We start from the raw sequence: 56,091 nt of genomic DNA, 5'->3' as shown, positions 1-56,091 counted from the left end.
GGGTTCCGCCTCGTGAATGCGCACGGTGCCGACCAGCTGGTCGGCGACGACGCCCAGCATCGACAGCGCGACGATCGGGATGGCATGGTCGTCGATCGCATCGCGATCGTCGCCTTCGAAGATCTTCTGCTCCTCGCAGAACACGGCACGCCGAAGCGCATGAGCTTCCCGCCGTTCCCAGTTTGAGGTGGCGAACTTGATCTGATATTCGGAGGTCCTGAACGGGATGATCGGTTCGAACATCATGCGGTCAGTCTCCTTTCATAGGTCGACAGCGCCGAGCAGGCGCCGCATTTGCCGCAGCCGGCTTTGATGTCGACGGATTTCAGCCCGCTCTCGACCAGCAGGCGCGACAGCGGCTCGAGGATCGAGTGCATGAAGGCCGGCGATGGGGTGGGATGGCTTTCCAGCGGCGTGCCGGCGATCGGCACGAAGGGCACGACGAAGGGGTAGACGCCGATGGCGACTAGCTGTTCGCAGATGTCGAGGATCGCTTCGCGCGTATCGCCGAGACCGGCCAGGATATAGGTCGAGACCTGGCCGCGGCCGAAAACCTTTACCGCCGCCTCGAAGGAGCGCATGTATTTCTCCACCGGCACCTGCGCCTTGCCGGGCATGATGCGGGCGCGCACCTCGGGCGTGACCACCTCCAGATGCATGCCGAGCGTGTCGATGCCGGCCTCCTTCATGCGCTCGAACCAGAGATCGTCTTCCGGCGGCTCGCACTGGCCCTGGATCGGCAGGTCGACAGCGGCCTTGATGGCGCGGGCGCTGTCAGCCAGCACGGCGGCACCCCGGTCGTCGCCCTTGGGGGTGCCTGTCGTCATAACCATGTGCTTGACGCCATCCAGTTCCACGGCGGCCTTGGCGACCTCAGCCAGCTGCGCGGGCGTCTTGTGGGCGATGGTCCGACCCGCCGCCAATGACTGGCCGATGGCGCAGAACTGACAGGTCTTGGTGCGGCTCTGGTAGCGGATGCAGGTCTGCAGCACCGTGGTCGCCAGCACGTCGCGGCCATGCAGCACGGCGATCTGCGAATAGGGAATGCCATCCGCCGTGGAGCGCTCGTAAAAGCGTGGCCGCAGCGGAAAGGAGACTTCGCCCAGCACAGTGCCGTCGCGGCTGATGCGGCTTTTGCCAGTTTCATCCGGCTTTTCGACGACATAGGGGCTCTCGAAGGCGGGTGCCGTATGCACCGGCACCATCACGGTCATGCCGTCGATGGTCAGGGCCTTGTGGTCGGACGGGCCGGCGCCGCCGCGGCGGCTTTCATGGCCGGCCTTGGGATCGACCAGCCTAGCCCCGAAGGACTGCAACTCGTTGATCAGCGTTTCGGTCGAGGGAAGGGTTCTCGTGTCCATCGGTGTCGATCCTTGTCTGGGTCCGTTCGGGAAGAGGATGGGCGGCCGGGGTGACCATCGGGGCGGTCGGCCTGTCGTTGAGGACGAGATGCAGCAGTTCAGGGCGGGCATAGTGGCCGACCGAATCCATCATCCGCTTGCGCTTGACGATCAGGCTCATGTCGAGATCGGCAATCAGGATGCCCTCGCCCTCGGTGATCGGCGGGGCAAGATGTTTGCCCTCCGGCGAGATGATCGCCGTCATGCAGCCGCCGGTCAGCGCCTTCTGCAGGCCGGGATCCGGCGTGATCGACTGGATCTGTTCGGGCGTCAGCCAGCCGGTGGAATTGATGACGAAGCAACCGCTTTCCAGCGCGTGATGGCGGATGGTCACCTCCATCTGGTCGGCGAAGATGGGGCCGACCAGCGAGCCGGGAAACTGCGCGAGGTGGATCTCCTCGTGCTGGGCCATCAGCGCGTAGCGGGCCAGCGGATTGTAATGCTCCCAGCAGGCCAGCGCACCGATGCGGCCGACAGCACTGTCGACCACCTTGAGGCCGGAGCCATCCCCCTGCCCCCAGATCATCCGCTCGTGGAAGGTCGGCGTGATCTTGCGGCGTTTGAGGATCAGCGTGCCGTCGGCATCAAACAGCAGCTGGGTATTGTATAAGGTACCGTGGTCGCGCTCGTTGATGCCGAGAAGCACGACGATGCCGTGTTCGCGGGCGGCCGCAGCAACAGCATCGGTGGCGGGCGACGGAACCGTGACCGCCTCCTCGTAGAGCCTGATATGGTCGCGCCCCGACAGGACCGGCGGCAGCACGAAGGAGAAATAGGGATACCAAGGCACGAAGGTCTCGGGAAAGACGATCAGCTCCGCGCCCCTCGACGCCGCCTCGCGGATCGTCTCCAGCACGCGGGCGATGGTTTTTTCGCGCGACGTCAGATCCGGCGCGATCTGGGCGGCGGCGGCCCGCACGGTTTTCTTGTCCATGACACGGTCCTTTGGCTGAGGTGAAAAGGCGGCGGGGCGACACGCGCCCCGCCTGATCGGTCAGAGCGTCCAGGTGTCGAGGATGAAGGCCCCGTCGCGGCGGTGGATGAGGATGAGGTCGAGCACATCGAGCGGGCTGATCGGCTTGATGCCGGGGATCAGCGACGGCTCGCCATGGCCATAGAGCGCCTGCAGCGCGAACCGGCAGGCATAGACCTTGCCGCCCTCTTCCATGAAGCCGGCGATCTGGTTGTTGAAGTTGAGGTGGCCGGGGAAGGCTTCGTCGCCGAGTTTGGGGAAGCCGCGCTGTACGCCGAGCGTCACGCCCGGACCATAGAGCAGGATGGAGGTCTCAAAGCCCTTGCGCTTCAGCCGCTTGGCCTGCAGCAGGTTGACCAGGCCGATCGAGCCTTCGAAGGCCACTGTGTGGAAGGTGACGAGGGCTTTGTCGCCCTCCTTGGCCTGGACGTCTTCGAACACCTTCTCCTCATAGTCGACGAAGAAGTCACCCTTTTCATGGGCCGGTTTGGTCACTGCGGGCATGGATCGCTCCTCTGGTTGAACGTGAGCCTCTCGTGGGCGCAGTTCAAAGATTGCAAAGCCCGTGCCAAATTGATTTTTGGCAATATCCGATCAAATAATAAGCAGATACATTCAATTATGCATTCAATAGAAAAGAAACTTAGAAACCTCTGTCGAATCCAAGGGCAAATGCCTGCCGAAATCTGCAGCGCTATGGCGCGATTTTGATGCGTTCAATCTGCCATCAATTTATTTGCTTCCGGAGCTCAACGTATCGGGCCTCGACTTGGCAGGAGCTACTTTGGGCGGTTTTTGGTGAAGAAATGCATGGGTTGGCTCGCCGGGGGCAGTCGCACGTCTTTCCTGATGACAGCGCGCAGCTGCGACAATATACAGTCAATGGAACAGGACAGAATCGCGCAGGGCATGACATGAAAGAATGGCTACCAGACCTGACCCGCAGCACCAGCCCGCGCTATATGGCGATCGCCGACCTGATCGAGATGGACCTGCGCAGCGGCGTTCTGGTGGTCGGCGACCGCCTGCCGCCGCAGCGCGACCTGGCCAAGCGGCTGAACATGGACTTTACCACCGTGGCGCGCGGTTATGTCGAGGCGCACAAGCGCGGGCTTGTCAGTTCCCATGTCGGACGCGGCACCTTTGTGACCGGTGGCGTCGACAAGGAGCGGCGCGGCTTTGCCCTTGCCGCCGCCCCTGATCCGCGCCGCACGCTGGCCATCGATTTTTCCATGAACATGCCGCCGGAGCCGGATGATCCAGCACTTCTGGAACGGATGCAGGAGGGCCTGACGGCGGTCGCCTCCAATCTGGTGTCGCTTCTGCGCTACCAGGGGTTTGGCGGCTCGCCGATGGACAAGGACGCCGCCGCCGCCTGGCTCAGCCGTCGCGGCCTGGTGCCGTCGCAGGAGCGGATCTTCGTGACACCCGGCGCCCACCCGGCCCTGCTGGCCATCCTCTCCAACCTGGCAAAGCCTGGCCAGACGGTGCTGTGCGAAAATATCACCTATCCCGGCATCCGCTCGATTGCCGCGCAGCTGCGCCTCAGCCTCTGCGGCCTGGCCATGGACCAACATGGCGTCATCCCGGACGCGTTTGCCGAGGCCTGCAAGAATCGCTCGCCCAAGGCGATCTATCTCAACCCCACCCTGCAGAACCCGACGACGCTGACCGTGCCGGAGAAGCGGCGGGAGGAAATCTGCGCCGTGGCCCGCAAATATCACGTGCCTGTTGTCGAGGACGACGCCTATGGTTTCATCCCGGTCCATGCACCGCCGCCGCTCGCCACCATGGCGCCCGATCTGACCTGGCATATCGGCGGACTGGCCAAGTGCATCGGTGCCGGCCTGCGGCTTGCCTATGTCGTGGCCCCGGATACCAAATCCGCCTGGCCCTTTGTCAGCGCCATGCGTGCCAATAATGTCATGGCCTCGCCGCTCAATGTGGCGCTGGCGACGCGCTGGATCGAGGACGGCACGGCCGACACCATTCTGCGCTTCATCCGGACAGAGGCGGCGGCACGCCAGCAGATCGTCGCGGCACTGCTGCCGGCTGGCAGTTACCGGGCCGATCCGATCAGTTTCAACATCTGGCTGCCGCTGACCAATGGCTGGACCCGGTCGACCTTCGGCAGCCATATGCGCAATTCCGGCATTGGCGTCGTCGCCAGCGATGCGTTCACCGTCGAGGGTACGCCCGACGAGGCCGTCCGGGTCTGCCTGGGTGGCTCCATCACGCGGGAAAGGCTGAAAGGCGCCCTGGAATTCATGGGCCACGCCCTGGAAGGCTCGCCCGAGATGGCCGGATCGTTCTTCTAATCCTCATGCTTCATCGGCAGGCCACATTGTCGCATATTACATGCATTCAATATCTGATATTGATGCACTCAATATGAAACAAAGTGAGTGAGTGCCATGGAAAACCAATTCCCGCCCCTTGCGCCGATGCAAACAGGCATTCGCGGACGCTGCCCGCGTTGCGGCCAGGGCCATATGTTCAATGGCTTCCTGACCTTGAAGCCGCGTTGCGAGGTCTGCGATCTGGATTACGGCTTTGCCGATCCGGCCGATGGGCCGGCCTTCTTCGTCATGTGCTTTGCCTGCGTGCCGAGCATGCTGCTGGGCGTGTGGTTCGAGATCGTTTATGAACCGGCCTGGTGGGGCCATCTGCTGGTCACCATACCGTTCATGGCACTGACCTGCATATTACCGCTGCGCCCGCTGAAGGGTTGGCTGGTGGCAAGCCAGTTTTTCTACAAGGCCGAAGAAGGTCGGCTGGTCAAGACGAGCGAGTGAGCGCAGGCTGCGGCCCGTCCCCGGCGGCCGACGCCGGCATGCCCAACCACCCCGGTCAGGCGATCCTGGCTGCGCCGATCTCCTGCCAGGCCTGGTAGGCAGACAGAACCGTTTGCATCTGCGCTTCATGGCCGGCGATGAAGGCATCGCCATAGATCGTTTCATCCGGATATTCGGCGATCAGCGTCATCGGCACCGTGTGGCGGTCGTCCACCGAGCAGAGGCACGGGAAGCCGTTGATGATGCGGAACCCGGTCTGCCCTGCGTGGATCTCGCAAAGCGCGATCTGCCGGTCGTTATAGGCGAGCAATCCGGGAATTTTTCCCAGATGGCGCGTCACCCGATCGAGCAGGATTTCGGCCTGCTCCTCGAAATTCGGATGGTGGTGCATGATGAGGAAAAAGCCCTTCGGCAGCGTCCACATGCCAAAACCGCGCGGCACATAGCCGGACAGCGGCCGTGTCCATTCATGGCTCGGATAGCCATGCAGGTTGATATGCAGCTGCGCACCGCTCATGGCCTGCGCCTCAAAGCGGATCTGCTTTTCGTTGAGATGCACGCCGGCGTTTTCCACTGTGCGATATTCCAGATCGTCGCCCAGTGCCGTGTAACGGGCGGCGTGGTGCATGTGGCGCGGGTTGTCGCGGCGAAGGCGCTGGTGGATCGCGTAACCATCCGGGTTTTCCAGCGGCGAAATGGTGAAATGCGCGCTTGCTGCCACGTCTTTCAGCCGTGCTGCGGCGCGAAGCGCCCCGACAATGCCGGTCGTCTCGTTCGGGTGCTGGCCACCGCTGATCATCACAGGCAGATCGGAACCCCTGATGTAACGCGCCGCAACCGTGCGACCGCTGCGGGCGTGAGCGATAAAGGTATCACCGCCGATGTCCTCCAGACGGGCCGCGATCTGGCGGGCGGCCAGCGGTTCCTGCGCGGTGTCGATGTCCTGATCCTCGCCATCGAGAAATGCCGTCGACAATGGGCGGGTGGCGATACGGACAGAAACCTCAGCCTCGCCCCTGACGATTTCCGGAACGATCTGGCCGGGTTTCAGGCCGCGATCGCCGAGCGGACGGCCGGATTTATGCTGGAAATACTCCAGCAAGGAAAAATAAAGATCCTCATGCAGCGCCTCGCGCAGGCTCATCACCTCGCAGCCAAGCGGCAGCGGCTCGTCGTCAGCGGGATGGCTGACACGGATGTTCATCTCTTCGAAGTATGGCTCCTCGTCGCCCCAGGCATGGTCGGTCACGGCCCTGATCGACGCTTCGAACAAGGCCTCATAGTCGGTCTCGAGGCTTTCTCCCTGCGTCTCGCCGGCAATGCGAAGCCAGCCGGTGGGCGAAAGGTTGGTTTGCCCAACGGCATCCCCATGCACCCGGTTGGGGGCCAGAACCCGATGGGTTTCCACCTTGCCGGCCCGCCGCAGCGTCACGTCATAGAACAAACCTTCGTCTGCACGCGGCAGAAAATCGATACGGGCAGCGCCGACCAGCCCTGCCAGCGGATAGGCTTCCAACCGGAAACGGTTTTCAGGGGCCGCCGAATGCACGGGGTAGCGAATTTCGATGGCCTCGACAGCCGAAAGTTCGACCTCTTCGCGGAAGAAGCAGAGCAGCGGCTTGTAGGCACTCCTGAAGCGGGCGGTGATGCCTTTCGCCGCCAGCGCCTGCTCGGCGCGCCTGCGGCTGTTGCGGTCATCGAAGGTCCAGGCCTCGAAAGCCTTGCCCGCAATAGCCCCCGCAACGAGGCGCTCAAGCGTGCGCTCGAAGGATATATGGAAAATCTCGGCCATGGGATTACCTCGATGTTCTGCCGGTCGGATCGAGTCTGTCGCGCAGCGTCAGTACCGAGCCCCGCACGATGCGGGCATACTGGACCCATTGCAAGACGATGAACACGAGACCAACAGCCCAAGGACATGCTGACAACCGAGCCACAGATCACCTGACACGCAGGTCCACCCAAGGCAATTGCCTCGGGCGGACGGATATCTCAAGAATGATCCCGTTAGAATTCGGACCAGCCGTCCTTCGACCCGCCTGCTGAGGCGACCTTCCTGGCGGGCCCCGCCGAAAAGGATCTCTCGGACACCGGCGCCTGGGCCATGCGTGCCGCAGTCTGGCGCAGGGCGTGAGACGGATTGCCGGCATTGCCGAGATTGAACTGACCAATCATGTCGCGAAGCTTGTCGGCTTCCATGGCAAGAGTGCTGGCCGCCGCCGAGGATTCCTCCACCATGGCAGCGTTCTGCTGGGTGGTCTGGTCCATCTGGTTGACCGCCGTGTTCACTTCGGCCAATCCGGTAGACTGTTCCTTTGACGAGGTTGCAATGGCCCCCATGTGCTCGTTGATACTGACGATGAACTCGCCGATCAGTTTCAGCGCCACACCTGTGTCAGAGACCAGCTTGACGCCGCCCTCCACTTCGGACGAGGACGTCTGAATGAGGCTCTTGATCTCCTTGGCCGCCTGCGCCGAGCGCTGGGCCAATTCGCGGACTTCCTGTGCAACGACGGCAAAGCCCTTGCCGGCATCACCGGCCCGTGCCGCCTCGACGCCTGCGTTCAGAGCCAGCAGATTGGTCTGGAAGGCGATTTCGTCGATCACGCCGATGATATTGGAGATCTGGTTCGATGACTGCTCGATCCGGCTCATGGCCTCCACAGCCTGGCTGACAACCTGGCCGGATTTCGTTGCCGCCGCATTGGCTTCGCCTGCCACTTTGCGGGCTTCTTCCGACCTCTTCGACGAGGACGCCACATTGACCGTGATCTGATCAAGAGCGGCGGCCGTCTCTTCCAAAGCCGCCGCCTGCTGTTCCGTCCGCTTGGACAGGTCATTGGCGCCGCTGGAGATTTCCTGACTGCCGGTCGTAATACTCTGGACGCTGCCTGCAACCGCTGCCAATGTGCTGGAGAGCTGGACGATCGAGGTGTTGAAGTCCTGGCGCAGCCCTTCGAAATCCGCAGCAAACGCCTCGGTCAACTGGAAGGACAGATCGCCGGCGGCGAGACGCTTGAGCCCCGCCGCAAGGCCGGAGGTCGCCTCACGCATACGCTCGGCGGCTTCCGCCTCGGCGCGCTGCTGGTCGGCGATGCGGGTGATCTGCGCAGCCTTGCGGCTTTCTTCCGCCTCGACTTCCATGCGCCTGTTGTCGATTGCCGCCTGACGGAACACCTCGACCGCTGCCGACATGTCGCCGATCTCGTCGGTTCTGCCCCGATCCGGCACGCCAATGTCCAGATTGCCGTTTGCCAGATCGCGCATGCAATTGGTCATTCTCGTCATGGGTCGAACGACGCGCAGGAAGCTCAGGAAGATGGCACCGAAGCCAACCAACAGCGCCAAGATCAAGGCTGCGTACGTCGAGGTCGTCACCTCGGATACTGTGGCAAGGCTTGCCTGGCCGGCATCGGCGGTATCCACCGAAATGTCGTCAACCGCCGCCTGCAGGGTGTCCCCTGCCTCGTTATACGTCGAAAGGGCCGCTCCAAAGAAAAGGGCATTGGCCGTGTCTTGGCGACCCGCGTCAATCTCGGCCTTCACCAGCTCCCACTGATCAAGTGCGGCTTTCCATTCGGCCTTGAATTCGACGAACATGTCCTTGTCGACCTTGTCGACAAGCAGCGCCTCATAGGCAGCCATCCGGCTGGCAAGAGAGGATTGAACGCCGTCCAGAACGTCCTTGAAATGCGGCCTTTGCTCGGGCGCGCCGTTCACATAGGCATTTTGCGCGATACGTACATCGCTGGCGTCGGCATTCAACTGACCCAAGGTGACAAACAGCGGCACACGGCTATCGACGATTTCTGTCGTCTGGTGCCCGATCGTCCGCAAGGAACTTACAGAATAAAGCCCCTGTAACAGGGCAACAGACACAATGCTGCCGAACAGAATGATCTGCATTCTTGCTATGGAAATCCGCATATTTATTTGCCTTATATTTGAGGCGCCGCGTCTCTGTCAGCCTTGCCTATCTGATTGTTGTCTACCAATTTGGCCCTCGCCCCATGGGAAATGGGACGGTGGATTATGAAGGTTTGGAAAAGGCCGCGCCGCCGGACACGTGAAAGTCGGCAATTGTCATGCCGTCTTTCACTGCCGCCGCCTCCGGTGAGGCAGTCGGGCTACGGGTGACGTCATGTCAATTCAGACTTGCGAAGGTAATTTCGCTGTCATCTCCAAGCATGCGTTCAAGATAACGAAACACGCTCCGCCTACCGAAAGTTGCGCGATGCAACGTCTAAAGTCGGCAATAGATTTTCGTTCATATTGAGCACTTGCTCATCGGGTGCAAACAACGATCGCCCGGCGATGATTAACGCAACGTAAAGTGTTCAACTCAATGTCAAAATTAGCTAAATTATGATATTAAAATGCTGGTTTGTGACATCATGTTCTCGTGAATTGGTTTACCACTTGCCGATGCGAACCAACTTCGCCCGTCGGAGTTCAAAAACTAGTTCAGGGTTGCAATGAGCAAAAAGAACAACAAGGCGGAAAGTGACGGCGCTTTGAGGTTTTGTCATTCGGTATCCGGTCATGACTTTCAGAGCGGCAGTTTCTTTGGCGACGCCAAAATCGGAATCAATCTATTCACCCGGGATCGACGCGATGTGCGCTTCAAAGTCACCGGGTTTCATAGTAACAATATAGATATCTGGGTGGACGAGTCCCCGATCGGCCATCGCACGAAACTGCTCCATGCACCGGATTCGGTGGCATTCTATTTTCCGCTGAGGTCAGGCTTCACCGTGAAGTCCGGAAGGCGGACGTTGGAAGTCGGCATTGATGCCGCCATCTGCATGAGATTCAGTCAGTTCGACCAGAATATTGGCGATCCCGGCTTTTCCTCTCTCTGCGTGAATTTCAACCGAGACTACCTGGAGAATGCCGATCGGATGCTCCATCCGGAGGCCCTCCATCAGACACTGGACTTCATACCGGTCGTATCGATCTGCAATAACCAGCCCCTCATTCATCTGAGGAGAGCTGTACATTCCTTCCACAATTACGCGATGAATTGCGAAGAGAATGGCGACCTGTTCGTAGAGTTGGCCTTGCAATCACTGACTTACCATTGCCTGTCGGCGTGGCCGAAATCGAAAACGGACCGCCAGATGGCGGTTTCGACATCTCATCCTGCTCTGGTCAGGGCCCTTGAGTTCATCGATGCAAGCCTTCAGCAGCCAATTGGTGTCGCAGACATTGCCCGCGCCGCCGGCGCCAGCATAAGCCTGCTCCAACATATGTTTCAAAAAGAAGTCGGGACGAGTCCGGCTCGTTTCGTTTTGCGACAGAGACTTCTGCGCGTGCGGAGCGACTTGCAGAACTCGCACTCCAAGACAACGATTGCGCAGATCGCCAATCGATGGGGCTTCAGCCAACTGGGCTATTTTGCATCGATCTACCGCCGGGAGTTCAATGAGTTACCGACCGATACCCGACGGCGGGTGTTTTCCGAAGGGGACGCTCAGAGACCCGAATGAGCTGCGCCGTTGCCGTCGCCGAGAGTGCCGCCAACGCTGAACATCGCCGTCGTCGGGGTGACGCCGTCGCAACGGATGGAGATCTGGTCAGTGCCGTCGGCCGACGACTTGCGATCGTCTGTACAGACGGCCTTCATTTCGCCGGCTTCTTCATTCTCTTTTAAGGAATACATTCCTTTACGGAGAACAGCCTATGGCGCTCGGCGCTTCGCATCGCTTGCATGACGGTGTCGCGGCCGTCGAAACCATGACCCGTTTCGCCCTCGCCGTCCTTGCTCTTGCCTCGGGCGTTTATACCTATCTCGGCGTGCGCAGCATCCTCGACGGCTCGCCGACCGCGGTGTTCTTCGCGGCGATCATCTATTCCGCCTCGGTCTCGGTCGCCATCTATGCCTTCTGGTCCTACATGGCGCGGTTCTACCCGCATGTGACCGGGCGCACCGGACGCGCGGCCATGCTCGGCGTGATGGCGGCCGGCTGCGTGATGATCCTGGCGATGTCGAGCTGGCTGAATGCGGCGGCGCTGGCAGGCTCAGCAGCGCTCGAGCAGCACCTCGCCGAAACGGTGGAGGATTATACCGCCGACCTCGATCAGGCGCACCAGAACGCGCTGGCCGCCCAGAGCCTGCTGCCGGACATCCAGCGCGCGTCCGAACGCTTTTCACAGCTGGCCGCCTCCGAACGCCAGTCCGGCGCGCTGACCGGGACCACCGGCTCCGGCAGCGTCGTGTCCCTGCTCACGCAGATGTCATCGCAGCTTGCCGAGCTGCAGAACGGCATCAACGCTTCGCGCGAGCAGGTCACCACGCTGTTTCTCGACGGTCAAAAACGGCTCGAAACCATGCGGACGCTCGTCTCTTCGTCAGGTCCGATCGCGCCGCGTGCCGACAGATTCTCGTCCGAAGTGGTGGCGCTGACGGGCGTGATTGCCTCGCTTGGCCAGACCTCGATCGCCCCTTCGATCCGGCGGGCCGCCGACGATCTGTCGCTCGGGTTCATCGCGCCCATTCCCGATGGGGCAGAGGCCGATCTCGTCAACCGCCAGGACAGGGTCATGGAAACCATCCGCACCTCGGTGGCGGCGCAATCCAGGGTGCTGAGCGAGGCGGCCGACGAGATCCTATCACGGGCACCGGTGGCGGAGCGGCGTTTCGTGCCGCTGTCGTCGGCCGAGGCGGTGCTGCGCTATGCAAGCGATTTCATACCGGCCTGGGCGGGCGCGATCTCGATCGACCTCCTGCCGGGCGTGCTGGTGTTCATCCTCGCGGTCGTGCATGGCGCAATCCGCAAGCAGGAAGAGAGCATGCCGTTTGCCGAGCGTATCACCGTTGCCGAACTGATGGAGGCGCTTGCCGTGCAGCGCGCCATTAGCGCAGAGGCCGCCGACGCTGGAACCGTCGAGGCGATCATCGAGGCGAACGTCGCTCGTGCCGACGAGGACACCGATCTGCATGGACCGGACAACATTACCAGCCTCGACCGCAAGACGCCCCGCAAGGTGCCTCCCGCATGAGGATCGACCAGCCTCTCAAGGCACTGGGCCGGCTCGACGACGGCATGCTGATGCGGCTCGCCTTCTATATCCTGCTTGGCGCGGCAGCAGTCTTCCTGGTGGTTGATCTGCGCGAAATCAATGCCGTGAACGCCGCTTTGCCCGCTTACGATCCGCTCAAGACGGATCCGGTCATCTTGCCGCCGGCGCTGACCGAAGGTGTGCCGGAAGCACCACCGGTGACCCCGGCCAGCACGCCGGACGTGCTGCGCCAGCCCATACGCTTTAACCTGATGCCGAGCGGCGTGCTTCTGGCGACAGGCACGATCGATCCGGGCGCCGCCGTGCGGTTCGCGGACGAGATCGAGGCGCGGGGCGAATATGTGAAGACCGTATCGCTGGATTCGCCTGGCGGATCCGTGGACGACGCGATCGCGATTTCCAAGCTGATCCGCGACAAGAAACTAGATACCTTGGTCACGACAAAAGCGCTCTGCGCATCCTCCTGTCCAATCGTGCTGGCGGGCGGCACCCGGCGCTCGGTGGAAAAGGACGCGGTGGTCGGCGTGCACCAGGTCTTCAGCGGTGGCGCGGAGAACCCTTCGGCCGCCGAGGCGATGGCCGGCGCGCAAACCGTTACGGCACGGGTCGCGCGGCATCTCGATGGCATGGGGATCGGTGCCGGCCTGTGGATCCATGCGCTCGAAACGCCACCCGACCGGCTTTACTACCTCACGCCGAAGGAAATGGCCGATTTCAAGCTGACCACCATGCCGGCTGCAAGCGCCCAGGTTCAGGAATAGGCGAGCCGACAGGCCAGCCCAGGCACGCAATGTGCGACAAGCCGCGCATGGTCGCCCACCATTTCAGACATCAGAAGGTCGTGAAGATTCCCGGCTGTTCCTCTGGGGCCCGTTCGGCAAGGAATGCCAGGGCTGCCGCACCCACGAGGCCCGAATTCTGACCGAGTGCGGCCCGGACGACGGGCACGTCGTTGAAAGCCGGCATGGCCCATCGGGCGATATAGTCCTGGATGCCGGGCTGCAATCGGTCGAACTCATGGGAAATCCCGCCGCCCATCACGACAATATCCGGGCTGAAGATATGGATGAGGCTGGTGAAACCACGGCCGAGGATTTCAGCCTCCTCGTCAATCAGTGTATTGGCGAGCCCATCGCCATGCCTGGCGGCAGCAAAGACGTCGCGACTGTGGATCTCTCCGCCCTTCTTTCCAAGCGTAGTTTCCGTGCAGTCCAGTGCCCGCCGGCGCGCCCGCAGCGCAAAGGCGGTTCCCGATCCGTAGGCCTCGAAGCATCCCCGGTTGCCGCAGGGGCAGAGGTCGCCATTCGGCATGACGGACATGTGGCCGATATGGCCTGCCATGCCCTTGCGGCCGCGCACGACCCGACCGTCGCTGATGATGCCGCCACCGATGCCGGTGCTGACGGTCACATAGATCAGGTTGCCGTGCCCTTTGCCGGCTCCGAACTGCCATTCGCCGATGGCCGCGGCAATACCGTCATTTTCCAGGCTGACGGGATAGGCGAAGCGCTTCTGCAATTCCGCCTTCAGCGGAAAGCCAGCAAAGCCGGCCAGCGTCGGCACATCGCTGGCCACTCCGGCGATCGTATCGACAGGACCGGGCGTCGACACCCCGACGCCCACCACCGACAAGGGTTGCCCTGCCGCCAGGACCTGTTCGGTGAGATCGAGAATTTGCCGCAGAACGCGCTCTGGGCCAGCCGCCGCATCGGTCCGGTCCTCGGCCTGGGCAAAGATGATGCCCTGCTCGCCGACCAGGGCCGCACGAACCTGCGTCCCTCCCAGATCAATGCCGATGGCGACCTGCTGCATCCCGCGACCTGCCGGTTAGAGTGCGCGCAGCCACGCCATGCGCTCAGCAAGCGACGGCGCGTTGAAGGCCAGCGAACCCAGCACGACGGTTTGCGCGCCGGACTGGCGAAGCAGCGGCACGGTATGTTCGCGGATGCCGCCGTCGGCAGCCAGCACGATGCGATGGGCGGCGCCGCAATCGGCAATGATCTTTTTCGCCTGTTGCAGACGCTCGCCAGCCTTTTCGTTTAGCCCCTGCCCTTTGACACCGATTGCCGTCCCCAGCAGCGTCACGAAATCGAGCCGCGTTGCGTATTTGCGGATGGTTTCGACTGGCGTTTCCACCCGCAAAACCATGCCGGCGGCGATGCGGCGACGCTCGATCAGATCGAGAGCAGCCTCTGCGACCGCGTCGTTCTCGACATGGATGCTGATCAAGTCACTGCCGGCATCGGCGAATTGCTCGATCTGCGACAGGAGAATGCTGTCGGCCACCATCAGGTGGACATGGATGGGGCGCGCCGAGATCTTTCGGACACCGGCAACGAGATCGGGAAAGAACAGCATGGCCGGCGCAAAGTGGCCATCGGCGACATCGATATGCAAGACGTCGACATAGGGATCGACGCGGGCCAGATCGTCGGCCAGGCGCACCAGGTCGGCCGACCAGACGGAGAATTCCGCAATCAGGCGATCCTTGGGAAGGTCGGCGATCCAGGTCTTGGAGGGGGCGGTCATGATTTAAAGCTCCTTCAGAAATGTGCTCATGGCATGCCGGAAGTCGGCGACATAGTGCGTGCGGCTGTCCGTCTTTGGCGTGATCTGGACAAAACGGGCGGCGGGAATCCGCTCGGCCAGTTCGTGCGCATAGGCGATGGGATGAATGACGTCTTGGTCGTGGCCGATCACCAGGGTCGGCACGACAATGCGCGAAACCTCTTCATCGGTGACCCCAGGTCCATCACTGGAAATCGCGGTCAGCAAGGCTGCCGTCACTGCGATCGGCTGCCGCGCGAAGAAACCCGTCAGCGAGGCCAGATTGTCGGGCGCCTGGGCGGCAAGGCGCTGGCCGATTGGCCCGGCCAGAAAGGCGGCCTTCGCCTCGTCGGGCGGCAGGGTCTGCAGAAGCCGGCCGACCTCGGCATTGGGCGCCATATTGTCCGGCGCTGCCGTGGTCAGCCAGGCGGGTCTTGCCAGGATCAGTGCCTTGACGAGATCCGGTCGCTTGACGGCCAGGCGCAGCGCGATGGCCGCCCCCATGGAAATGCCGCCTATGACAACCGGTGCCGTCAGGGACGTTTCGATATAGGCGGCAATGTCATCGGCAAATGTCGCGATCGACAGGCGCTTGAAGGGGCCTGGCTGCGAACCGCCATGGCCACGCGCTTCCACCGTGATGCGGCAAAACCCCGCCTCGACGGGAAAGACCTCTCGCGTCTGGCCGGCATCGCCGCATAGGCCGTGCTGGAAAAAGACGGGTGCGCCCTCACCGTCGCTGTCGACGTTGAGCCGCGTTCCGTCGCTGGTCTCGAACAGCCGGCTCCCGTTCATCGCCTTGCTCCGGCAAGCCCAGCCTTCAGGAATTCCGCGACGCCTTGGGCTTCCTGAGCGGCAAGGCCATGGGTGATCAGGCTGCCGTCAAAACCGATTTCGCTCAGTTTGCGCAGGTAAAACGGATAGTCGAGAACGCCCTTGCCTGCCGTCGCGAAGCGTCCGTCCTGCGTTCTGTCCTTGGCATGGGCCATGACAATGCGGTCGCCCAGCATGTCGATCGCCGAAGCCACGATGGTCCGCTGTTCCTCCAGCGTCTCCACCTCGAAGAGATTGGCCGGGTCGAAAACGATCTTGATACGGGAGCTCTTCAATTCGTCGATCAGGCGTCGGGCCTTGGCCGCCGAATTGACGACATTGGCCAGTTCTGGTTCGATCCCGAGATCGACGTCGAAGCGTTCGGCAATCTCGACCGCGGTGCCCATGGCGTCCAGCAGATCGCGCCAGGCCTCCGGCGAATTGTTGTCGGGATGTTCCTTCCATTGATCCAGCGGATCGCGCGTTCCCGTGCAGAGCGTGATGAGGCCGGTCGACATAATGGCGCAACGCTCGGCCAGAGCCGCCAGCCTGACGTGCCCCGCCTCGCGCTGGGCCAGATCGGGATGGATCATGTTGTAGGTGCCGGACACGGCGACAATCTCGACGCCGCTGGCCGTCGCGGCCGCCGCCACCGACCGCGCCTGCTCTTCGCTGATGACGTCCGGCATGGAGGCAAGCCCGGAACAGGCCATATTATATTGCGCGCAGGCAAAGCCCGCATCGGCAACGGATCTCAGCACCGTATCCGGATGAGTGCCCTCGAAGGTCTTGGCGAAGATGCCGAGCTTCATCACACGCCACCCGTCGTATCGGCCAGCGCCACAGACTTGCCGCTTTCCACGGATCGGGCGATCGCCACCATCGCCTGGACGGAGGCAAGACCGTCATCGATATCGGCGCCTTCCATAGGCGTGCCGTCCAGGATGGTGCGGGCAAAGCCTTCCAACTGGCGGCGATAGAAATGCCCATCGGCCCCGAGCACCCGATGGGTAGCCCCATCGGCTTCGCGAAAGATATCGACCTCGCTCGACTTGTAGTACCAGGGGTTGAAGGTCTTGCCGAGAATGCTGCCGTTCTCGCCGTAGATCTGGAAGCCTTCGTGCCAGTCCATGCGCACCTGTACGGTGAGGTCGAGATGGCCGAGCGTGCCGGAGGCAAATTCGACATCGACGAACCAGCACCAGATGCCGGCGCGCTCCGACAGGCGGGCTTCCACCGACACGATATCGCCCGCGAAATAGCGCGCCGTATCGATCAGGTGGCAGCCATGCGCCAGCATGTAATAGCGCCGCAGATCGGCCTTGGGATTGGTCGAGGGCTTGCGGGCATTGGCGCTTGCAACGATCAGCGGCTGGACCGCATCGGTCATCGGATACCGATGGGTGCTGTCGCAATACCAGGCCTTCAGCGCAATCAGCGCGCCCATCTCGTCGTGGATGAAGGTTTTTGCCGCCTGGAAGCCGGCATCGAAGCGCTTCATATGTCCGACCTGGAACACTCTTCCCGACTTGTCGACGGCGGCTTTCAGGTCGCGGCATTCCTCGACCGTCAGACCGACCGGCTTTTCGCACAGCACATGTTTGCCGGCTTCGAGCGCCCGCAGCGAGGCAGGAACGTGGAAGGCATCGGCGGTCGCGATGATGACCGCATCGATATCGGGATCGGCCAGCATCCTGTCATAGTCGTTGTAGGTCTTGCTCGCGCCATGGGTGATCGCCATGCGCTCGCGCAGATCATCGGCGACGTCGCAGATCCCGTAGAGATCGGCATTGGCCGCCTTGGTGCAGCTTTCGAAATGGGCCGCCTGGGCGATCTGTCCCGCTCCCAATACGCCGACACGAAGGCGTTTTTCTTGCTTTGCTGGCATGGGTAACTCTCGAAGTCTCGTGGTTTCAGTGTAACGCTGCGGTTACGGATAGCGGTCCCGGAGCAGTCGCCTGCCGCCGGGCAAGGCCATCACAGCGCCATGTGCGTCTGGGGATTGAAGAAGTGCAGTTTTGCCGGATCGAGGGCGACATCGATCGTCTGTCCGATCGCCACCGTGCTGGTCGCCTCGAATTTCGCAACCGCGTTGGCAGCCCCCCGCAGGTCTTCGACGGCATCCGGGTCACCGGAATCGACACGAACCGCTTCGACATTCAAATGCACGATCAGTTCGGAACCGAGTTCCTCGATGGTCTTGACGACGGCCGGGATCGTTGGGAAGGCGGCGCCGGACGGCAGGCGGCTGTCATACAGCGCTTCCGGGCGGATGCCGAAAACCACCGGCTTTCCCTCGAAATCCGAAAGACCGGGCGCCCGCTCGAAAGCACCGGCCGGCAGGGGAATCGAGAAGGTCGGCAGGCGGATGCTGCCATTCTCCAGGCGTCCCTCGAAGAGGTTCATCGATGGGGAGCCGATGAAGCCGGCGACGAAGGCGTTGACCGGACGGTTGTAGAGCGCCTTCGGGGTGTCGACCTGCTGCAGCACGCCGCCCTTCAGCACCGCCACGCGGTCGCCCATCGTCAGCGCTTCGGTCTGGTCATGGGTGACATAGATCGTCGTGACCCCGAGCTGGCGCTGCAGGCTGGCAATTTCCGCCCGCATCTGCACGCGCAGCTTCGCGTCGAGGTTCGACAGCGGCTCGTCCATCAGGAAGGCCGCCGGTTCGCGGACCATCGCCCGCCCCATGGCGACGCGCTGGCGCTGGCCGCCGGACAACTGGGCAGGCTTGTTGCCGAGCAGCGATTCCAGCTGCAGGATCTTGGCGATTTCATGGACGCGCTTGGTGCGCTCGGCCTTGGTCTTGCGCGCGAGCTTCATCGAAAACGCAATATTGTCGAACACGGTCATGTGCGGATAGAGCGCGTAGTTCTGGAACACCATGGCGATATCCCGGTCCTTGGGCGGGAGATCGACGACATCCTGTCCACCAATGCTCAATGTGCCGCTGGTAATCTCCTCCAGGCCGGCAATCATGCGCAGCGCGGTCGATTTTCCACAACCGGACGGTCCAACCAGGATCAGGAATTCACCGTCGTTGATCGTCAGGCTCAACTCCTTGATCGCATGGTAGTTGTTTCCATAGGTCTTGCAGATCTTATCCAGAACAACCACGGCCACGACACTCTCCTCCTGTCATCCCGACATGCCGATGAGCGACCCTCTTCACCGCTCCCGGTTCCCTCGATAAAAGGGTCAGGAGTGCGACACAAAGTCAATACAAAAAACGTCCTACATTGAAGATAGGATCGCCCCTTAGAAAATTAAGCAATTGATATTGATAGATATTATTGGATTTATTTATCTGTATGCATGAGATTTTATTTTTTGACGCGCGTAATTTTATGCGTCCGCTCTGCAGCGAAACAAACCTTGAGGTGAAAGCCCCCGGCAGGACGGAAACGCCACTCGCGGCGGACCGATCGGGATCGCCGCCGCTCAAACACCGTTTGGCCTGCATCGTCACCCGGCGAGCGGGATGGGAACGGGCGCGCCTTCCGCAGCCATCTGCTGGCGGCACGTGCTGTCGTCGGGAAGACCCATGCGGCCGCCGCGCGCCGTGACAGCGATGGCCGCGGCGGCGGTGGCATAGGCCACGCAATCGAGCGGCGCCTTTCCCTGCGCCAGCGCCAGGCAATAGGCCCCGTGAAAGCAGTCGCCCGCACCGGTGGTATCGACCGCCTTTACGGCATACGCAGGAAAATGCCACCGCGTAGCGTCGTTCCTCTGCCGGACATAACAACCGTTTTCGCCGTCGGTGAGCACGACCGCGGATCGGTCTTGCGACCACAGCGCATCAAGCACCGCCTCGGGCGCGGTCTGCCCGGCATAGGATCGACCGAAAGCCAGCGGCAGCACGAGGTTATCGGTGAGCGCCATGATCCTGTCGGTGGCGGGACCGACGGTCCATTCGATATCCGCGACGACAGACAGGCCCAGGGCCCGCGCCCGCGCAACCACGGCTTCCGAATGGGTCGAATAGCCGTCGATCAGCAGGACCGGCGCCTGCGCCAGCACATCATCCGACAGGTCAAGCGAGGTGCCGTGCAACACGTCGTCGTCATAGGCAATGAAGCGGTCGCCGGCCGGATCGACGGTGATCACCGATCGGATCGGCAGGGAGCCGGCGGCCCGCGGCGCAAGGGATGTGTCCACCCCGTCGCGCTCGAGTTGCAGCCCGCCGACATCGTCTGACGGCTGGTCATTCAACCAGCCGATAAAGGCGGCACGACCGCCGAGGCGGGCTATGGCCACCAGGGCGGTGGCCACGTTGCCGCCATGGTCCATGGCGCGCCTGGTGACCTTTCCCTTGCCCGATGACAGCGGCCGATCGACATAGATTATGTCGTCGATGGCAAGTGCCCCGAAACCCAGAACATGGAAAGGTCGCGACATCGCTCAGAGGCCTGCAGCGGCCAGGGCGTCTGCCGGCGCCATGCCGTCATGGATGACCAGCTTGAAGGCAAGTGCTGCCTTGGTGGTATCGCCATGACCCCAGAGATTGCGTCCGACGACCGCACCCTTGGCGCCGGCGCGCAGCGCGTCAGATGTCTGGGTCAATGCGCCGAGCAGCGTTTCGGTCTTCGGCCCGCCGGCAATCACGACAGGGACCGGGCAGGTCGCCACCGTCTCGCGGAAGGAGTCGAAGTCGCCGGTATAACCGACCTTGATCACATCCACGCCGGTCTCGTAACCGATGCGCACGGCATAGGCGATTTCATCCGGGGTGAAGACGATCTTGCCGCCATCCGAGAAGTCGCGCGGATAGACATGGGCGACGACGGGCATTTCGAACCGCGCCGCGGCATTCACGGTATCGGTCAGCCAGCGGATGTATTCGCCTTCCGTATTGCCGCGCACCGGAATGGCAACCGCCAGCGCGTCGGCACCATAGCGCACGGCGTCTTCCGGCGTCGCAATGAGCTGGCGGATGCGGTCGTCGGCGGTGAAGCAGCCAGCCTGGATGACCAGCGCCGCCTTGCCGGCATATTCCTCCCACAGATGGCGCGCAGCACCCGGCTGGATGCTGACATAGTCCGGTCCGCCGGCCATCACCCGGCGCAAGGCGCCCGGCAGGTCCGCAAGGCCGCCTTCGCGCACATTGCCGTAGCCGACGAAATGATCCACCGCGCCGCCGAACAGTTTGCCAGACGGATTGGAGAACAGGCGCGAGAGGCGAATTTTGGTTCCGAGACCCATGGCAATAGTTCCTTCATGTTGGATGAGGCTGATGTTGACCGGACCCTAACGCGAAAATAAAACAACTTTCAATATTTCGATTTCTTTCGTTTGGCACTTAGCGTAAGATTTTTTATAGGCCTGATTGATAATAATCTTGAATTGGCCTATCAAAACGATCATCGGGCTTTCGAAATTCGAAAGCCTCTCACGGCGCATGAAGCGGGCGAGGTTACAGATGCTTGCAGAGCAAAGACGGCACCAGATTTTGCTCGAACTTCAAAGGGTCGGTCAGGCGCGGACCCGACAGCTTGCCGAGTTCTTCGAGGTTTCCGAAGTCACGATCCGCTCCGATCTCGAAATCATGGATGCCAAGAAGCAGTTGATCAAAACCCATGGCGGAGCGATCGCCATACCTGCGGATTCCCCGGCCGCGGCCTTCGAAGAACGCATGCAGCGCAATTTCGAGGCCAAGCGGCGCATCGCCCAGATGGCCGCCCGGCAGATCATCGACAACCAGTCCATCGTCTTCGACAGCGGCTCGACGCTTCTCCAGGTCGCCATGCAGATGCCGCCGGTCAACAATGTCGTGGTGGCGACGACGGCGATGAACATCGCCCAGCACCTCATGTATCGCCCAGGCCTCGACGTCCACATGATCGGCGGCCGGGTGTTTCCCAGTACGGTCAGCACGATCGTCTCGGATTCCGACAAGGTTCTCGGCGGCCTGGTGGCCCACCAGGCCTTTGTCAGCGCCCATGCGATCGACCAGGCATTCGACGTCGTCGATGTCTCGGAAGACATCGCCCGGACCAAGCGCAATCTGGTGCGCATGGCGCGTCGGGTGGTGCTGGTGGCCGATTCCAGCAAATGGGACACCGGCGCCTCCTCCAAGGCCTTTTCCCTGTCGCGTGTCGACCTCATCATTACCGACAGCAATATGCCGCACAGCATCCGAAGCCGTCTCGACAAGCTGGGCGTCGAGGTCCGCTATGCCTGACCGCCATGCCGGGCGCGGAAGTGGCTGAAGGCCCGAACCACGTCAGCATGTCGATCCTGCACTCAAACGCCCAGCCGACGTAACGTCTCGTAGTTGGCCCGAACGGCAGAGGCCGGATCCATGCCGGCTTTTTCAGACTCCTCTTCGACCACGATCCAACCGTTAAACAGCGGCGCCTCACGCACCGTCGCGATGACCGCCAGCACGTCGCATGCGCCTTCGCCCAGCATCGTCCAGGTGCCGCTGGCATCGACATCCTTCAGATGGACATAGCGGATGCGGTCCCGGAACGCGGCAAGCGTATCGGCCATCACCTGGCCACCGCGCAGGATATGGCCGGTGTCCGGCACCCAGCCAACCTGCGGCTCCAGCAGGGCAAAGAGCGCGTCGTAATCGGCGCGCGTCAACAGCAAGGTGTTGTGATGGGACGAGGGATGGACCGCGACCGTGACGCCGGCTGCCTTACCGATCTCCATCGAGCGATTGTAGCATTCGGCGGCCACCGCAAACTTGTCGGCACGCGGCCCATCGGAGACGACGGTGGCCGAGCCCATCGACACGAGCGCGCCGGGGAAGTTCGCTGCAAAATCCACCCAGCGGCGCGTCGTCTCGAGGTCCGCCGCCATCTGCTCGGGCAAGGTAAAACCGCTGTGCGAGCCGAAGGCAAAGGACACCAGCGTCAGGCCGGCATCCCCAAGGGCGCGGGCGAAGGCTTCCGGCTTTTCCGCATAGCCGCCGATCATCGTGTCGGTGATTTCAATGCCGGCATAGCCGCCCTCGGTGATGGCGCGCAGCAGATCGTCCGGCCCGCCTTGCCACCCACTCCCCAACATTTCCCAGGTGAAGGTCTGGCAGCCGATTTTCAAGTCTGTGCTCTTCATAACGTGGTCCTGACTGTCCGTTGATCGTCGCGCCGCGCATCAATGGGCAGGCGCAGCCTTGCCTTGTCCGCCAAGAATGCGTCGCCCAAGATGGCGCGACAAATGCCGTGAGTTCGAAAAGTTAAGGGGATCGACACGCCTCCAAGTGTCTTGTCACTACGTAAGATTAAATGTTACCGTGCGTCAACATATTTTCTTCTCTGCGTTCAAACGGCGGTCTGTCCGCATCTTCATCCACCCTCTTCAATCCGGCAGGACCAGGCATTCCCATGACAAAGAAACAGAATACGGCACTTCGAATCGGCGTGGTGGGATGCGGAAACATTTCCATGGCCTATATGCGCAACGCGGCGCTCTTCCGGGGCGTTGAAATCACCGCCTGCGCCGATCTCGACATGGCAGCAGCACACCGTCGCGCCGCGGAATTCGGACTTCGTGCCGCCGACGTCGATTCGCTGCTGGCCGACAAGGCCATCGACCTCGTCTTGAACCTGACCATCCCTGCCGCCCATTTCGACATTTCGATGCAGGCGCTTTCGGCGGGCAAACATGTCTTTACCGAAAAACCGCTCGGCGTCACCGCAGCCGAAGGGCGCAAGCTGGTCGAGGCCGCTGCGGCCAAGGGCCTGTCGATCGGATCGGCCCCGGACACGTTTCTAGGGGCGGCCGGTCGCCATGCGCGCCGGCAGATGGAGGCGGGCGCCATCGGCAAGCCGGTCACCGGCACGGCCTTCATGATGGGACGCGGCATGGAACACTGGCATCCCGACCCCAGCTTCTACTACCAGCCGGGCGCCGGCCCTGTCATGGACATGGGACCCTATTACCTGACCATGATGGTCAACCTGCTCGGTCCCGTGCGCCGCGTCCAGGCCGTGGCGACCAGCGGCCAGGACGAGCGGCTCATCACCGCCGACGGGCCGAAAAAGGGCACGAGCTTCAAGGTCGGCACGCCGACCAGCGTTCTGTCCATTCTGGAGTTCCATTGCGGCACGAGCATCACCTTCGGCGCCTCCTGGGATGTGTTCCGCCATTCCAATCACCCGATCGAACTGCACGGCACGGAAGGGTCGCTTCGCCTTCCCGATCCGGATAATTTCGGCGGTGTCGTCGCCGTCTCGAACCGCGGAGCGCCCTGGCAGGAAACGGATACGGCGGGTCACCTGTTCGGTGCGATCAACTGGCCGGTCGCCGCACCCGATCGCGCCAATTACCGCATGCTCGGCCTGGCCGATCTCGCCCGCTCGATCACCGAGGCACGACCGCCACGGGCTTCCGGCGAACTGGCATTGCATGTGCTTGAAATCATGGAGGCTATCCTGCGGGCCGGAGAAACGGGTGTGGCGCAGACCATTGCCGGCAAGGTCGCGCAGCCGAAGGAGTTGCGCGAAGACGAAGCGGCGAGCCTGCTGGCATGAGTGGCTTGGACTCTTCCGCCATTCGCGCCCTTGCCTGGCCGGGCGATCCGGAAAAGCCTGTCGAGGATTGCACGCCGCAGGAGGCAAGGCAGCAGTATCTGGATGGTTTTTCCCGGATGCAGAACCCGCTCGAAGAGGTCGATGCCGTCTCGGAACGCCGGATCGGCGACATCAGGCTAAGAATCTGGCGCGGGCGCGGCGCGCCTGACCACGGTGCCCCGGCGCTGCTTTACCTGCATGGCGGCGGCTGGGTGATCGGCGCGCCCGAAACCCACGAGGACATCTGCCGGAACCTAGCCAATGCCGTCGGGGCTGTGGTCGTCTCACCCGATTATCGGCTGGCACCGGAGCATCCCTTTCCGGCCGCCGTCGACGATTGCGCCGCCACACTGATCTGGATGAACGAACAGGCCGGCGCGCTCGGCATCGACCCAAAACGCATTCTTGTCGCCGGCGACAGCGCGGGGGGAAATCTGGCGGCCGTCCTGGCCCTGATGGCCCGCAATCGCACGGTGCCGGCTGTTGTCGGTCAGGTCCTGATCTATCCAGTCACGGACCAGACCCAGTCCTCCGAAAGCTATCGGCGCTATGACAAAAATTTCGGCCTGACGGCGGCCGGCATGCGCTGGTTCCGCGACCATTATCTGCCGGCGGGCGCAGATCTGACCGACTGGCGGGCGTCGCCGCTCGGCACGGCCTCACTACAGGATGTTGCGCCGGCCTTCATCGTGCTGGCCGGACACGATGTGCTGTTCGACGAGGGGCTTGCCTATGCCGAACGCCTCCAGGCGGAAGCGCGCGCCAGCGTCCGCATCTGGCCCGGGCAGATCCATGGCTTCCTCTCCATGGGCCGCGCCATACCGGAAGCGCGCGACGCGCTGGACGCGATCGCGCAGGCGTGGCGTTCCATGGATCCGGCATTCGGGGGATGATACGGATGGGCTGTCAGGCGGAATCGCGCATGACAAGGGTTGCCTCCAAAATGACCCGGTTGGCGGCAGGCTGCCGATCGGCGGCATCGTCTTCCATGCTGAGCAACAGGATTTCAACAGCCTTGGCGGCGATTTCCGGCGCGTTCTGGGCCATGGTCGTCAGGGACGGACAGGCATAACGGCTCAGAGGATGGTCGTCGTGGCCGGCGATCCTGACGTCGCAGCCTTCCGCCCGACCGATCTTCAGTCCGGAGGCAAAGGCTGCAGCCATGGCGCCGAAGGCGAAGCGGTCGTTGGCGCACAGCAGCGTCTTGCCCGGCAGGCCGCCCTTCGAGAGAATTCGCTGCATCTGCTCATAGCCCAGCCGCTCGAACTCCCAGGACGGCGGCGCGTCACACTCGATGACCTCCGGCGAATGTCCCTCGCGGATCATGGTGGCGCGATAGCTTTCCGTGCGCTCATTGGTATTGGCCAGCATATGGGGAACGTCCAGGAAGATCGGCGGCTCGCCGGACCGACAGAGATATTGCACGATGGCCGCGACGCTCTGCGCACTGTCGTTGCCGACAAAGGGCAGGTCGAACGTGGCGGGGCTGTCGAAACAGACGACAGGGATCGCATCGGTCAATCTCTCCAGGGCCGAGCGGCGCGAACCAGGCCCGAGCGGCGCGACGATCGCGCCGGCGACCTTCAGCGACATCAGCGTCCGGACCGCCTCCTCCTCAAGCTCCGGTCGCGTATGGGAGGACAGTTGAACGGGCCAGAAGCCCTTGTCGCGCAATTCGAGCTCGATCAGCGAGACGACCTGCACGTAGAAGGGATCCGACATGGTCGGCACCAGAATGCCGATATTCTTGGTGCGCTTGCGGTTGAGGTGACGGGCAAAGAGATTGGGCTCGAAGCTCGACTTCTTCAGCGCCGCCTCGATGCGCTTGCGGGTCACCTCCTTGATCTGCGTCGGGTCGTCGAAATATTTCGAAAGCGTTGGGCGCGAGACGCCGCAGGCGCCGGCAAAATCGTCCATGGATTTGTATGTCTTCTTGGCCATTCAAGTCCTTCGTGCCAGGCAAAACGCCGTGCTAATGGCGATATTCGATTTTTCAAAGCCGATTTTCGTCGCATAGACTGCCGCGGAACGAAAGGCGCGTCTTCTATTGGAAAACGATCGTCCCGCCATGCGCGTCGCCACAAACTGAATTTTAATACACCCTTTCATTTGTTTACGAAAGTAAAGAAATAATGCTCCACAAGCAACAGAAATCGGGTTGAAAATTTCTCGCGCGCAAATTTTTTTTGTCTTTATTTTTCATCATCTTATGATGCATTTTACGGAAATTCCGGGCTTCCGTTGCGCTGCTTTCACATTTCATCGTTGACATGGGAAGGCTCCAGGAACCTACTTCCAATCCGATCTGGGAGGATCGATCAACGCATAGTCTACTGGGAGGCAGACATGAATTTCAAACAATTCGGCAATACGATGCGGGCAGCCGTTGCCGCATGGGCGCTTTGCGCAACAGCGGCCTATGCCGACACGACCATCGAATTCATCCAATGGTGGGAGCCGGAAATGCCAGCGGGTGCGCTCCGCGGCATCATGGACGATTTTGAAGCGAAAAATCCCGGCATCAAGGTCACTCTGGTCAGCGGCCCCTATTCCTCGACGCGCGACCAGATCGTGGTCGGCGCCGCGTCGGGCACGCTGAGCGACGTGGTCGGCCTTGATGGCGCATGGGTCAACGGCTTGTCCAAGCAGGGCGCCATCGCCTCGCTGGACGAATTGATGGACAACGCCAAATATGACCGGAGCCAGATTACCGACATCGTCAAGGTGGATGGCAAGAGCGTGATGTTCCCGCTCGCCTCCTTTGTGTATCCGGTTTTCGTCAACCTCGATCTTGCGAAAGCCGCCGGCGTCGATACCCTGCCGTCGACGCGCAGCGAATTTGCCGAAGCCGCCAAGAAGATGACCGACGCCTCCAAGAACCAGTATGGCTGGGTCTTGCCGCTGTCGCTGCAATCGCCGGGCGGCATCCAGAACGACGTCATGTCCTGGGTCTGGGCCTCCGGCGCCTCGATGATGAAGGATGGCAAGCCTGATCTCGAAAACGAAGCCGTTGTCGGCACGCTCGACTATATCCAGTCGCTCAACAAGGCCGGCGTGATTTCGCCCGGCATCTTTGCCAAGAAGGAGCAGGACAAGGTCGAGGAATTCGTCAACGGCCGCGTCGGCATGATGGTCGACTCGCTCGCCCACGTGAACCTCATCCGCGAACGCAATCCGGACCTCAAGTTCGGCATTTCCGCCCTGCCGGCCGTCGATGGCTATACCGGCAAGCGCGGAATGCCCTATGCCTCCTGGGGCATCGGCGTCAGCGAGGGCAGCGAACACAAGGACGAAGCCTGGAAGCTGGTCGAATTCCTGATGAGCGCCGAAGTGAACGGTCGCCTCGTGTCGATTGCCAACGCGTTTCCCGGCAACGTCAATGCGAAGCCGGACTTCGTCACAGGCGACCCGATCTTCGCGGAAGCCTTCAAGATCTTCCAGAGCGGTTATCCGGCCAATGAGTTTGTCGGCCTGCCGGTTGCCGAAGAGCTGATGCGCGACATGAATGTCGAGGTGCAGAAGATGTTCGACGGCGGGCAGACCGCCAAGGAAGCCGCTGCCAATGCGCAGAAGGCCTGGTTGGCCAAGTTCTAGCCACTCCACGCGCTCACGGGCCCGGCTGCGCGTCATGCGCGGCCGGTACCCCTTGCAGTCCTCGGCAGATTGGAGAGTCCAGCCCATGAACGGTTCCGCCCTGGCAATGACCGACACAAGGCCCAAAGCGCGCAAATTCCGCTACAGGACATTGCGCAGGTTGACGCCCTATCTCTATGTGTCGCCCGCCACCCTGCTCCTCACCTTGCTGATGCTGTTTCCCATGCTGATGGTGCTGCGCTATTCGCTGATGGATGGCGCCATCATGAAGAAAGGTGCGGTCTTCGTCGGTCTCCAGAATTACCTGACCCTCGTCGCGGATCCGGTCTTCTGGCAGTCCGTCGGCCAGACGCTCTACTTCACTGTCATGAGCGTGGTGTTCCATTTCATCATCGGTCTCGCCTTCGCGCTGCTGTTGAACACCAATCGCGTCGATCCGCTGATCCGCAGCGTCCTGCGCGTGCTGTTCATCCTGCCATGGCTGTTTACGGCCGTGATCATCGCCATCATCTGGCGTCTGCTGCTCGATCCGAACGGCGTCGTCAACAGCGTGCTGATGGCGCTTCATATCATCGACTTCAAGGTGGAGTGGTTTTCCTCGACCAAGACGGCGATCCACGCCCTGACCTTCGCCAATATCTGGGCCGGATATCCGCTCTACATGGTCAGCCTGCTGGCCGGCTTGCAGGGTATTCCCAAAGAACTCTACGAGGCGGCCGGCATCGACGGGGCCAACGAGGTCGAGAAATTCTGGTACATCACCATTCCGCAGCTGATGCCGATCATCATCAGCATCGCACTGCTCGATTTCATCTGGACGATGCAGGTCTTCCCGCTCGTCTGGATGACCACCGGCGGCGGCCCGATCTATTCGACGGAAATGCTCTCGACCTACACCTACAAGCTGGCATTCTCCCGTTACGAATTCTCGCTGGCCTCGGCGAGCGCCATCGTCATTCTGATCATCTCGATGAGCGTCACCTATTTCTACATCAAGCATCAGCAGCGCAGGTAACCGGTCATGGCAAAACGCTCCCTCAAGCATTCCCTCCTGCCGACGGTCGTCACCTATGTCGGGCTTGCCGTCGGGCTGGTCTTTGCGGCCTTCCCGATCGTCTGGATGTTCTTCAGTTCGCTCAAATCAAACCGGGAGATCTTCGCCCTGCCGCCAAGGCTGCTGCCGGACGATTTCACGATTGCGGCCTATCTGACGATCTTCAACGACCCCGTCAAAGTCCGGTTCTTCCTCAACAGCTATTTCGTGGCCGGCGTCGTCACGGTTCTGACGCTCCTCATCGCGATCGTGACCGCTTACGGTTTCAGCCGTTTTCAGTTCCGGTTCAAGAATACCCTGAACATCTTCATCATCAGCACCCAGACGGTGCCGCCGATCACGCTGCTCATTCCCTATTTCGGCATGGTCGTGGCCTTCCGGATCTTCGATACCTATCTGGCGCTGATCCTGACCTATATGGTGTTCACCCTGCCCTATGCCGTTCTGCTGATGACGGGCTATCTCAATACGCTGCCCAAAGAACTCGACGAGGCGGTGCTGGTCGACGGCGGCTCGAGCTGGACGGCGCTCTGGCGGGTGATCGTCCCGGTCTCCATCCCTGGCATTGTCGCAACCGCGGTCTACACCTTCCTGCTGGCCTGGAACGAATTCCTCTTCGCGCTGACGCTGACCAAGTCGATGGACCTGCGCACCGTGCCGATCGGCATCCAGCTCCTCATGGGCCAGCACGCCTTCGAATGGAACGAGATGATGGCGATGAGCGTGCTCGGTTCCCTGCCGCTGCTGGTCCTCTACCTGGTCGCGCAGCGCTATTTCCTGGCCGGTATGACGGCGGGTTCGGTCAAGAGCTAAGGCTGCTCACTCGTCGCAGAACAGATCGCAGACACGCCGACGCACCAGCTTGAGGCTGCGGTCTGGCATGATGATATAGGTTTCATCGACGCGCCGTCCGCGCTCATCGGTGAACTGATGGGGCACCATACTGCCGACCGGGGCTTTGGTCAGCTTGGTTCGCGGCTGGCCATTATAGGTGATACTACCCGGAATAGGCTCAAGTTCCCGCGCGGAGTTGACAGTGCCAGCACTACAGCCGGCCAGGCTCAACGTCAGGGCAGCGACAAGCAGAGTTTTGTTCATGTGCGTTTCTCCTGCAGATATCCAATTGGCCGCGGACAGCGGCCCGTTCCAAGCAAGCGATGCCCTAACCTATCGGAGCTGCAACAGTCCAGACAGCCTGATGTTCCCCTTGACATGAAAACTGTCGAGACTTGGCACCTTTGATGCCGAACTTTGCGGCCGACGGGAGATGGCCATTCAAGGCGATTGTCGCTGCAGCCGGTTTACCGCTAACATCGGCGGAACAATCGCACCAGCGGGACGTTCGGGCAGTCTCACCCCGACTCTGTCTGGTACCCGCGGCAGAATCCGACACCGCGATTGAGGTCGGAACACGAAGATGGATAAATTGGATGCCCCTGCAACGAGCGAGTTTCTATCTGCTGATTGTGCTCGTCACCATCGCATTCGGCGCCATCCTCTTGCCCTTCTATTCGGCCATACTCTGGGCCGTGGTTCTTGCCATGATCTTCTTTCCGCTCCATTCCCGTCTGGAAGCGAAACTCGGCTCCTGGCGAAACACTGCAGCGGCATTGTCGGTGCTGCTCTGCATCTGTGTCGCCATTATCCCCGGCTTCCTCATCCTGAGTTCACTGGTTCAACAGGGCAGCGCTCTTTATAGGCGGATCGATTCCGGAGAGATAGACCTTGGTAAAATGGTGCAGGAGCTGCATGACGCGCTGCCGCTGCTCGTCCGCGGCTGGGTCGACAGATTGGACCTGGGCGGCGCCGGCTTGCTGCACGAGCGCGTGTCCTCGACCCTGATGCAGGGCGGCGGCTTCTTTGCCGGCCACGCCTTGAGTCTCGGCCAGAACACGCTCGAGTTTTTCGTCGCCTTCGGCGTGATGCTCTATCTGATGTTCTTCATGTTTCGGGACGGACGCTCCATTGCCGCGACGGTCAAGGATGCACTTCCTTTGAGCGACGCCCATACCGCGCGGTTCGCCTCCAAGCTGACCTCGGTCATCCACGCGACGGTGCGAGGCACCGTGATCATTGCCCTCATTCAGGGCTCGATCGGCGGCATCGCGTTCTGGATCCTTGGGCTTGAGCCCGCTCTTTTATGGGGCGTGCTGATGAGCTTCCTGTCGCTGCTGCCGGCCGTGGGTTCGGCGCTGATCTGGATACCCGCCGCCATCTATCTGGCCCTTGCCGGATTCTGGATGAAGGCCATGGTGCTCGTGGCCGTCGGCGCTCTCGTCATCGGTCTTGTCGACAATCTTCTGAGACCGCGGCTGGTCGGCAGGGAGGCAAAGCTTCCGGACTACGTCATTCTGATTTCCACCATCGGCGGGATTTCACTGATCGGCATCAACGGATTCTTGATCGGACCTCTGGTTGCCGTCCTGTTTACTGCGGCCTGGCAGATCTTCGAGCGAGAAGAGGAAGGCACGTCCGTTCCCTGAGATCTGCACTTTATTCGACAACGGTTTTCCCGTTTTCATCGAACAGATAGATATTCTCGGGCTTTGCCGTGAACCGGATCCGATCTCTTCGCGCGAACATCCTGTCCGTGGCCGTCTTGATCAGAAATTTCTGACGGGCTCCCGGCAAGTCGACATAGAGGATCTGAACCTCTCCGAGATTCTCGACAAAATCGATGACGCCGTCGAACACCGGGCCGGTGCTTCCGGGCTCCGCAAAGATGATGTTCTCGGGCCGGATGCCCACACTGATCTTCTGTCCGGCGTATCGCGCAGCGTCCTGCAATCCGACATCCAGCACGACATCGCAGTCCAGCACGGCCTGCACATCGGGCGTGGCCTTGAGAGTACCCGGCAGAATATTCATCGCCGGCGAACCGATGAACTGGGCCACGAAGAGGTTTTCCGGCTTCCTGTAAAGCTCGAAGGGCGAGCCCACCTGCTCGATATGACCGTCCTTGAAGACCACGATGCGGTCCGCCAGGGTCATGGCTTCGACCTGATCATGGGTGACGTAGATCATCGTCACATCGGGCATGCTCTCCTTCAGCTTGGCGATCTCGATGCGAGTGGCGACTCTCAGGGCGGCATCCAGATTGGACAAGGGTTCGTCGAACAGGAAGATGCGCGGATTGCGCACGATGGCCCGGCCGATCGCAACCCGCTGCCTCTGTCCGCCCGACAAAGCCTTCGGCAGACGCTGAAGATAGTCGCCAAGTTGCAGGATCTGCGCAGCCTTGCGGACCGCCTCGTCGATCTTGGTCTTGGAAAGTCCGGCGATCCGCAGCCCGAACGCCATGTTTTCATAGACGGTCATATGCGGGTAAAGCGCATAGGACTGAAACACCATGGAGATGCCGCGCTTGGAGGGCAGGACATTGTTCATCCGCTCGCCGTCGATGAGAAGATCCCCTGACGTGATGGTTTCGAGCCCGGCGATGGAGCGCAGCAAGGTGGATTTGCCGCAACCGGACGGACCGACAAAGACAATGAACTCACCGGGTCTGATCTCCAGATCAATGCCGTGGAGAACCTCAAAATCGGCATAGGATTTACGGATATTCTTCAGTGCCAGTGAAACCATCGGTCCCGTTCCTTTACTCTATGTCTGTTCGCGGGTCAGAAAGAGCCCCCGCTCAAGGGGCGAGGCCCGCGAGGAATGTCACCAGTGGGTTTGCCTTGCGGTTCGAAATCTCGGCATCGTTCTTCACCCTGATGGCCCACCGTACAAGCCGGGCACCCGCATAGCGCAGCGGTTCCGGCGGCAATCTCGTACGCCGGCCGATACCGACCAGGCCACACCGGCTCCAGCGATCCTGCCGCCCCAGCACGAGGCTCGCCATGATGTGTCCGGCAACCGGAGCCTGAGCGATGCCCGTTCCGTTGAAGCCGACGGCGTAGAAGATGTTCGGGTGGTCCTTCAGATGGTCAAACACCGGCAGGTGCTCCGCCGTGCAATCGATCGGGCCGCACCAGTCATGAAGAACGGCAACGCCCCGAAGCTCGGGATAGACCCGGTGAAGTTCGCGCACATTGTCGAAGCCGAGATCACCGCTGCGGTTGAAGGTCGAGCCGATACGGTCGCGATAGGCAATGCTGCCCGTGCCCCGGCCGAAAATCACCTGCCCTGCCGGCGTTCGTTGATAGTAGAGGACGTGCCGTTGCGCGTCGCAGATCGAGGCGCCACTGGTCCAACCGATGTCGGTCAATGTTTGCGGCACAGGCGCCGTCGCGATCACCTGGCTGCTGACGACATAGAGATAGGGATGCAGCTCGGGCAAGGCGGCGAGCCAGGCATTCGCCGCCAGCACGACCCTGGGGGCCGACAGAACGCCCTGGGCGGTCTGCAACTGCACCTGCGCGCCCGGCGTAATCTCCAGAACCGGGCTCTGTTCGTGAATGACAATGCCCCTGGCCAGCGCCAGTTGCCGCAGACCCAAAGCGAGCTTGGCCGGCTGGACTGTGCCCGCTTTCTCCTCGGCAATACCGAGATAGGAGGCGCTTGAACCGGTTCGCCGCAGGATGTCTGCGCCGTCGAGCGACCGGAACCGATCCTCGCCGATTTTGCGGCAATGTTCAAAGGCCGGCGTCCAGGCGCCTTCCTGGGCAATCGAGCTTGCCGTCCAGAGCCAGCCGTCCAGGCGCAGGTCCATGTCGATCGTGCCCGCATCCTGCAGGGCCTTCAGCTCGTCGATCGCGTCGACCGTAGCCCGGCACAGCATAAGCGCATCCTCGTCACCGACGACCGCACTCAACTGATCGATCTCGGCAAACCAGCTGTGCACCTGGCCGCCATTGCGCCCCGATGCACCCGATCCGCAAAAATCCGCCTCCAGAATGGTAATCCGCGTTTCGGGCGCGCTTTCCTTGATCCGCAGGGCTGTCCAAAGGCCGGCATAACCGCCGCCGACGATCGCCACATCGCAGGTTTCAGCGCCCTGCAAAGGATCGGTGAGCCGATCAGCATTGATGTCCTGCAGCCAGAACGAACGGTCTGCCTTGGCCGCGGCCACCGGTGGCCTCATCTTGATCTTGCCCATGGTCAAACCCTTTGCGCTGCGCGGATGACGGTGTCGTATTTCTCGAGAAGCCATCCCGGAACCGGCTGGATCTCTTGCGGGAAGCCGCCCAGATGCGTGCAGGTTTCTGAGGCCCGCCAGGCGGCGTGGTTCAGCGCCTCGGCCTCGCTGAAGCCATTAAACGTCAGCGCCGTGATGAAGGCGGCAATGAAGCTGTCTCCCGCGCCGCAGGTATCGACAACCGATACCGGCACGGAGCCTGCGGAAAAGCGGCTCACTCCGTCGTCATAGAAGGACCCGCGCTTGCCGCAGGTGACCACGACTTTTCGTGCGCCGGCCTCTTTGAGGCCATCGATCAGAGGCTCCACTGCAACGGAGGCATCGTCCGGGCCAGACGCAAACACCAGGGGCACATCGGCGAGCGATATCGCAAAAGGCCTGGTCGAGACATCGAGGCTAAACGGCACGCGATCCAGAACCAGGCGACGCACCAGCACGTCGCTGGAATGGGTCCCCAGATGCACCCAATCGGCCGAAAGCAGGTCATCATAGCGCTGCTGATCCGGCACATAGTTCTCGCCGGCCCCCAGCGACTCCAGCAGGAAACGCCGTTCACCGGCATCATCAGCCAGCAGCGTGACGGCGGTGTCTCCCGGCAACACCTCGACATCCCCGGCATTCAGCCCGGCAGACGATATCACGTCGAGCATCAATGCCGCCTCCTGATCGGCGCCGACCGCCCCGAAATAGCGGGCATCGGCTCCGTTGCGTTGCCACTGCGCGGCGACGTTGAGAGCGTTGCCGCCGACGGTCACGAATCCCTTGGTCAGATAGACATCCAGGCAATTGTCGCCAACGGCAAAGAGAGTTGGAGTTGCATTGGTCATGGTCATTCCGTTGAACGTCGAGAAAGGGAAACTGCGCGCCTGGACCGTTCGGCGCTGCGGCCCGGGTGATATTGGACGAAGGGCTCCATCATTTGCCGATGCCTTCCGCCAGGCCCCGGATGAAGAACCGCTGGGCCGCGAAGAAGACGACGAGAATGGGCAGGGCGGACAAGGTCATGGCGGCGAAAACAACGGCGTAATTGGTGCCATGCTTGGCCATGATCGATGTCAGGCCGACCGGCAGCGTCTGGACATCCGCACCGCTGGTGAAGATCATCGCAAACAGGTATTCGTTCCAGGCGAACAGCACATGCAGAATGACGCAGGACACCAGGATCGGCTTGCACAGAGGCAAAATGACACGCCAGAAGATCTGGCTTTCACTGGCCCCATCCATGACCGCCGCTTCATCGAGATCCCGTGGCAGACCCAGCATATAGGCGCGGATCAGGAAGGTGGTGAAGGGAATGCGGAAGGCCGTATAAAGCAGGATCAGGGCCCAATAGGTATTGTAAAGGCCGAGATCCTGCATCATGCGCACCAGCGGGATGACAGCCACGGTGGGGCTCAACATCAGGCCGCCCAGCACCACGGCAATCAGCAGCGGCTTGCCCGGCAGCCTGGACCGCGTCAAGCCATAGGCCGTCCAGGCACTGATCAGCACCGTGCACACAGCCGAAGCCAGGGTGACGATAATGCTGGTCGCGATGTAGTTCTTGATGCCCTGGTTCCAGGCGGCAACGTAGTTTTGTAGCGTGAAATTGGAGGGCAACGCGAAGGGATTTCCAAAAATTTCCGCGTTGTTCTTGAAGCCGTTCAATGCCATCCAGACCAGCGGGTAGATGACCACGATACCCAGACAGACCAGGAAGACGACCAGGCAGGTTTTTCCCAGAACGCGCAGAAAATCGTTTCGCTCGACGTCCGGCAGGTGATCGGAAACACTCATAGGTGAACTCTCCGGCTCTTGGTGTACCAAAGCTGCGCGAAGCCGGTCAGCAATGTGATGACGAAGATGACGGATGCGATGGCAGCGCCATAGCCGAAATCGTTTTCGATGAAACCCTGCTGGTAGAGCCACGTGCCCAGCACCTGGCTCATGTTGTTCGGCCCGCCGCCGGTCATCACCATGACCTCGTTGAACACCTGGAAAGCACCCGTCACGGTGACGATGACCATCAGCCCCGTCATTTCCCGCGTCAGCGGAAATGTGATGCTCCAGAGCCGCCGCCAGGTGCCGGCCCCGTCCATGATGGCGGCATCATAGAGTTCCCGGGGAATCTTCTGGATGGCGATGGCAAACAACAGCGTCGAATAGCCAAACCCCTGCCACTGGCTCATGGCGATGATGGCGTAGATGGCTGTCTGTTCTTCCCCCAGCCAGGCCCGCGACCAATCGCCCAGGCCGATCACTTTCAGGGCCGAATCGAGAAGCCCGATGTCGGGCTGATAGATGAAATAGAACAGGAGACCGGTCACGGTAATGGAGATCGCCGACGGGATGAAATAGACGGCGCGCCAGAATCTCCGCCATTCTTCCGTCTCCAGCCCTTCTATCATCGCGGCAAGAACGAAGGCCCCGAACACCTGGAAGAGAACGGACAGGACGGCGTAGAGCGTGTTGTTGGCGATCGCCGTGACGATCACGGGATCGTCCAGCAGACGCCGGTAATTGTCCAACCCGATGAACGAGGTTTCACCGGTAAAGATATCCTGGTTTGTCGTGCTGACGGCAAAATTGTCGATGATCGGATAATAGACAAACCAGAGGATCAGCACGAACGAGACGACAACCCAGCGAAACGAGGACAGTCTTGCGATCATCCCGGGCAGACCTGAATCTGGCCTGCCCGGCAGGGAAAAGCCGCTCTCGGCGACGTCTCCCACGTTTTGAGGCTTCATGATGGGCATCGGTCAGCCCTGTCCTTACTTTGCAGAGGCCGCGGCTTCTTTGACCTTCTCGACGAGCTGTTCCGGGGTCATGGAACCGCCGATCAGGGCCTGCAGACCGGAGAGCCAGACGGAGGCCACGCGCGGAGGATTGGCGGTATCGAGCCACGGCATCAGATAGGAGGATGCCGCAATCTCCTTCAAGCCTTCGACGACGGCCGGGTTCATCGTGTCCGCCGAATAGCCGCCGACAGCCGCACTTGGCTGGCCGTAGGGAGGCGAGGACAGGATCTTGCCGTTCTCCGGCGACGTCACGAACTTCATGAAGTCGAGCGCCAGCGGAATATTCTTCGAGGCGGAATTGATCATGTAGCCTTCCGGCGCTCCCTCGATGGCCTTGGCGTCGCCGGCGGCATTTTTGGGAACCGGGAGCTTGAAGAAGCCGAAGTCGCTGTTCTTGAGAACCGCCCCTTCCGCAGCACTCTGGTCGAACTCGATGATCTCCTGATAGTACATCGCCGACTTCGCGCTGCTGAACTGCTGCAGGGCAGAGGCATAGGACGTGCCGTTGGTTCCTGTGCCATCGGTGCAGGCATCGATCAACTGCTTGAACTGCTTCAGGCTTTCGACATAGCCCGGATGCGTATAGTCGGCAGTGGCGGGATTGAAATCCTTCTCGAGCGTCGCCTGCGGAACGTTATAGGCGAGCAACTGACCGGCAAAATGCACGGCGGGCCAGCCCTCCTTGTTGCCGAAGGAAATCGGCGTCAGATCCGATTTGCGCAGGGTGGCGCAGGCCGACAGCAGCTCGTCGAAATCCTTGGGAACCGCCACGCCGGCCTTGTCAAACAGGGCCTTGTTGAAGCCCATGAACTTGGCATCGAGATAAAGCGGAATGCCGTAGAACTTGTCATTGTATTTGAAGGCGGAGACGGCCGCGGGTGCGAGAGCCTCGCCCCAGGCGCCGCCAGTGCCGACCACTTTGCTCAGATCGACAGCCCGGTTGCCGCGCACGAAATTCTCGCCCCAGCTGCCCGTCCAGGAAAAGTAGATATCCGGCAGGGAATTGGAGGCGACCAAGGCCTTGGTCTTGCCCTTGATGCTGTCGTCGCTTTCCTGGATCAGCTCGACCGTCACACCGGGATGAAGCTTTTCATATTTCGCGGCTATATCGACGAAAAACGGAGAGAGTTGCTGCAGGCCGAACTTGGTCAGAATGCTCACTGTACCGGAATACTCGACCGGAGCGCTCGGATCGGCAACAACAGCGTCAGCTGCCAAGGCGATGGACGCGCCAGCCAGAAAGAACCCTCCCGCTGCGACGGCTGCGAGACGTGTCGTGCTCAAAAGTGTGTTCTTGTATGTCATTGTGCAGTTCCTCTCTTTTGTTGGATTGGCGGGAGCATTTCGCGGCGACCAGACGTCCCGGAAATGCCCCCTGCCCTGGTTTTCAGGCACGTATCAACGCAAGACTGTCTTCGTTCCTCCTTGAGGGGACCCTAGTATTCAACGCGCTTGTAATACCGTCGCGTCGTCAGCGGATGGTCCCGCAGAACCTCAAGATGGGCGCTGAGGCGCTCCAGCATCGTCGCCAGGATCACCGGAGAAATGAGGCTGCGCGTCTTTGCGGAAATCCCAGGCAGATCGGCGGACGCGGCATCCAGGATGCGAACCTTGTCGGTGTAGCGCTTGGCGAAATTTTCGACCCGGTCGGTGAGCGGCCGATAGGCATCTTCACCCTTGAAGACGAAGACGCTGACGCCGGGCTCCACCAGCTCCAGCGTGCCATGGAAGAAGTCCGACGCATGCACGGGCCGCGTCTTGATCCATTGCATTTCCTCAAGGATGCACATGCCGTAGTAATGGGCCTCGGGCCAGCTGGAGCCGGCACTGGTGAAGATGTGGTAGGTCTCGTCCTTGATATCCTGCGCCAGCGCGGCGGCCGCAGGCTCGTAGTTCTGTTTGACCGACACCAGCAATTGCGGCAGCAGTTTCAGTTCCGCGACGGTCGCGTCGAAATCATCGTACTCGCCGCGTTCGGCCAGCAGCGCCAGAACGATCAGCAGGGTCTGCAGATAGAAGGATTCAGACGAGGTATCGTCTTCGCCGAAATTGGTGAAATTGTAATCGGCATCACGGCCGAGCGGCGTGTCCTTGTGTCCGGTGAGGGACAAAGTCTTGACGCCCCGCTCCTTCAGGAAGGCCAGCAGCTGGACGCTCTCCTTGGTGGTTCCCGACAGCGACGGAAGAATGACCAAGGCCTTCTCATCGAGGCCTGCCGGCGGCTGCAGGACAACCTGGGCCGGAAATGCGGCTGACACCGGAAACAGCGTCGAGTTCTGGGCAAGTCCAATCGCCGGAAGCGTCAGAAACTGCACGCCGCCCGTTCCCATGAAAAACACCCGCTCCAACCCGCCGGCCAGGAGATCGCGCATCACGGCGCGAATATCGTCAGCGATCGAAACCGCGCCACTTTGTATCGTCACAAAGCGATCTTTATCGAAATTGAGCATTAACACCTTCCCGTTCGCACTTCGGATTGCTGCACGGCAGCAATAATCCGGTCGTACAAAAAATCCGTTGGAACATTGTGAGATCGATCTCACATTCATTAACTCATAATGAATTGCCGTTGACAAGTAGGTCGTTGGGATTTTTTTGAGTGCGGTGGAAAGGCGATTATTTAGCGGCCAGACGGCTGACAGAACCGCGCACGATCAGCTTGGTTTCAAAGCTTAAATGCTCCGGAGGCGACTGTTTCCCGGCAAGCCTTTTCATCAGCAACCGAGCCGCCGCAAAACCGAGTTCCGACACCGGCTGAGACACGACTGTGATCTGCGGATCGGTAAACGTCGCCAGATTGAAGTCATCGAAACCGATCAGCGAGACCTCGTGCGGGATCGAGATTCCCATCGAGCGGAAGGCGAGCAGCGCTCCTTGCGTCATCAGGCTGTCGACCGTGAAAAGCGCTGTCGGCGGGTTCTTGCGGCTGAACATGCGAATGGTGACGTCGATGGCATGCTCGACGGTGGATTGCGATACGGAAATCAAGTGTTCATCGAGCCCGATGCCGTTTGCAGCCAGGGCATTGCGGTAGCCGTTCAGGCGCTCCTGCGATGTGAAAATCCGCGTATCATCCTGAAGAAGGCCAATCCGCCGGTGTCCCATGCCAATCAGATACTCGACCGCCTTGCGCGCCCCGCCTTCGTTGTCGACGACGACGCTGTCGCAGTCGATGTCCTGCACCACACGGTCGATCAGGACCAGCGGTATGCCGTCATCGATCAGCCGCTGCAGATGCGCGCTATCTGCTGAAGACGTGGGGGCGACGATGAAGCCGCGAATGCTCAGCGACTGCAGGCTGGAGAGCAGCGATTTTTCCTGCTCGACCTGCTCCTCGCTGCTGCCGATGACAAGATTGTGCGCGTCCTCCCGCGCGACGAATTCCACATCGTGGGCAATCTTAGCGAAGAACGGATTCTGGATGTCACCCAGCACGCAGCCGATGATCGGCAACTGGCCGCTGCGCAACGCCTGGGCAAGGCGGTTTCCGCGATAGCCGAGCTGCTCTGCGGCCTTCAGCACTTTTTCGGCCGTGCCGTCACCCACATAGCCGTAGCTGTTCAGCGCGCGCGCAGCAGTTGCACGCGATACTTTCGCAAGCGCAGCCACATCCTTCAACGTCGCGGGTCTCGGAGACATCGTCGCCCTCATGTAAAACAATGCAATTCAGGCGAAAAACGAAGGTACCGAATCGAAGATATCGCAATATATTCAGATTGCTGGCATTCTGTTTGAAGTCCTGAAACCGATAGCAGGCGTGGCCTGGTTTCGTCCCGCCTGCAATATGCCCGACGCAGGCCGCTATGCAAGAGGTTTGAAAGACGGACGTTTCAGACGTCCGGAGAACGCGCTGCGGGCGGGCGAAGCAGCTTGCGTCACACGGTACCTATCGATCCTCGCTCGACCAGTTGGGTTGGCAGGACGAGATGGCGGGGCGGACACTGTTCGCCGTTCAAACGCTCGATCAACATCCGCGCCGCCGCTTCTCCCAGCTCATAGACCGGCTGCCGTACCACTGTTACCGGCGGCGATGTGACAGCGGTCCAGGCGGCGTCGTGAAAGGTCAGCAAAGACAGCGCGCCCGGCATGTCGACGCCGAGTTCACGGGCGACCTTGAACACCTCAAGCGCAATCAGACTGTCGGACGCAATGATGGCACTTGGCGGTGCGGCACTGCCGAGCAGATCCATGGTCAGGCGGCGGGTCGCTTCCGGCGTATTGGCGCCGACGCGGATCCATTGCGCCATGGGGCCGATACCCGCTTCCTCGCCGATCCTGACGAAACCTTCGATACGTTCGCGCACCGAAGCTGTCGAGATCTCGTCGGCATGGCTGTAAACATGCGTCGGCGTATCGCAGGCTGTGACATAGGCGATGCGGCGGTGCCCGCGAGAGACCAGCAATCGGGTCACGTTTTCCGCCGCCTGCCTGTCATCCGTCGTCACTGTATCGACGTCGAGGGCGCCGATCGCCCGGTCCAGAAGGACCAGTGGCCGGCCGGCGCGGCCGATCTCCTTCAAATGATCGACCTCGCTTTGCCGTGCCGGCGAGACGATCAATCCGTCAACCCGCTTGGCGACCAAAGTCTTGATGGCGGCGCGTTCGACTTCGAAATCCTCGCCTGAATTGGCAAGGACCACATTGAAGCCTGCCGCGCGGGCTATCTCCGAAATGCCGCGCACGGCCGAGCCGAAGAACGGGTTCTCGATATCCCCCACCACAACGCCGATCGTGCCGGAGCGGCCGGTCGTCATGCTGCGGGCAAGCTCGTTGGGCCGGTAGTCCAGCGATTTTGCCGCTGCCTTGACCGCATCACGGACCCTGTCGCTGACGGTGCCGTAGCCGCCGAGCACCCGTGCCGCGGTGGCTTTCGACACACCGGCGGAACGCGCCACGTCGGCGACCGTAACGGCTGTATTTTTCGGCTGAGCTTCTTTCATGCGACAAGGTTTACAAGAGATATTGACGACGGGTCAATACGAATATAACAATCGTCAAGTGAGAAAGAGACCGGTCTCATTTAACAAAGAGACCGGTCTCAATACAAAAAATAACGAGATCGGCTTGCGACTTCAAGGTCCAGGACGGGGGAACACCCTTGCCTGGAGAGACACCCTCACGCGTTGTGAAAACGATCTGCAACCCACCACCAGAGACGGAGAACTTGACCATGACAATCACTTCGCAGGCAAAACATGCATTTTCAGTCCGGATGCGCACGGCCGCTCTGGCGCTAAGCCTCGCGCTGACGGGAGGCCTCGCCTCCGGAACACACGCCGCGGACAATCCCTACGGCCTCATCGACCCGCAGACGATCAGCGTCGGCACCATGGGCGATGCCAAGCCCTACACCTTCACGACCGCAGACGGTAACTTCACCGGATTCGATATCGAACTTTTCCTGAACGTTGCCGAGCGGATGGGCTTCAAGAAGGACCAGGTCATCTTCACCGGTCAGGAATTCTCGGCCCTGATGCCGTCGGTCGCCAATGGTCGCTTCGACGTGGCCGTCGCCGCGATCGGCACGACCGACAAACGCAAGCAGACCGTCGATTTTTCCGATGGATATCTTGCCGGTTACCTGTCTGTCGTCACCCCCGAAGCCGCAATCACCGATGCCGCAGCGCTCAAGGGCAAGCGCCTTGGCGTGGTGCAGGGGACGCTGCAGGAGATCTACGCCGAGAAGAATTTCGTCGGAACCGATCTGGTCAAATTTCCCGACAACAATTCCGCCATCTCGGGCCTGAACAACGGCACCGTTGATGCCCATTTCCTCGATTATGAGGCCGCCAAGGACTATACCGTGCGCTATCCGGCGCTGAAGGTGGCGATCAACATTCCCAGTTTCGATGCGCCTGCCGGTTTTGTCATCCGCAAGGGCAATGACGCCTTGAAGGTGGCTTTCAACAAGGGCCTGCACGACGCCATGCAGGACGGCACCTGGAAGACGCTTTACGAAAAGTGGTTCCCAGGTTCGCCGATGCCGGAGGCCTATCTTCCCAAGAAGTGACCTCATAAGCCCGGCCGACTAACGGCCGGGCCTTCCGGCCTCGCCGCGACTCCAGGCTCCCCAAGGAAAATGCCATGAACTGGTTTGACAACATCCGTCGAAGCTTTTTCGACTGGAACGCGATGGTTGAAGTTCTGCCCACCATGATCATGGTCGGGCTGAAGAACACGCTGATCCTGGCCTTCGCCTCGACGATTCTCGGGATTGTCATCGGCATGGTCCTGGCAATCATGGGAATATCCCGATCCGCATGGCTGCGGATTCCGGCCCGTATCTATACCGATATCTTCCGCGGTCTGCCGGCCATTGTCACCATCCTTCTGATCGGTCAGGGGTTCGCGCGCATCGGCCGTGACCTGTTCGGGCCATCGCCGTTTCCGCTCGGGATCATGGCCCTCAGCCTGATTGCCGGCGCCTATATGGGCGAAATCTTCCGCTCCGGCATCCAGAGTGTCGATCGCGGCCAGATGGAGGCATCCCGGGCGCTCAGCATGAGTTATGGCCAGGGCATGCGGCTGATCGTCGTGCCGCAGGGGGTGCGCCGGGTCCTGCCGGCGCTGGTCAACCAGTTCATCGGCAACGTCAAGGATTCGAGCCTCGTCTATTTCCTCGGCCTTTTGGCCTCCGAACGCGAAATCTTTCGCGTCGGTCAGGACCAGGCGGTGGTGACCGGCAACCTGTCGCCGCTTCTTCTTGCCGGCATCTTCTACCTGATCATCACGGTGCCGCTGACCCATGTGGTCAACACCATCGATACCCGCCTGCGGATCGGCAAGCAAAGGCCGGCCATCGTGACAAGCGGGCTGGAGGAAGTCTCCGAACTCGACCACGCCAGCCGCGCCAAGGATGCAAGCGCCACCTTCAAGGGCGGCAGCCTTGAGGTGAAGGACCTGACCATGGCCTATGGCGAGTTGGAGGTCCTGAAGGGCGTCGACCTCGCCGTGAAGCCGGGAAGCGTCACCTGCATCATCGGTCCGTCCGGCTCGGGCAAGTCCACGCTGCTGCGCTGCCTCAACCGACTGGTTGAACCCAAGGGCGGAACGCTGCTGCTGGATGGCGACAATATCCTGGCGATGAAACCGGAAAAACTGCGCCGACGGGTCGGCATGGTGTTCCAGCACTTTAACCTGTTTCCCGACCATACCGCCCTCGACAATGTCATGCTGTCGCTGACCAAGATCAAGGGTTTGCCACGGGTACAGGCCGAGCGCATCGCCAAAGCGCGACTGGCCGATGTCGGCCTTGCCAGCCGCCAGCATCACCGGCCCGGAGGTCTGTCCGGCGGCCAGCAGCAGCGCGTGGCAATTGCCCGGGCACTGGCGATGGAGCCGGAGGTCATCCTGTTCGACGAGGTGACCAGCGCGCTCGATCCGGAACTCGTCAAGGGTGTGCTCGACCTGATGGCCGATCTCGGCGGACGCGGCATGACCATGGTGGTGGTCACCCACGAAATGGGCTTTGCCCGGCGCGTGGCGGACCAGGTGGTCTTCATGGACGAGGGCCGCGTCGTGGAAACGGGCACGCCTGAGCGCATCTTCGACGACCCGCAAAGTCCGCGCCTGCGCCGCTTCCTCGCCGAAGTGCTGTGAGGCACTCCGGGGGAGCGCCCCACTCCTCGCGCCGACGATACCTGGCCCTCGTCGGCTGCAGCAGTCATGAAAACCCCGGCGGCGGCCGGAAAGACACAGATTTGCACGAACCAACCAGACTGAAAGAAAAATATCATGTCCGAAAACCGAATTTCCTCAGCCATAGTCATCGGCGCCGGTATCTTTGGCGTCTCGACGGCTGTGCAGTTGCAGCGTCGCGGCGTGGCCGTCACGGTGATCAATGACGGCCCCGTCGCCAATGGTGCGTCCGGTCGCTCGCTCTCGTGGCTCAACTCCGCACGCATGCGCTCGGATGCCTACCATCGCCTGCGCATGGCCGGCATCGATCGTTACCGCACGCTGTCCAGCCAGATCGGTCCGGTCGACTGGCTTCGTTTCGACGGCGGCCTGACCTGGGACGCAGATGGCCAGGAAAACGAGATCGCCGCCGCCCATGCGCACGAGGTCGCGCTGGCCTATGACGCACGGCATCTGCTGGGTGCCGAGGTGGAGGCCTCGACGCCGGGCATCGCCGCGGAAGCCGTGACGCGCCAGGGCGCGATCTTCAATCCCGGCGAAGGCTGGGTAGACCTGCCGGAACTCATCCGGTTTCTGCTGGTAGAATTCTCCCGACGCGGCGGCATGCTCGTCACCGAAGAGGGGGCAGCCCATGTTGTGGTCGAGAATGGTCGCGCCGTCGGCGTCCAGACGGCGGCAGGCCCGCGCCGCACCGCTGATGCCGTCCTGATCGCCACCGGACCCGCGGTGCCGGCCATGGCAGCCGATCTCGGCCAGACCATCGGCGATGGCACGCCCGTAGCCCTGCTGGTGGCCACCAAGCCTATCGATCATCCGCTGAAGGCTGTTCTCAATACGCCACGCGTCGCCATCCGCCCCGCGCCCGGCGGGACATTTTTCATCGACGCCGACTGGGCCGCCGACGAGGTCGTCACCCAGCCGGACGGTTCCTATCACGTCGCCCAATCGACCATAGACGGCTTGCTGAACGCGGCCTCAGCAGTCCTTTCGGGCCATCCGAAGCTCGAAATGGCATCCTATGGCGCTGGCCCCAAACCGATCCCCGGCGATGGCGAGCCGGTGCTCGGAGCCCTGCGTGACGTCTCGGGCTGCCATGTCGCATTCAGCCATAGCGGCGCGACGCTCGGCCTCATCGTCGGCGAACTCATGGCCTATGAAATGGCAACCGGCAACCGCCATCCGCTTCTCGCCACGTTCCGGCCCGAGCGCTTCAAAGCCTGACGAACAGGTCTGTTGAACTGAGGATAGCCTTTCGCATGGGACATATGCGCAAGGCCATCGTTGCTGTTGCCGCTGCCGATTGGTGGCACCCTCATTGACCGCCTTCCGCGAAGATGCGAGATTTTGGCGATCATGATGTATGGCAACGCGCGCCCCGAACGACCGATGACCTTGCTGTGGCTGCAGGCCGGAAGCTGCGGCGGCTGTACCATGTCGGTCCTGGACAATGGTGCGCAAGGCTGGCCGCGCGAGCTGCGCAGCTTCGGCATCGATCTGCTCTGGCATCCGTCGCTCAGCGAAGAAAGCGGGGTCGAGGCCATCGCCATACTGGACAGCGTGGCGACCGGCGAGACGCCTCTCGACATCCTCTGTATCGAGGGATCGATCCTCAGGGGTCCACTGGGAACAGGCCTCTGCAATCGCCTCGCCGGCACCGGCCGGACCATGCTCGACTGGGTGCGCCGGCTTGCTCCCCTGGCGGAGTATTGCGTGGCCGTTGGCACCTGCGCCTCCTATGGCGGCATCCATTCCGCGTCTCCCGACCCGGCCGAGGCCTGCGGACTGCAATATGAAGGCACCGCATCCGGCGGCGCGCTGGGTGGTAGCTTCCGTTCACGGTCCGGCCTGCCGGTGATCAACGTCGCCGGCTGCGCGCCGCACCCCGGCTGGATCATGGAAACGATCGCCGCCCTGAAGATGGGCGATTTCGACGAGCGCGATCTCGACCGGCTCGGGCGGCCGAAATTCTACGCCAAGACGCTTGCCCACCACGGCTGCGAACGCAATGAATATTACGAATTCAAGGCCAGCGCCGAAAAGCTCTCCGATCTCGGCTGCATGATGGAGCATCTCGGCTGCAAGGCGACCCAGGCCGTCGGCGATTGCAACCAGCGCGGCTGGAACGGCGGCGGATCCTGCACCCATGGCGGATTTTCCTGCATCGGATGTACCTCCCCCGGCTTCGAGGAGACCAACGGCTTTCTCGAAACGCCGAAGATCGGCGGCATCCCGGTCGGCCTGCCGCTCGACATGCCAAAGGCATGGTTCGTGGCGCTGGCAGCGCTGTCGAAATCGGCAACACCTGAGCGCGTCCGGACGAATGCAACCTCCGACCGCATCATCAAAGCGCCGAAGCGCAGCGGGAATCCGAACGAATGAGCCGTATCGTTGCCGGCCCCTTCAACCGCGTCGAAGGCGATCTCGAAGTGACCCTCGAGATCAACGATGGCGTGATCGAGAAGGCCGAAGTTACCACCACGCTCTATCGCGGCTTCGAACAGATCCTGTGCGGCAGGCCGGGGCTCGACGCCCTGGTGATCGCGCCGCGCATCTGCGGCATCTGCTCGGTATCCCAGTCGATCGCCGCATCCACAGCCCTGCGGAATCTCGCCGGCGGCAGGGCGGCCCCGAATGGCTACCTCGCCGCCAATCTCGCCCATGCGGCCGAAAACATCGCCGACCACCTCACGCATTTCTACCTGTTCTTCATGCCGGATTTCGCCCGGGAGGAATATGCCCCCCGCCCCTGGCACGACGAGACCGTCCGCCGGTTCAAGGCGGTCAGCGGCAGTGCTTCGGCCCGCTTCCTGCCGATGCGGCGGCGCCTGCTCGAAGTCATGGGCGTGGTCGCCGGCAAATGGCCGCATTCGCTGGCCTTCCAGCCGGGCGGCACGACACGGGCGATCGATATCGGCGAGCGGGTGCAGCTGGCCTCGCTTCTGGGCGAGTTCCAGCTCTATCTCGAAGAGGCCGTCTTTGGCGTATCGCTGGAGACGATTCTGGCGATCGAGACGGCCTTGGAACTCGACGAGTTTGCCGCAAGCCCGTCCCTGGGTGATTTTCCGTTCTTCCTGACGCTTGCCGACGACCTGCAGCTATCCGGTGTCGGCAAGGGGCCGGGATTGCTGTTGTCCTATGGCGCCTATCACGACGGCCAGTCGTCCCTGCTGCCCGCTGGCATGATGAATGACCAGGGCCGCGTTCTGCCGCTCGATGTCACCGGCATCTCGGAGGATGTGGCCCATGCCTGGTTTGCCGAGACCGACAAGCGACCGACGGAGGCCGATACCGTGCCTTTGATTGCCAAGGACGGCGCCTATTCCTGGGCCAAGGCACCGCGGCTTGCCGGAAGCCCGGCCGAGACAGGCGCGGCAGCGCGTCTTGCCGTGGCGCAGCATCCGCTGATCGCGGACTTGCTGGCCAAGGACGGCGGCACGTCGGTGAAGACCCGTATCGTCGCCCGGCTGGTGGAAACGGCCATCCTCGTGCATGCGATGCAGGGATGGCTCAGGCAGCTCCGGCTGAAGGACGAGTTCTGCAGCCATTTCGCGCTGCCGGACGACGCCGTCGCATCAGGCCTGGTCGAGGCCGCGCGCGGAGCGCTGGGCCATTGGGTGAGCCTCAGAAACGGCGAGATCAGCCGCTATCAGATTATCGCACCGACCACCTGGAACTTCTCACCCCGCGACGCCGCCGGCATTCCCGGACCGCTGGAATCCGCCCTGGCCGGGCTCGACACCGGCGGCCTTGGCGCGCAATCCGCCGCCCTTCAGCATGTGATCCGCTCCTTCGATCCCTGCATGGTCTGCACCGCGCATTAGAGCGACACGGCACACAGCCGGTCACAGGATTTCCAGCAGTGAAAATGACGCTTGCATCGATCCGATCGGATGCCGCTGCTCCCAAAATTTAGACTTCATTAATAAAATCGCAAAAACAATTATCTAGCCCAAATACTGGAGCCGTTCTCAATCTGGTCTGCTTCTTGCAAACCCTTATCCACCACGCCCGCCCTGATCATTGGGTCGGGCCGGAGGGTGGATAAGGCCGGAGGAGCATCATGGCAGCAACAGAAACCTTTTACGATGTCATTCGCCGTCAAGGCATCACCAGGCGCAGCTTCACGAAATTCTGCAGCCTGACGGCCGCCAGCCTCGGCTTCGGCCCGGGTGCGGCAACGACCATGGCCCAGGCGCTCGAAACCAATGAGCGCGTGCCGGTCATCTGGATGCACGGGCTGGAATGCACCTGCTGTTCGGAAAGCTTCATCCGTTCGGCCCATCCGCTGGTCAAGGATGTGGTGCTATCGATGATCTCGCTCGACTATGACGATACGATCATGGCAGCGGCCGGCCATCAGGCCGAGGCGATCCTTGAAGAGACCAAGCAGAAATACAAGGGTAAGTACATCCTCGCCGTCGAGGGCAACCCGCCGCTCAACGAAGACGGCATGTTCTGCATCGACGGCGGCCGGCCCTTCGTCGAAAAGCTCAAATGGATGGCGGAAGACGCCATGGCCGTCATTGCCTGGGGCGCCTGCGCCTCCTGGGGCTGCGTCCAGGCCGCCAAGCCGAACCCGACCCAGGCAACCCCGATCGACAAGGTCATCCGCGACAAGCCGATCATCAAGGTTCCGGGCTGTCCGCCCATCGCCGAGGTGATGACCGGCGTCGTCACCTTCATCACCACCTTCGGCAAGCTGCCGGAACTCGACCGGCAGGGTCGGCCGAAAATGTTCTATTCGCAGCGCATCCACGACAAGTGCTATCGCCGCCCGCATTTCGACGCCGGCCAGTTCGTCGAGGAATGGGACGATGAGGGCGCCCGCAAGGGCTACTGCCTCTACAAGATGGGCTGCAAGGGCCCGACCACCTACAACGCCTGTTCCACCGTGCGCTGGAATGGTGGCGTCTCTTTCCCGATCCAGTCCGGGCATGGCTGCATCGGCTGTTCGGAGGACGGTTTCTGGGACAAGGGCAGCTTCTACGACCGGCTGACCACCATCAACCAGTTCGGCGTCGAGGCCAATGCCGACAAGATCGGCGCCACGGCAGCGGTCGTCGTCGGCAGCGCGGTTGCCGCCCATGCCGCAATCACCGCGGTCAAGCGGGTCACCTCCAAGCGCGAAAAAACCGACGCATAACAACCAGGGCAGGGAACATCATCATGACAGTTCAAACACCGAATGGCTTCTCGCTCGACAATTCCGGCAAGCGCATCGTCGTCGATCCGGTGACCCGCATCGAGGGTCACATGCGCGTCGAGGTCAATGTCGACGAGAACAACATCATCCGCAACGCCGTCTCCACCGGCACCATGTGGCGCGGCATTGAGGTCATTCTCAAGAACCGCGACCCGCGCGACGCCTGGGCCTTCACCGAACGGATCTGCGGCGTGTGCACCGGCACCCATGCGCTGACCTCTGTGCGCGCCGTCGAAAACGCGCTCGGCATCCTCATCCCGGAAAATGCCAATTCGATCCGCAACCTGATGCAACTGGCGCTGCAGGTGCATGACCATGTCGTGCATTTCTATCATCTGCATGCGCTCGACTGGGTCGACGTGGTCTCGGCACTGAACGCCGATCCGAAGGGCACCTCGGCCCTGGCACAGTCGATTTCCGACTGGCCACTGTCGTCGCCCGGCTATTTCAAGGATATCCAGACCCGGCTGAAGAAGTTCGTGGAAAGCGGCCAGCTCGGCCCGTTCAAGAACGGCTACTGGGGCAGCAAGGCCTACAGGCTGCCGCCCGAAGCCAATCTGATGGCAGTCGCCCATTATCTCGAGGCGCTCGATTTCCAGAAGGAAATCGTCAAGATCCATACGATCTTCGGCGGCAAGAACCCCCATCCGAACTGGCTGGTCGGCGGTGTGCCCTGTCCGATCAATGTCGATGGCACAGGCGGCGTCGGCGCGATCAACATGGAGCGGCTGAACCACGTCTCCTCGATCATCGATCAGCTGATCGAATTCAACGCCAAGGTCTATGTTCCTGACGTCAAGGCGATCGGCTCCTTCTACAAGGACTGGCTCTATGGCGGCGGGCTGTCGAGCAAATGCGTGATGTCCTATGGCGACGTTCCCGAACATGCCAATGACTATACCGATGCCAGCCTGAAACTGCCGCGCGGCGCGATCATCAACGGCAATCTCGCCGAAGTCTTCCCGGTCGACCTTGAAGATCCAGATGAGATCCAGGAATTCGTGGCCCATTCCTGGTACAAGTATCCGGACGAAACCAAGGGCCTGCATCCGTGGGACGGCGTCACCGAGCCGAATTACGTGCTCGGTCCCAACGCCAAGGGCACGCGCACCAATATCGAGGAACTCGACGAGGCCGGCAAATATTCCTGGATCAAGTCGCCGCGCTGGAAGGGCAATGCCATGGAAGTCGGGCCTCTGGCCCGCTGGATCGTCGGCTATGCCCAGAACAAGCCTGAATTCAAGGAGCCGGTGGAAAAGCTTCTGACCGATCTTGGCTTGCCGGTCACCGCCCTCTTTTCGACGCTTGGCCGCACCGCGGCCCGCGCGCTCGAATCCGACTGGGCCGGCCTGCAGATGCGCCATTTCTTCAACAAGCTGATGGCCAATATCAAGGCCGGCGATTCCAATACCGCTTTCGTCGACAAGTGGAAGCCGGAGACCTGGCCTGCGGAAGTCAAGGGGGTCGGCTTTACCGAAGCACCACGCGGCGCACTCGCCCACTGGGTCAAGATCAAGGATGGCAAGATCGACAATTACCAGTGCGTCGTGCCGACCACCTGGAACGGTTCGCCCCGCGATCCCACCGGCAATATCGGCGCCTTCGAGGCGGCATTGATGGACACGCCGATGGCCGATCCGGCCCAGCCCCTCGAAATCCTCAGGACCTTGCATTCCTTTGATCCGTGCCTGGCATGCTCGACCCATGTCATGAGCCCGGATGGACAGGAAATGGCCAAGGTCCAGGTGCGCTAGGGAGGATGCGATGAGCATGACTGAAAGCGTCACTGAAAAGGTGGCAGCCTCCGATTCCCACGGCGAAGCGGCGGTCTCCCGCCAGAGCGTCTATGTCTATGAAGTCCCGGTGCGCATCTGGCACTGGGTCAATGCGCTGGCGATCGTCGTGCTGATGGTCACCGGCTACTTCATCGGCAGCCCGCCGCCGACATTGTCGGGCGAGGCGTCGAGCCATTTCCTGATGGGCTATATCCGTTTCACCCACTTTGCCGCCGGCCAGATCCTGGCCGTCGGTTTTCTGATGCGCATCTACTGGGCGTTTGTCGGCAACCCTCATTCGCGGCAGATCTTCTACTTTCCCTTCTGGAGCGGCCGCTTCTGGAAGGAATGGCTGCACGAGATCTGGTGGTATTCCTTCATGGTCAAGCACCCGAAGAAATACATCGGCCACAATCCGCTGGCGCAGTTCTCCATGTTCCTGGCCGTGGTCCTGCCAACCATCTTCATGATTGTCACCGGCTTTGCCCTCTATTCCGAGGGAACAGGCCGCGACAGTTGGCAATATGCGCTGTTCGGCTGGGTGTTCTCGATCTGGCCCAATAGCCAGTCGATCCATACCTGGCACCATCTCGGCATGTGGGTGCTGGTGATCTTCATGATCGTCCATATCTATGTGGCGGTGCGCGAGGACATCATGAGCCGCCAGTCGATCATTTCCTCGATGATCTCCGGCGAGCGGCTGTTCAAGGACGAGGAGGAGGAATGATGGCGCAGCATCACGCCCCCGCATCTCCCCGCGTCCTCGTGCTGGGTATCGGCAATATCCTCTGGGCGGACGAAGGCTTTGGCGTACGCGCGGTCGAGGCCTTTCATCGCGCCTATGCGGTGCCGGACAATATCACCATCCTCGATGGCGGCACGCAGGGCCTCTATCTTGTCCAGTTCGTGACGGAGGCCGACTATCTGATCGTCTTCGACGCGATCGACTACGGCCTGGTGCCCGGCACGCTGAAGCTCGTCGAGGACGACGAGGTGCCGAAATTCACCGGCGCCAAGAAGATGAGCCTGCACCAGACCGGCTTCCAGGAAGTCCTGAGCGCCGCCGACCTGCTCGGCCACTATCCGGAGAAGCTGGCGCTGATCGGTTGCCAGCCGGTCGATCTGGAAGACTGGGGCGGTCCGCTGACCGGGCCGGTCAAGGCCGTCATTCCAAGAGCCTTGCAGATCGCGGCCGATCTTCTGGCGTCGTGGGGGATCGCGATCCGCCCCCGCTCGGCGGACGAGGTCGTTCCGGCTCTGCTTGAAAACGATATCGATTTTGAAAGCTACGAACGGCGTGAGGCGCAGCCTGCACCGGTTCTCTAGGGAGGAATTCATGAGATATGCTCGCATTCTGGCCACGCTGGCGGCCGTAACCCTGCCAACGGTTGCCCATGCCCATGTCGGCCTGCACAGCGACGGGGCGCTGGCCGGCCTCAGCCATCCGATCAGCGGCCTCGATCACGTGCTGGCCATGGTCGCCGTCGGCTTCTGGGCCTCCACGCTCGGCGGCACGGCCCGCTGGATCGTGCCCGCTGCCTTCGTGTCGGTCATGGCCGTCGGCGGCATGCTCGGCATCTATGGGGTGCCGCTGCCGATGGTCGAGACCGCCATCGCGCTCACCGTCGCGATCCTCGGACTGCTGGTTGCCTTTGAAGTCAAGATTCCAACCGCAGGCGCTTCTGCCATCGTCGGCCTGTGCGCGCTGTTCCATGGCCATGCGCACGGCACCGAATTGCCGGCCATGTCGCATGCGGCCGGTTACGTGGCCGGTTTTCTGGCCGCGACGATCGCCCTCCACGCGGCCGGCATCGGCCTCGGTGCGCTTCGCTTCGGCAGGGCCGGGCAGGTCGCAGCGCGCATTGCCGGCGCGGTCGTGGCCATCTCCGGCGCCGCACTTCTTGCCGGCTGACGGCCCGCAGGCTTCGGCACCACGAAACGCGCAAGGTCAGACTTGCGCGTTTCCGGTTTTAACAGAGACAATCAAGGACAGGAGAGCGACATGTGCATAGGCATTCCCATGCAGGTTGTGGATGGCGACGAACTGACCGCACGCTGTAAGCGCCACGACGTGATTTCATCGATTTCGATGATGCTTGTCGGCGCACAGCCGCCCGGCACCTTCGTCCTGACCCATCTCGGTTCCGCCATCCGCGTCCTGGACGCAGACGAGGCGCAAGCGATCGACAACGCCCTCAAGGGGCTTGCAGAAGCCGTCGAAGGACGCAATTTCGAGCATCTGTTTGCCGATCTCATCTCCCGCGAGCCGGAACTGCCCGAGCATCTGCGCTGACGTCTGAGAGGTTTGTTTTCAGTCTGAAAGCAAACTTTCCACTTAAACCATCGCCCACAGGCTTTGCGCTGGAAATTATCCTTTCAGATCAATGGAATTCCTCTTTCCTTCCAGCTGGCACGGCACTTGCAAATCTTTCCCTAAAATACCGGCATGCCGATCAGGGAGGACATAATGCCATCATATCTCATAGGCGCACTGCGCGAACAGGCGGGGCTGCCGTTCGTCGACGGGACAAATATCGATGCCTTCCTGGCACCGGCTGAAGGCGAGCCCGACAACTGTATTCTCTTCTTCACCGGCGATCCGAAGCAGCGGCCCGAAGCCGATGACGTGGCGGTCGTCCTGCCGGAACTGCTCAAGACCTTCCAGGGGAAACTGCGCGGCGCCGTGATCGACAGAGCCGCCGAGGACGGCCTCAAGGCGCGTTTCAACGTGGTGGTCATGCCGAGCCTTGTCGTGACGCGGCGCGACCAGCCGCTTGGCGTGCTCGGTAAGATCCGCGACTGGTCGGACTATATCGAGAAGATCGGCGCCTGGCTGTCGCCGGATGCCCCGGTCCTTGCCCCGTCCGGCGGCCCGCGCGTCGAAATCACCCATGCCGGTAAGGAGATCGTTCGATGAAAGCAGGTTTCTGGGTTGCGCCCGAGGGCGACGATGCGACCATGACCGTCATGCCGATCGGCGCCGAGACGCCGCTGCGCGCACGAAAGCTGAACTATCTGGCCACCAGTTCGGCGGAAGAGATGATAAGGCGCTGTCGCCAGACCGCCGAACTCCTGCCCCGGATCGCCGACGCACTGGCGGCGCAGAAAGCCGATCAGCCGGGCCATCTGTTCGACATCACCGACTTTGCCGACGATGACAAGGAACTCATCACTCAGACGCTCGGCGAAGGCGAAGTGGCCGGCGTCGCGGCCCTTGCGAACGGGGTCCTGGCGCAGATCCAGGAGGCCGTCATGGCCGGCGTCTGGCGCGTCCGCTTTACCGACGCCAATGGCGCATTGCTGGCAGACTATGTCGAAGTCGCCTCGATCCCGGCTGCCGTGCGGCAAGCCTGCGCTGTGCTTCCACCACAGATCATCCACGGGCCGGCCCCCGCAGGTGCCATGAATGTCATGCCGGTGCTGCACGAGATCGGCGACCGGATCGGGCGCTACAAGGAGGGTGACGAGCCGCATATCATCACCTTCTCGCTGTTTCCGATGAGCCCTGAGGACATGACATTTCTGCAGCAGACATTGGGCGCCGGACCTGTACAGCTCACCTCGCGCGGCTACGGCACATGCCGCGTGGTGGCGACGGGTGCCCGCCATGTCTGGTCCGTGCAGTTCTACAACGCCATGGACACGATCATCCTCGACACGCTGGAGATCTCCGACATCCCCTCCGTCGCCCTTGCAGCGGAAGAGGATTTCCGCGATTCCGAAATGCGGCTGCGCGAGATCGAAGAGGCCTATTTCAAATGAGCAGCTTCGAGAATTTCGGCAAGCGCGAGACGGTCTGCGACAGTGACAAGATGGAGTGCGGCATCTGCTGGCACGTCTATGATCCGGCGGAGGGCGACCCCGTCTGGCAGATCGAAGCCGGCACGCCATTTTCCGCCCTTCCCGAGGACTGGCGCTGTCCCAATTGCGATGCCCTGCAGTCGAAATTCATGAGACTGAGCGATGCACGCTGACCGCTCCACCCAGTCCTGCGACGATGCGGCTTGCGCGCTCGGCCAAAGCCTCGAAACGCTCTATCGCGGTATTTTCGAGCGGTCGATGCATGACCTGCCGATCTGCAATCCGGCACTCACGGTCGCAGCAAGCGGTTTTCGCAGCTATGGCGGACGCGCCATCGGCATCGTCACGACGCCCTGGTTCATGAACCTCGTTGCTGCCGACCTGCCGGAGGGACGCCCTGCCCCCGCGATCGTTCCAGGCACAACAATCCGCATCGGACTGCCGGCCGGAGAAGTGGACTTCATTACCGGCGAGCTTGAGGGTTTCGGCCGGCTGGATTGCTGTTCGCTTTTTTCGCCGGTCTTCGAATTCGGCTCCATGGACGCGGCCCTGCAGACGGCCGAAGAAGCCGCTCGCGCCTTTTTCGATCCATCCCTCCTCGAAGAGCCACCGAGGCCGCCGGCCGAAGTCAACCGCCGCGACCTGTTGCGCGGCCGTATTGGCCAGCCAGAGGACGCCGGCCCATGACCTTCGCTCTCGGGGCCGGCACGATCAGGATCGATGTGACCGTGTCGCGCGGCCAGGTCTGCGCCGCCGAACTGTCCGGCAGCCGGCCGCAGGGCCTGGCCCGCATGTTCCTCGGCCGCCGCCCCGAGGAAGCCCCGGTACTGGCCGGCCAACTGTTCTCGCTCTGCGGGTTCGCCCAATCGATCGCCGCACGGCTGGCGGTGCTGCGTGCCGCGGACCGGGCCATGGGCGGCGACGAGCGGCTGGCCGCCGCCACCGGGCTGCTGGCTGAACGCGTCTTCGAAACCCTTCGGGCGCTGGCTCTGCACTGGCCATCGCACCGGGTTTCGGACCTGGCCGTGGCCTCGGGCGTGCATTTGCGCGAAGCGCTTGCCGCCTCGCAGAGCATCATCGCCGGAGCCCGTGCCGG

The 56,091-nt window shown here is 61.6% G+C and carries 55 protein-coding genes (2 of these 55 running past the window's edge); 28 read left to right on the top strand and 27 right to left on the bottom strand.

Annotation, left to right across the window (positions count from 1 at the left end; translation table 11 throughout):
* The 4 genes in view from HGO38_RS13430 to HGO38_RS13415 are tightly spaced (at most 60 nt apart) and all read right to left on the bottom strand, a layout consistent with a single transcriptional unit that may run on beyond the window.
* Positions 1-246: the 5' portion of an MSMEG_0567/Sll0786 family nitrogen starvation N-acetyltransferase gene (locus HGO38_RS13430; RefSeq protein WP_250956401.1), read on the bottom strand. Its footprint begins 297 nt before the window's first position; 246 of the gene's 543 nt are visible here — the first part of the coding sequence; the start codon lies at positions 244-246; the stop codon falls past the left edge of the window.
* Positions 243-1,361, bottom strand: a complete 1,119-nt coding sequence (locus HGO38_RS13425) for an MSMEG_0568 family radical SAM protein (protein WP_250956400.1) — start codon at positions 1,359-1,361, stop codon at positions 243-245. Before HGO38_RS13425 ends, HGO38_RS13430 begins: the two co-directional genes overlap by 4 nt.
* Positions 1,297-2,334, bottom strand: coding sequence for a Nit6803 family nitrilase (locus HGO38_RS13420; RefSeq protein ID WP_250956399.1), 1,038 nt, complete (start codon positions 2,332-2,334; stop codon positions 1,297-1,299). The genes HGO38_RS13425 and HGO38_RS13420 overlap by 65 nt, the downstream gene beginning before the upstream one ends.
* A gap of 60 nt (positions 2,335-2,394) precedes the next feature.
* Entirely contained in the window at positions 2,395-2,877 is a 483-nt protein-coding gene (locus HGO38_RS13415) for an MSMEG_0572/Sll0783 family nitrogen starvation response protein (protein ID WP_250956398.1), read from the bottom strand.
* Positions 2,878-3,287: 410 nt separating this feature from the next.
* On the opposite strand from HGO38_RS13415, the gene HGO38_RS13410 reads away from it, so the two are divergent.
* A complete protein-coding gene (locus HGO38_RS13410; protein WP_250956397.1) occupies positions 3,288-4,691 on the top strand; it encodes an aminotransferase-like domain-containing protein in 1,404 nt (467 codons plus the stop codon).
* Positions 4,692-4,787: 96 nt separating this feature from the next.
* The gene (locus HGO38_RS13405) at positions 4,788-5,168 is read left to right on the top strand and encodes a DUF983 domain-containing protein (RefSeq protein WP_250956396.1); all 381 of its coding nucleotides are present in this window, start codon (positions 4,788-4,790) and stop codon (positions 5,166-5,168) included.
* 55 nt (positions 5,169-5,223) lie between these two features.
* Here the strand turns inward: HGO38_RS13405 and HGO38_RS13400 are convergent, their stop codons facing one another.
* Together HGO38_RS13400 and HGO38_RS13395 are read right to left on the bottom strand one after the other, a co-directional pair.
* A complete protein-coding gene (locus HGO38_RS13400; RefSeq protein WP_250956395.1) occupies positions 5,224-6,960 on the bottom strand; it encodes a M14 family metallopeptidase in 1,737 nt (578 codons plus the stop codon).
* Between the two features lie 215 nt (positions 6,961-7,175).
* Positions 7,176-9,095 carry a methyl-accepting chemotaxis protein gene (locus HGO38_RS13395; protein WP_250956394.1) on the bottom strand — a complete coding sequence of 640 codons (1,920 nt, stop codon included), beginning with the start codon at positions 9,093-9,095 and terminating at the stop codon, positions 7,176-7,178.
* A gap of 548 nt (positions 9,096-9,643) precedes the next feature.
* Here HGO38_RS13395 and HGO38_RS13390 point away from each other — a divergent pair.
* Complete coding sequence (locus HGO38_RS13390; protein ID WP_250956393.1) at positions 9,644-10,657, top strand: helix-turn-helix transcriptional regulator; 1,014 nt, start codon at positions 9,644-9,646, stop codon at positions 10,655-10,657.
* Here HGO38_RS13390 and HGO38_RS13385 read toward each other — a convergent pair.
* Positions 10,642-10,794 (bottom strand): hypothetical protein, encoded by a 153-nt coding sequence (locus HGO38_RS13385; protein ID WP_250956392.1) that lies wholly within the window; start codon positions 10,792-10,794, stop codon positions 10,642-10,644. The two genes, HGO38_RS13390 and HGO38_RS13385, sit on opposite strands and share 16 nt — an antisense overlap.
* Positions 10,795-10,850: 56 nt before the next feature.
* Here HGO38_RS13385 and HGO38_RS13380 point away from each other — a divergent pair, with 56 nt between their 5' ends.
* Both HGO38_RS13380 and HGO38_RS13375 read left to right on the top strand, forming a co-directional pair.
* Positions 10,851-12,170, top strand: a complete 1,320-nt coding sequence (locus tag HGO38_RS13380; RefSeq protein WP_250956391.1) for a hypothetical protein — start codon at positions 10,851-10,853, stop codon at positions 12,168-12,170.
* A complete protein-coding gene (locus HGO38_RS13375; RefSeq protein ID WP_250956390.1) occupies positions 12,167-12,952 on the top strand; it encodes a COG3904 family protein in 786 nt (261 codons plus the stop codon). The genes HGO38_RS13380 and HGO38_RS13375 overlap by 4 nt, the downstream gene beginning before the upstream one ends.
* Before the next feature lie 70 nt (positions 12,953-13,022).
* Here the strand turns inward: HGO38_RS13375 and HGO38_RS13370 are convergent, their stop codons facing one another.
* The 8 genes from HGO38_RS13370 to HGO38_RS13335 form a co-directional block, all read right to left on the bottom strand.
* Complete coding sequence (locus HGO38_RS13370) at positions 13,023-14,003, bottom strand: ROK family protein (RefSeq protein ID WP_250956389.1); 981 nt, start codon at positions 14,001-14,003, stop codon at positions 13,023-13,025.
* A gap of 15 nt (positions 14,004-14,018) precedes the next feature.
* Positions 14,019-14,720: a ribulose-phosphate 3-epimerase gene (locus HGO38_RS13365; protein WP_250956388.1), complete on the bottom strand. Its 702-nt coding sequence runs from the start codon at positions 14,718-14,720 to the stop codon at positions 14,019-14,021.
* A gap of 3 nt (positions 14,721-14,723) precedes the next feature.
* Positions 14,724-15,533, bottom strand: coding sequence for an alpha/beta fold hydrolase (locus HGO38_RS13360; protein WP_250956387.1), 810 nt, complete (start codon positions 15,531-15,533; stop codon positions 14,724-14,726).
* The gene (locus HGO38_RS13355) at positions 15,530-16,363 is read right to left on the bottom strand and encodes a sugar phosphate isomerase/epimerase family protein (protein WP_250956386.1); all 834 of its coding nucleotides are present in this window, start codon (positions 16,361-16,363) and stop codon (positions 15,530-15,532) included. The genes HGO38_RS13360 and HGO38_RS13355 overlap by 4 nt, the downstream gene beginning before the upstream one ends.
* Entirely contained in the window at positions 16,363-17,439 is a 1,077-nt protein-coding gene (locus tag HGO38_RS13350; protein WP_250956385.1) for a Gfo/Idh/MocA family protein, read from the bottom strand. Before HGO38_RS13350 ends, HGO38_RS13355 begins: the two co-directional genes overlap by 1 nt.
* Before the next feature lie 89 nt (positions 17,440-17,528).
* Entirely contained in the window at positions 17,529-18,674 is a 1,146-nt protein-coding gene (locus HGO38_RS13345; RefSeq protein WP_250956384.1) for an ABC transporter ATP-binding protein, read from the bottom strand.
* 342 nt (positions 18,675-19,016) lie between these two features.
* Positions 19,017-19,949, bottom strand: a complete 933-nt coding sequence (locus HGO38_RS13340; RefSeq protein ID WP_250956383.1) for a PfkB family carbohydrate kinase — start codon at positions 19,947-19,949, stop codon at positions 19,017-19,019.
* A 3-nt stretch (positions 19,950-19,952) separates the two neighbouring features.
* Entirely contained in the window at positions 19,953-20,753 is an 801-nt protein-coding gene (locus HGO38_RS13335; RefSeq protein ID WP_250956382.1) for a beta/alpha barrel domain-containing protein, read from the bottom strand.
* 217 nt (positions 20,754-20,970) lie between these two features.
* Between HGO38_RS13335 and HGO38_RS13330 the strand changes: the two genes are divergently transcribed.
* A complete protein-coding gene (locus tag HGO38_RS13330; protein ID WP_250956381.1) occupies positions 20,971-21,732 on the top strand; it encodes a DeoR/GlpR family DNA-binding transcription regulator in 762 nt (253 codons plus the stop codon).
* A 62-nt stretch (positions 21,733-21,794) separates the two neighbouring features.
* Here the strand turns inward: HGO38_RS13330 and HGO38_RS13325 are convergent, their stop codons facing one another.
* A complete protein-coding gene (locus HGO38_RS13325; protein WP_250956380.1) occupies positions 21,795-22,613 on the bottom strand; it encodes a sugar phosphate isomerase/epimerase family protein in 819 nt (272 codons plus the stop codon).
* A 269-nt stretch (positions 22,614-22,882) separates the two neighbouring features.
* Here HGO38_RS13325 and HGO38_RS13320 point away from each other — a divergent pair, with 269 nt between their 5' ends.
* Positions 22,883-24,031, top strand: a complete 1,149-nt coding sequence (locus tag HGO38_RS13320) for a Gfo/Idh/MocA family protein (protein WP_250956379.1) — start codon at positions 22,883-22,885, stop codon at positions 24,029-24,031.
* Positions 24,028-24,963, top strand: coding sequence for an alpha/beta hydrolase (locus HGO38_RS13315; protein ID WP_250956378.1), 936 nt, complete (start codon positions 24,028-24,030; stop codon positions 24,961-24,963). The genes HGO38_RS13320 and HGO38_RS13315 overlap by 4 nt, the downstream gene beginning before the upstream one ends.
* 13 nt (positions 24,964-24,976) lie before the next feature.
* On the opposite strand, the gene HGO38_RS13310 is transcribed toward HGO38_RS13315, so the two are convergent.
* Positions 24,977-26,011 carry a LacI family DNA-binding transcriptional regulator gene (locus HGO38_RS13310; protein ID WP_250956377.1) on the bottom strand — a complete coding sequence of 345 codons (1,035 nt, stop codon included), beginning with the start codon at positions 26,009-26,011 and terminating at the stop codon, positions 24,977-24,979.
* A 405-nt stretch (positions 26,012-26,416) separates the two neighbouring features.
* Here HGO38_RS13310 and HGO38_RS13305 point away from each other — a divergent pair, with 405 nt between their 5' ends.
* The 3 genes from HGO38_RS13305 to HGO38_RS13295 all read left to right on the top strand — a co-directional run bounded on the left by HGO38_RS13305 (position 26,417) and on the right by HGO38_RS13295 (position 29,531).
* A complete protein-coding gene (locus tag HGO38_RS13305) occupies positions 26,417-27,664 on the top strand; it encodes an ABC transporter substrate-binding protein (protein ID WP_250956376.1) in 1,248 nt (415 codons plus the stop codon).
* An 85-nt stretch (positions 27,665-27,749) separates the two neighbouring features.
* A complete protein-coding gene (locus HGO38_RS13300) occupies positions 27,750-28,679 on the top strand; it encodes a carbohydrate ABC transporter permease (protein ID WP_250956375.1) in 930 nt (309 codons plus the stop codon).
* 6 nt (positions 28,680-28,685) lie between these two features.
* Positions 28,686-29,531 (top strand): carbohydrate ABC transporter permease, encoded by an 846-nt coding sequence (locus HGO38_RS13295; RefSeq protein WP_250956374.1) that lies wholly within the window; start codon positions 28,686-28,688, stop codon positions 29,529-29,531.
* Between the two features lie 6 nt (positions 29,532-29,537).
* Here the strand turns inward: HGO38_RS13295 and HGO38_RS13290 are convergent, their stop codons facing one another.
* Positions 29,538-29,816 carry a hypothetical protein gene (locus tag HGO38_RS13290; protein ID WP_250956373.1) on the bottom strand — a complete coding sequence of 93 codons (279 nt, stop codon included), beginning with the start codon at positions 29,814-29,816 and terminating at the stop codon, positions 29,538-29,540.
* Positions 29,817-30,148: 332 nt separating this feature from the next.
* Between HGO38_RS13290 and HGO38_RS13285 the strand changes: the two genes are divergently transcribed.
* Positions 30,149-31,201, top strand: coding sequence for an AI-2E family transporter (locus tag HGO38_RS13285; protein WP_250956372.1), 1,053 nt, complete (start codon positions 30,149-30,151; stop codon positions 31,199-31,201).
* A gap of 10 nt (positions 31,202-31,211) precedes the next feature.
* On the opposite strand, the gene HGO38_RS13280 is transcribed toward HGO38_RS13285, so the two are convergent.
* The 9 genes from HGO38_RS13280 to HGO38_RS13240 form a co-directional block, all read right to left on the bottom strand.
* Positions 31,212-32,303 carry an ABC transporter ATP-binding protein gene (locus tag HGO38_RS13280; protein WP_250956371.1) on the bottom strand — a complete coding sequence of 364 codons (1,092 nt, stop codon included), beginning with the start codon at positions 32,301-32,303 and terminating at the stop codon, positions 31,212-31,214.
* A 52-nt stretch (positions 32,304-32,355) separates the two neighbouring features.
* A complete protein-coding gene (locus HGO38_RS13275) occupies positions 32,356-33,759 on the bottom strand; it encodes an NAD(P)/FAD-dependent oxidoreductase (RefSeq protein ID WP_250956370.1) in 1,404 nt (467 codons plus the stop codon).
* A 2-nt stretch (positions 33,760-33,761) separates the two neighbouring features.
* Positions 33,762-34,625: a PfkB family carbohydrate kinase gene (locus HGO38_RS13270; protein WP_250956369.1), complete on the bottom strand. Its 864-nt coding sequence runs from the start codon at positions 34,623-34,625 to the stop codon at positions 33,762-33,764.
* A gap of 88 nt (positions 34,626-34,713) precedes the next feature.
* Positions 34,714-35,574 carry a carbohydrate ABC transporter permease gene (locus HGO38_RS13265; RefSeq protein WP_250956368.1) on the bottom strand — a complete coding sequence of 287 codons (861 nt, stop codon included), beginning with the start codon at positions 35,572-35,574 and terminating at the stop codon, positions 34,714-34,716.
* Complete coding sequence (locus HGO38_RS13260; RefSeq protein ID WP_250956367.1) at positions 35,571-36,527, bottom strand: carbohydrate ABC transporter permease; 957 nt, start codon at positions 36,525-36,527, stop codon at positions 35,571-35,573. Before HGO38_RS13260 ends, HGO38_RS13265 begins: the two co-directional genes overlap by 4 nt.
* Before the next feature lie 24 nt (positions 36,528-36,551).
* Positions 36,552-37,883, bottom strand: a complete 1,332-nt coding sequence (locus HGO38_RS13255) for an ABC transporter substrate-binding protein (protein WP_250956366.1) — start codon at positions 37,881-37,883, stop codon at positions 36,552-36,554.
* A 131-nt stretch (positions 37,884-38,014) separates the two neighbouring features.
* Positions 38,015-39,028: an SIS domain-containing protein gene (locus HGO38_RS13250; RefSeq protein WP_250956365.1), complete on the bottom strand. Its 1,014-nt coding sequence runs from the start codon at positions 39,026-39,028 to the stop codon at positions 38,015-38,017.
* 166 nt (positions 39,029-39,194) lie between these two features.
* Positions 39,195-40,217, bottom strand: coding sequence for a LacI family DNA-binding transcriptional regulator (locus HGO38_RS13245; RefSeq protein ID WP_250956364.1), 1,023 nt, complete (start codon positions 40,215-40,217; stop codon positions 39,195-39,197).
* A gap of 236 nt (positions 40,218-40,453) precedes the next feature.
* Positions 40,454-41,518, bottom strand: coding sequence for a LacI family DNA-binding transcriptional regulator (locus HGO38_RS13240; protein WP_250956363.1), 1,065 nt, complete (start codon positions 41,516-41,518; stop codon positions 40,454-40,456).
* Positions 41,519-41,790: 272 nt separating this feature from the next.
* Here HGO38_RS13240 and HGO38_RS13235 point away from each other — a divergent pair, with 272 nt between their 5' ends.
* From HGO38_RS13235 to HGO38_RS13155, 16 genes are all read left to right on the top strand, one after another.
* Positions 41,791-42,588, top strand: a complete 798-nt coding sequence (locus tag HGO38_RS13235; RefSeq protein WP_502941559.1) for an ABC transporter substrate-binding protein — start codon at positions 41,791-41,793, stop codon at positions 42,586-42,588.
* Between the two features lie 74 nt (positions 42,589-42,662).
* Positions 42,663-44,177, top strand: a complete 1,515-nt coding sequence (locus tag HGO38_RS31030; RefSeq protein WP_284739408.1) for an amino acid ABC transporter permease/ATP-binding protein — start codon at positions 42,663-42,665, stop codon at positions 44,175-44,177.
* A 135-nt stretch (positions 44,178-44,312) separates the two neighbouring features.
* Positions 44,313-45,437, top strand: coding sequence for an NAD(P)/FAD-dependent oxidoreductase (locus HGO38_RS13220; RefSeq protein WP_250956361.1), 1,125 nt, complete (start codon positions 44,313-44,315; stop codon positions 45,435-45,437).
* 165 nt (positions 45,438-45,602) lie between these two features.
* A complete protein-coding gene (locus HGO38_RS13215; protein ID WP_250956360.1) occupies positions 45,603-46,595 on the top strand; it encodes an NADH-quinone oxidoreductase subunit B family protein in 993 nt (330 codons plus the stop codon).
* Complete coding sequence (locus HGO38_RS13210; RefSeq protein ID WP_250956359.1) at positions 46,592-48,037, top strand: nickel-dependent hydrogenase large subunit; 1,446 nt, start codon at positions 46,592-46,594, stop codon at positions 48,035-48,037. The genes HGO38_RS13215 and HGO38_RS13210 overlap by 4 nt, the downstream gene beginning before the upstream one ends.
* Before the next feature lie 239 nt (positions 48,038-48,276).
* Positions 48,277-49,359: a hydrogenase small subunit gene (locus HGO38_RS13205; protein ID WP_250956358.1), complete on the top strand. Its 1,083-nt coding sequence runs from the start codon at positions 48,277-48,279 to the stop codon at positions 49,357-49,359.
* A gap of 23 nt (positions 49,360-49,382) precedes the next feature.
* Positions 49,383-51,173, top strand: a complete 1,791-nt coding sequence (locus tag HGO38_RS13200; protein WP_250956357.1) for a nickel-dependent hydrogenase large subunit — start codon at positions 49,383-49,385, stop codon at positions 51,171-51,173.
* A 16-nt stretch (positions 51,174-51,189) separates the two neighbouring features.
* Positions 51,190-51,921: a Ni/Fe-hydrogenase, b-type cytochrome subunit gene (gene cybH, locus HGO38_RS13195; RefSeq protein ID WP_250956582.1), complete on the top strand. Its 732-nt coding sequence runs from the start codon at positions 51,190-51,192 to the stop codon at positions 51,919-51,921.
* On the top strand, positions 51,921-52,520 hold the full coding sequence (locus HGO38_RS13190; protein ID WP_250956356.1) for a HyaD/HybD family hydrogenase maturation endopeptidase: 600 nt from the start codon (positions 51,921-51,923) through the stop codon (positions 52,518-52,520). The genes cybH and HGO38_RS13190 overlap by 1 nt, the downstream gene beginning before the upstream one ends.
* Positions 52,521-52,530: 10 nt before the next feature.
* Positions 52,531-53,106: a nickel permease HupE gene (gene hupE / locus HGO38_RS13185; protein WP_250956355.1), complete on the top strand. Its 576-nt coding sequence runs from the start codon at positions 52,531-52,533 to the stop codon at positions 53,104-53,106.
* A 90-nt stretch (positions 53,107-53,196) separates the two neighbouring features.
* Complete coding sequence (gene hypC, locus HGO38_RS13180; protein WP_250956354.1) at positions 53,197-53,487, top strand: HypC/HybG/HupF family hydrogenase formation chaperone; 291 nt, start codon at positions 53,197-53,199, stop codon at positions 53,485-53,487.
* Positions 53,488-53,661: 174 nt separating this feature from the next.
* Complete coding sequence (locus HGO38_RS13175; RefSeq protein ID WP_250956353.1) at positions 53,662-54,111, top strand: thioredoxin domain-containing protein; 450 nt, start codon at positions 53,662-53,664, stop codon at positions 54,109-54,111.
* The gene (locus HGO38_RS13170) at positions 54,108-54,956 is read left to right on the top strand and encodes a hydrogenase expression/formation protein (RefSeq protein WP_250956352.1); all 849 of its coding nucleotides are present in this window, start codon (positions 54,108-54,110) and stop codon (positions 54,954-54,956) included. Before HGO38_RS13175 ends, HGO38_RS13170 begins: the two co-directional genes overlap by 4 nt.
* Positions 54,953-55,168, top strand: coding sequence for a rubredoxin (locus HGO38_RS13165; protein WP_250956351.1), 216 nt, complete (start codon positions 54,953-54,955; stop codon positions 55,166-55,168). The genes HGO38_RS13170 and HGO38_RS13165 overlap by 4 nt, the downstream gene beginning before the upstream one ends.
* Positions 55,158-55,682 (top strand): [NiFe]-hydrogenase assembly chaperone HybE, encoded by a 525-nt coding sequence (gene hybE / locus HGO38_RS13160; RefSeq protein WP_250956350.1) that lies wholly within the window; start codon positions 55,158-55,160, stop codon positions 55,680-55,682. Before HGO38_RS13165 ends, hybE begins: the two co-directional genes overlap by 11 nt.
* A protein-coding gene (locus tag HGO38_RS13155) for a nickel-dependent hydrogenase large subunit (RefSeq protein WP_250956349.1) crosses the window boundary here: on the top strand, positions 55,679-56,091 show its 5' portion. Its footprint extends 700 nt past the window's final position; only the first 413 of its 1,113 coding nucleotides appear in the window; it begins with the start codon at positions 55,679-55,681; its stop codon lies off the right edge, out of view. Before hybE ends, HGO38_RS13155 begins: the two co-directional genes overlap by 4 nt.

It is taken from the genome of Rhizobium sp. CG5 (assembly GCF_023701945.1).
Lineage (GTDB): Bacteria > Pseudomonadota > Alphaproteobacteria > Rhizobiales > Rhizobiaceae > Allorhizobium.
Note: the sequence above shows the minus strand (reverse complement) of the source record. Positions and strands in the feature narration are given on the sequence as shown.

Bases quoted from the DNA above. Each gene is read 5' to 3' on its own strand.
- HGO38_RS13425 (WP_250956400.1), bottom strand. From the start codon at position 1,361: ATGGACACGAGAACCCTTCCCTCGACCGAAACGCTGATCAACGAGTTG.
- HGO38_RS13420 (WP_250956399.1), bottom strand. From the start codon at position 2,334: ATGGACAAGAAAACCGTGCGGGCCGCCGCCGCCCAGATCGCGCCGGAT.
- HGO38_RS13415 (WP_250956398.1), bottom strand. From the start codon at position 2,877: ATGCCCGCAGTGACCAAACCGGCCCATGAAAAGGGTGACTTCTTCGTC.
- HGO38_RS13410 (WP_250956397.1), top strand. From the start codon at position 3,288: ATGAAAGAATGGCTACCAGACCTGACCCGCAGCACCAGCCCGCGCTAT.
- HGO38_RS13405 (WP_250956396.1), top strand. From the start codon at position 4,788: ATGGAAAACCAATTCCCGCCCCTTGCGCCGATGCAAACAGGCATTCGC.
- HGO38_RS13400 (WP_250956395.1), bottom strand. From the start codon at position 6,960: ATGGCCGAGATTTTCCATATATCCTTCGAGCGCACGCTTGAGCGCCTC.
- HGO38_RS13395 (WP_250956394.1), bottom strand. From the start codon at position 9,095: ATGCGGATTTCCATAGCAAGAATGCAGATCATTCTGTTCGGCAGCATT.
- HGO38_RS13390 (WP_250956393.1), top strand. From the start codon at position 9,644: ATGAGCAAAAAGAACAACAAGGCGGAAAGTGACGGCGCTTTGAGGTTT.
- HGO38_RS13385 (WP_250956392.1), bottom strand. From the start codon at position 10,794: ATGAAGGCCGTCTGTACAGACGATCGCAAGTCGTCGGCCGACGGCACT.
- HGO38_RS13380 (WP_250956391.1), top strand. From the start codon at position 10,851: ATGGCGCTCGGCGCTTCGCATCGCTTGCATGACGGTGTCGCGGCCGTC.
- HGO38_RS13375 (WP_250956390.1), top strand. From the start codon at position 12,167: ATGAGGATCGACCAGCCTCTCAAGGCACTGGGCCGGCTCGACGACGGC.
- HGO38_RS13370 (WP_250956389.1), bottom strand. From the start codon at position 14,003: ATGCAGCAGGTCGCCATCGGCATTGATCTGGGAGGGACGCAGGTTCGT.
- HGO38_RS13365 (WP_250956388.1), bottom strand. From the start codon at position 14,720: ATGACCGCCCCCTCCAAGACCTGGATCGCCGACCTTCCCAAGGATCGC.
- HGO38_RS13360 (WP_250956387.1), bottom strand. From the start codon at position 15,533: ATGAACGGGAGCCGGCTGTTCGAGACCAGCGACGGAACGCGGCTCAAC.
- HGO38_RS13355 (WP_250956386.1), bottom strand. From the start codon at position 16,363: ATGAAGCTCGGCATCTTCGCCAAGACCTTCGAGGGCACTCATCCGGAT.
- HGO38_RS13350 (WP_250956385.1), bottom strand. From the start codon at position 17,439: ATGCCAGCAAAGCAAGAAAAACGCCTTCGTGTCGGCGTATTGGGAGCG.
- HGO38_RS13340 (WP_250956383.1), bottom strand. From the start codon at position 19,949: ATGTCGCGACCTTTCCATGTTCTGGGTTTCGGGGCACTTGCCATCGAC.
- HGO38_RS13335 (WP_250956382.1), bottom strand. From the start codon at position 20,753: ATGGGTCTCGGAACCAAAATTCGCCTCTCGCGCCTGTTCTCCAATCCG.
- HGO38_RS13330 (WP_250956381.1), top strand. From the start codon at position 20,971: ATGCTTGCAGAGCAAAGACGGCACCAGATTTTGCTCGAACTTCAAAGG.
- HGO38_RS13325 (WP_250956380.1), bottom strand. From the start codon at position 22,613: ATGAAGAGCACAGACTTGAAAATCGGCTGCCAGACCTTCACCTGGGAA.
- HGO38_RS13320 (WP_250956379.1), top strand. From the start codon at position 22,883: ATGACAAAGAAACAGAATACGGCACTTCGAATCGGCGTGGTGGGATGC.
- HGO38_RS13315 (WP_250956378.1), top strand. From the start codon at position 24,028: ATGAGTGGCTTGGACTCTTCCGCCATTCGCGCCCTTGCCTGGCCGGGC.
- HGO38_RS13310 (WP_250956377.1), bottom strand. From the start codon at position 26,011: ATGGCCAAGAAGACATACAAATCCATGGACGATTTTGCCGGCGCCTGC.
- HGO38_RS13305 (WP_250956376.1), top strand. From the start codon at position 26,417: ATGAATTTCAAACAATTCGGCAATACGATGCGGGCAGCCGTTGCCGCA.
- HGO38_RS13300 (WP_250956375.1), top strand. From the start codon at position 27,750: ATGAACGGTTCCGCCCTGGCAATGACCGACACAAGGCCCAAAGCGCGC.
- HGO38_RS13295 (WP_250956374.1), top strand. From the start codon at position 28,686: ATGGCAAAACGCTCCCTCAAGCATTCCCTCCTGCCGACGGTCGTCACC.
- HGO38_RS13290 (WP_250956373.1), bottom strand. From the start codon at position 29,816: ATGAACAAAACTCTGCTTGTCGCTGCCCTGACGTTGAGCCTGGCCGGC.
- HGO38_RS13285 (WP_250956372.1), top strand. From the start codon at position 30,149: ATGCCCCTGCAACGAGCGAGTTTCTATCTGCTGATTGTGCTCGTCACC.
- HGO38_RS13280 (WP_250956371.1), bottom strand. From the start codon at position 32,303: ATGGTTTCACTGGCACTGAAGAATATCCGTAAATCCTATGCCGATTTT.
- HGO38_RS13275 (WP_250956370.1), bottom strand. From the start codon at position 33,759: ATGGGCAAGATCAAGATGAGGCCACCGGTGGCCGCGGCCAAGGCAGAC.
- HGO38_RS13270 (WP_250956369.1), bottom strand. From the start codon at position 34,625: ATGACCAATGCAACTCCAACTCTCTTTGCCGTTGGCGACAATTGCCTG.
- HGO38_RS13265 (WP_250956368.1), bottom strand. From the start codon at position 35,574: ATGAGTGTTTCCGATCACCTGCCGGACGTCGAGCGAAACGATTTTCTG.
- HGO38_RS13260 (WP_250956367.1), bottom strand. From the start codon at position 36,527: ATGAAGCCTCAAAACGTGGGAGACGTCGCCGAGAGCGGCTTTTCCCTG.
- HGO38_RS13255 (WP_250956366.1), bottom strand. From the start codon at position 37,883: ATGACATACAAGAACACACTTTTGAGCACGACACGTCTCGCAGCCGTC.
- HGO38_RS13250 (WP_250956365.1), bottom strand. From the start codon at position 39,028: ATGCTCAATTTCGATAAAGATCGCTTTGTGACGATACAAAGTGGCGCG.
- HGO38_RS13245 (WP_250956364.1), bottom strand. From the start codon at position 40,217: ATGTCTCCGAGACCCGCGACGTTGAAGGATGTGGCTGCGCTTGCGAAA.
- HGO38_RS13240 (WP_250956363.1), bottom strand. From the start codon at position 41,518: ATGAAAGAAGCTCAGCCGAAAAATACAGCCGTTACGGTCGCCGACGTG.
- HGO38_RS13235 (WP_502941559.1), top strand. From the start codon at position 41,791: ATGCGCACGGCCGCTCTGGCGCTAAGCCTCGCGCTGACGGGAGGCCTC.
- HGO38_RS31030 (WP_284739408.1), top strand. From the start codon at position 42,663: ATGAACTGGTTTGACAACATCCGTCGAAGCTTTTTCGACTGGAACGCG.
- HGO38_RS13220 (WP_250956361.1), top strand. From the start codon at position 44,313: ATGTCCGAAAACCGAATTTCCTCAGCCATAGTCATCGGCGCCGGTATC.
- HGO38_RS13215 (WP_250956360.1), top strand. From the start codon at position 45,603: ATGACCTTGCTGTGGCTGCAGGCCGGAAGCTGCGGCGGCTGTACCATG.
- HGO38_RS13210 (WP_250956359.1), top strand. From the start codon at position 46,592: ATGAGCCGTATCGTTGCCGGCCCCTTCAACCGCGTCGAAGGCGATCTC.
- HGO38_RS13205 (WP_250956358.1), top strand. From the start codon at position 48,277: ATGGCAGCAACAGAAACCTTTTACGATGTCATTCGCCGTCAAGGCATC.
- HGO38_RS13200 (WP_250956357.1), top strand. From the start codon at position 49,383: ATGACAGTTCAAACACCGAATGGCTTCTCGCTCGACAATTCCGGCAAG.
- cybH (WP_250956582.1), top strand. From the start codon at position 51,190: ATGACTGAAAGCGTCACTGAAAAGGTGGCAGCCTCCGATTCCCACGGC.
- HGO38_RS13190 (WP_250956356.1), top strand. From the start codon at position 51,921: ATGGCGCAGCATCACGCCCCCGCATCTCCCCGCGTCCTCGTGCTGGGT.
- hupE (WP_250956355.1), top strand. From the start codon at position 52,531: ATGAGATATGCTCGCATTCTGGCCACGCTGGCGGCCGTAACCCTGCCA.
- hypC (WP_250956354.1), top strand. From the start codon at position 53,197: ATGTGCATAGGCATTCCCATGCAGGTTGTGGATGGCGACGAACTGACC.
- HGO38_RS13175 (WP_250956353.1), top strand. From the start codon at position 53,662: ATGCCATCATATCTCATAGGCGCACTGCGCGAACAGGCGGGGCTGCCG.
- HGO38_RS13170 (WP_250956352.1), top strand. From the start codon at position 54,108: ATGAAAGCAGGTTTCTGGGTTGCGCCCGAGGGCGACGATGCGACCATG.
- HGO38_RS13165 (WP_250956351.1), top strand. From the start codon at position 54,953: ATGAGCAGCTTCGAGAATTTCGGCAAGCGCGAGACGGTCTGCGACAGT.
- hybE (WP_250956350.1), top strand. From the start codon at position 55,158: ATGCACGCTGACCGCTCCACCCAGTCCTGCGACGATGCGGCTTGCGCG.